This window comes from Tomitella cavernea, assembly GCF_016599145.1.
GTDB classification, from domain to species: Bacteria; Actinomycetota; Actinomycetes; order Mycobacteriales; family Mycobacteriaceae; genus Tomitella; species Tomitella cavernae.
Map to the genome: position 1 here is coordinate 1 of NZ_JAENKO010000012.1, position 57,671 is coordinate 57,671.

Genomic DNA, 57,671 nt, shown 5'->3' on the forward strand with positions numbered 1-57,671 from the left:
CGGGACGAGCGTACGCGCGCGCAGGACCGCACGCGCGATGCGGGCAACCCGGGCCGGCCGCGCCGCCGCACCACAGCGGAGGATCCGGCTTTCGAGCCGGACGGGCCGCGCGGTGTCGACGACACGCCCCGGTCGAATCCTGCGCCGCGCGCCGGCGCCGTCCCCCGCCGCAGGACGTCCGGTGAGGTCGCCGCGGCTGCACGGGTCGAGTCCCAGCGCATGCCGCGGGCGTCGTCGCCCGACCGCACCGTGGCGCGCGGGACGCGCAGAGTCGCCGTCGGGCACGCGGACGAGCGCCGGAGTGAGCGCCGCAGCGCCGGGCGCATGCACGACGTGGAACCCGCGCACCCCATCCCGCATGTGCGCTACCGGGGCGACTGAACCCACAAGGCCACGAAACGTGCCGCCACGGATCGACGGATCGAAAGAAATGCGGCCCACGCATCCTTCGCGCGGGCCGCATGGGCACCCGAATCCTTCTCGGCCATCTGCCGAGCAGACCGGATGGACGATCAACCGGTGACGTCCGCCACCTTCAGCATCCGGCTGGGCCGCAGTTCCCGCGGAAGCGAGAACACCAGCGACTCCTGCGCAGTGCGCACCGACTCGACATCACCGAATCCGTGCTCGCTCAGCAGGTCCAGAACGCCGCGGACGAGCACCTCAGGAACGGAGGCGCCGGAAGTGACTCCCACCGTCGTCACTCCCTCCAGCCAGGCCGGATCCACCTCGCGCGCGTAGTCGACCAGGTGCGCCGCCTGGGCGCCCGCCTGCAGCGCGACCTCCACGAGCCGCACCGAGTTGGACGAGTTGCGCGAACCGACGACGATCACAAGGTCGCACCGCGGCGCCATCTCCTTCACCGCGACCTGACGGTTCTGCGTCGCATAGCAGATGTCGTCCGACGGCGGGTCCTGCAGTTTGGGGAAGCGCTCCCGCAGCTTGCGCACGGTCTCCATCGTCTCGTCCACGCTGAGGGTGGTCTGCGAGACCCAGATGACCTTGTCCTCGTCGCGCACCGTGACCGAACCGACGGCCTCCGGCCCGCTGACCAATTGCACGTGCTCCGGCGCTTCACCTGCGGTCCCCTCGACCTCCTCGTGACCGTCATGGCCGATGAGGAGGATGTCGTAGTCGTCTCGGGCGAAGCGCTTGGCCTCCTGGTGCACCTTGGTGACCAGCGGGCAGGTCGCGTCGATCGTGTGCAGTTTGCGCTCGTCCGCGGAGTCGCGCACCGCCGGCGAGACGCCATGGGCGGAGAACACGAGGATCGCCCCCTCCGGGACCTCGTCCGTCTCATCGACGAACACCACACCGCGCTCGGTCAGCGTGTCCACCACGTGCCGGTTGTGCACGATCTGCTTGCGCACGTAGACGGGGGCACCATGCTTTTCCAGTGCACGCTCGACCGTCTCGACGGCCCGGTCGACCCCGGCGCAGTATCCGCGCGGCTCCGCGAGAAGCACGCGTTTCCCACCACTGGGACCATCCCGGCCGACAGCATTCCGGCCGGCAGCATCAACAGAAGCAGACATGCCCCCAGGGTACGTACCGACACGACAGAACACACCTTGTGCTTTCCGGTGCGGCGCGCATAGTGCACCCTGGAGGCATGATCCGTCCCCCGTTCATGGCGCGCGTCGCCGCCGGAATCGTGCTCACCGTCGCCGACGAGGCCCGCCAGCTGCCGACGACCGCCGTCGCGCTGCCGATGACCTCGGTGAGCCTGCTACTGCAGAGCAGTATGCGCTTGCAGCAGGCCATGACCAGTCTGGCCATCCGGGGCGACGACGCCTTTTCGTTCCTGTACCCGGCCAAAGAGAAGCCTTCGTGGGCGGTGTTCGACGACGAGGCGGACGACGGCGATCCCGCACCCGACGCACGCCCCGGCCCGCCTCCCGGGGGAGCGGACGCCGCGGGCGTTGTGGGGCGCGGGGCCACGGCAGCCGACGGCAACGGGTCGCTGGGCAGGTTCGCGCTCTACTCCACCCCGAATGCGGCCACCCGGGGCCGCGCCCGGGAGGCCGCCGTCGTGGACGTCGCGGAGCCCCACGCCCCGGCGATCGCTGACGAGATCGGGTACGACGACCTGACGCTGGCCCAGCTGCGCACGCGCCTGCGTGCCATGGGCACCGGCGACCTCTCGGCCCTGCTGGACTACGAACGCGCCGGGTCGGCCCGCGCGCCGTACCTGACGATGCTGGAGAACCGGCTGAACAGCGTCGCGGGCAAGTGACCGGCGCAGACAGACAGCCGGCCGCTGCGGGCTCCGACCGCAGCCGCTCGGGATCGGCGCAAGCAAGCAGCGCCGAGCAGCCGTGGCCGGTGCGCGTCGTCGCGACGAAGATCTCCGAGTGGATCAACCGACTGGGCTCGATCTGGGTGGAGGGCGAGATCACCCAGATCAACGCCCGTCCGGGCACGCGGATGGCGTTCGTCGTCCTGCGCGACCCGTCCGCGAACATGTCGCTGCAGGTGACGTGCTCGCCTACCCTGCTGCGCGATGCGCCCGTCCCCCTCGCCGAGGGCAGCCGGGTGGTGGTCTACGGCAAACCCACCTTCTACACCGGCCGGGGGACGCTGTCGCTGCGGGTCACCGAGATCCGGGCCGTGGGCATCGGCGAGCTGCTTGCCCGCATCGAGCGGCTGCGCAAGCTCCTCGCGGCGGAAGGCATGTTCGATCCGCGCCTCAAGCGCCCCCTGCCGTTCCTGCCGGGGACGATCGGGTTGATCACCGGCCGGGCGAGCGCCGCCGAGCGCGACGTGCTCTCGGTCGCACAGCAACGCTGGGCCGACGTGCGGTTCACCGTGCGCAACACCGCGGTCCAGGGCACGTCCGCGGTGCCGCAGGTGGTCGACGCGCTCCGCGAACTCGACGCCGACCCCGCCGTCGAAGTGATCATCATCGCCCGCGGCGGCGGCAGCGTGGAGGACCTGCTGCCGTTCTCCGACGAGGCGCTGTGCCGGGCGGTCGCCGCCGCCACCACGCCCGTGGTCAGCGCGATCGGCCACGAGCCCGACAGCCCGCTGCTCGACCTCGTCGCCGATCTGCGGGCCGCGACGCCCACCGACGCCGCGAAACGCGTGGTCCCCGACGTCGCGGCGGAGCGGGCGCTGCTGGCGGAGCTGCGCGCCCGCAGTGCGGGCGCGCTGCGCGGCTGGGTGGACCGGGAGGTCCGCGGGCTCGAACAGATCCGCAGCCGCCCCGTCCTGGCCGACCCGCTCGGCGCGATAGCACGGCTGGACGACGAGGTGCTGCGGCTGCGCGACGCGGTGCGGCGCGACGTGCGCCGCGCGGTCGAGTCGGAGCGGCAGTCGGTGGACCACCTGCGCGCGCGCCTGACCACGTTGGGCCCGTCGGCCACGCTGGAACGCGGTTACGCCGTGGTCCAGCATATCGGCTTGGACGGCACGGCGGAGGTGCTCCGCACCGTCGACGATGCGCCACCCGGCGCACAACTGCGGGTGCGGGTGGCCGACGGCGCGGTCCGGGCCGCGGTGATCAGCCGTGACACCTGACCGCTCTGATCCGCCGAGCACAAGCAATCCGATGACATACGAGAAGTCCGATGACAGGGGAACAGGCACGTGAACGCATCTGAGACGCCGGTGGAGGATCTCGGCTACGAGCAGGCGCGCGACGAGCTCGTCGACGTCGTCCGCGTGCTCGAGCAGGGCGGACTGGACCTCGACGCGTCGCTCGCGCTGTGGGAGCGCGGCGAGAAACTGGCGAAGCGCTGCGAGTTCCACCTGGACGGCGCGCGCCGGCGCATCGAGAAGGCGCTGCAGGAGGACGAACCCGAAGAGACCGGGCACGCCGGGGACGCGTGAAACCGCCACCGTGGCCGCACGTTCGGAGCATTATCGACGCATGGACGTGATCGCCGCCAACCTCAGCGCCGCAGACACGGTCGACAAGGTGCTCGCCGCCGTTCCGCCGGACGCGTGGGACCGCACTTCACGCTGTCAGGAGTGGACGCTGCGCGATGTGGCCGCTCACGTCGTCTGGGGTCGAGACGTGGTTGCTGCCGCGGCGGGCGGCCGGGGCGAGATCGCACCCTGGGGCACGCCCGGCACCCCGTCGCCGGGGCAACACCTCGGCGGCCCGGACCCGGCTGTCGAGTTCCACCGGGCCCGGCAGGCGGCGGATGCGGCGATGGCGACGGGCGGACTCGAGCTGCCGGGTCCGGAGTTTCTGCGCAAAGCCAAACCTGAGGCCACGGCCGGGGACTTCGCCACCATCCTCGTCGCCGACCTGCTGGCCCACGCCTGGGACATCGGCAGCGCCGTCGGTGCGCCCATCGAGGTGGACCCCGGGGCGCTGGCATTCGCCCTGTCGTCCACGAGCCGCCCGATCCGCGCCCCCGGCATGTTCGCCGATCCGGTGGACGTGGGGCCCGATGCCACCGCCTACGAACGGTTCCTGGGGTTCCTCGGCCGCGACCCGCGCCCCGTGTGAGCTTCGGGACGTGGCCGCCGTAACGCGGCACCCCGCCGAGTATCGGGCACCGGTCCGGCGTCGGTCACTGGTCCGGCAGCGGGGGCGCCTGCGCCAGTTCCGTCGCCATCCGGCGCAGGTCGGACTCCCCCGCCCGTCCCGTCATGCCCCATCGGACGTCGCCGCGATCGGCCACCCACACCGGTTCCGCGCCCTCGCGGGCATACACCGTCCATTCGACGCCTGCCACGACCTCGCTGCCGGTCGCGGGGCGGTTCTCATCCACCATGTAGCGAACGAGCGCCGCCGGCCGTGCGTTGGTCTGCACCACCTCGAGGTAATCCCCGGAGTCGGTGATGTACCCCACACGCACGGCGATGCCGCCGTCGTTGCCGTCGATCGCGTCGTTCCCGCCCGAGTTGGTATGCCAGCCCTCAGGCTTGGCGGGCTCTCGGATGGGGAACTGGTACGTCGTCGCGTCGGTGCGCAGCACCGGGCCCGCATCGTAGTGGGGGATCTGCCCCTGTGACGGCCCGCCGGGGCTGAAGGAACACTGGCCGGCGAGCCCCGCGACGATCAAGCAGATGATCACCAACGGGACCAGCGACAGCGCAAGGTCGCGGTTGCTGTGGAAAAGTCTCGGCTTGTCGGCTGCCACGGCACCAGTATCGCAGCCGCCGTTCCGCACACCGAGTCCGGTGCCGCACCTCGTGGCACACTCTGCGAGAATCCTTCCCACACGCTCCCAGGAGGTATCGCCCGATGACGACCAGCACGCAATCCGCCCACCGTGAGGCCCCGGACCGCAACCTCGCAATGGAGCTGGTCCGCGTGACGGAATCCGCGGCGATGGCCGCCGGGCGTTGGGTGGGGCGCGGCGACAAGGAGGGTGGGGACGGCGCCGCCGTCGACGCCATGCGCCACATGATCAGCTCCGTGTCCATGCACGGCGTGGTCGTCATCGGCGAGGGCGAGAAGGACGAGGCCCCTATGCTGTTCAACGGCGAGGAGGTCGGCAACGGCGACGGGCCTGATTGCGACGTGGCGGTGGACCCCATCGACGGGACCACCCTCATGGCCAAGGGAATGCCGAACTCGATCGCCGTTCTGGCGTGTGCCGAGCGCGGAGCGATGTTCGACCCTTCGGCCGTGTTCTACATGGAGAAGATCGCCGTGGGGCCCGACGCCGCAGACGTCATCGATATCACTGCGCCGACGGCCGAGAACATCCGCCGGGTGGCCAAGACCAAGCATTCGGACGTTTCGGACGTCACGGTGTGCATCCTGGACCGGCCCCGGCACACGCAACTCATCCAGGATGTCCGCGATACGGGCGCCCGCATCCGCCTGATCTCCGACGGCGACGTGGCCGGCGCCATCGCCGCCGCACGCCCGGACTCGGGGGTGGACATGCTCGTCGGTATCGGCGGCACGCCCGAGGGCATCATCGCCGCCGCCGCACTGCGCTGCATGGGCGGCGCGCTGCACGGCCGCCTGGCCCCCACCGACGATGCCGAGCGGCAGAAGGCCGTCGACGCCGGCCACGATGTGTCCCGGGTCCTCACCACCGAGGAGCTGGTGACCGGGGAGAACATCTTCTTCTGCGCTACCGGCGTCACCGACGGCGACCTGCTGCGCGGTGTGCGTTACCGGGCGGGCGGGGCCACCACGCAGTCGATCGTCATGCGTTCCAAGTCCGGCACCGTGCGGATGATCGACGCCCAGCACCGGCTGTCCAAGCTGCGCGAGTACACCACCCCGGACTTCCAGCACTGACTCCACCGGACGGCGCGGTGACGACGATCCCCGAGAGGGGCGGACCGGTGACCCGGTCCGCCCCTCTCGGGGATCGTCGTCAGCAGAATCGTTCCGTCAACGGAAGCGGTTCACTGTGCGCACGTGCGCGTGGTGCCGTCGGGGAAGTCCATGGTCAGCGTCCCCTTGTACTGCTGCAGGATCATCTGGGCGCCCTGGCAGACGCCGTCCATTCCCTCCACGTCCGCTGAGCCCCAGCTCATCGTGACGCGCAGCGTGTCGCCGTCCCAGCGCGCATCGTCCGGATCGCCCAGCAGCAGCTTGAGCTGCTCGGTGACCTGATCGCGCGTCAATTCCTGGCCGCCCTGTGCTCTGTCGGCCTGTTCCCCGCCGTCCGGTGCGGGCGCGGGCCCGGATTGCGCGGGGGCCGGGGCGTCCGCCGGCTCCGGGGTGCCGGACGGGACGGGGGCCGGGGTCCAGGTGGCCGGCGGCCCGGGCGTGCCGGTCGCCGGCCTCGCGGCGGGCGCCGTCGTGGCACTCGCCGCAGCGGCGTCGCCCACGTCGCCCGACGAACATCCCGTCACCGCCAGCGCCACGGCCGCCACCGCACCGGCGATGAGTCCGGCATTCCTGTTCCCGCTCGAGACGCGCACTCGTCCCCTCTTTCCGGCCGCTGCGGGCCACCGTGCTTGCACTGCGCAGGCGCGATCGCCCGGCGGGCGCGAGGATAATCGTCCGACCGGATCCGCGCACCGCCGGCCCCGCCGTGCGGCCGCGTGGTCAGGAGGCGTCTAGTCCGGTGGCGGGCAGGTGCACCCAGCCGCGGGTGAACGCCGAGCGCAGGCGCTCCGCGCGGCTCAGGTCCACTCCCACGTCCGGGTACCGGGCCAGCAGTTCCTCGAAGGCGATACGCGCCTGCAGGCGTGCCAGATGGGAGCCGATGCAGAAGTGCACGCCGCTGCTGAAGCCCAGGTGCCGCGGGATCCTCCGAGCGACGTCGAGCGCGTCCGCGTCGGGCCCGAACTCGCGCTCATCTCGGTTGGCCGAGCCGTAGAGCATCATCACCTTCTGTCCCTCCGGGATCTCGATGCCGTGGATGCGGACCGGTTGCAGCGTGGTGCGGGCCAGCCCCTGCACGGAGCCCTCCAGCCGCAGGAACTCCAGCAGCGCGCCGGGGATGAGGTCCTTGTCCGCCGCGAGCAGCTCGCGCTGGCGGTGGTCCGAGTCGAGCAGCATCACGCCGTGACTGATGAGATTGCCGGTGGTGTCGTTACCGCCCGCCACCAGCACGAAGCAGAAGCCCAGGATGTCCCAGTCCGTGAGCCGTTCCCCGTCCAGCTCAGCCTGGGTGAGCACGCTGATCATGTCCTCGCCCGGGTGCGCCCGCCGCTCCCTGATGAGCTCGGAGAAGTATCCGAACATCTCCGCGACCGCATCCTTGGCGTCCAGCACACCCAGGTCGAAGCCCCCGTCCTGGATGGCGGTGAGCGCCCGCACCCACGGGTCGAACAACCCGCGGTCGCCGTCGGGAAGGCCGAACAGCTCGGCCAGCACGAAGGTCGGTATGGGCGAGGAGAACTCGCGGTGCAAGTCGACGTCCTCGCCGGCCGCGGCCCGGGCGCCGGCCTCATCCAGCCGCGCGTGCACGAACGCGCGGATGTCCGGTTCCATCGACTTCACGCGGTGCGGCGTGAACCCCTTGGCGATGAGGCCGCGCAGGCGCGTGTGCCGGGGCGGGTCGAGCATGACGATGGTCGGAGCCAGGTCCAGGGTGCCGATCTCGTCGGGGTGGAACGTCAGCCCCTGCTCCGACGAGAACGCCGAATTGTCACGGACCGCGCACCAGACGTCCTCGAATCGTGAGAGCGCCCAGAACGGCGGATCGTCGTGCCGGTGCACCGGGTCGTCGTCGCGCAGCGCGCGGTAGGCAGGGTACGGATCGGCCTGGAACGCCTCGTCGAACGGATCGTAGACGCCGGGCCCGGCGTCGGCGGTGGCGGTCATCGCGTCTCCTCTGACAGCGCCTGCGGTTAACAGCAGCTGTTAGAATACGCGCGTGGACCACCGTTCCGGAAGCACCAGCGACAAGTTGCTCACCGCCGGCGAGCAGCTCTTCGCACGCCACGGCATCGACGGCACCTTGACCCGGCAGATCGTCGCGGCCGCCGGGCAGGGCAACGACTCCGCGGTCAATTACCACTTCGGTTCCCGACCTGGACTGCTGCAGGCGATCATCGCCCGGCACATGGCGGACATCGAGGCCCGCCAACCGCATGGTGCACTGCCGCACGACGCCGACGGCCTCGTGGACGTCATCGTCCGACCGGTCTCCGGCGAGTTGCTGTCACCGTCCGGCCGGGACTTCCTGCGCATCACCGCGCAGCTCGCCGGCCACTCGGGTGTCGCGACGCGGCGGATGGCGCAACCGCTGCGGCACAGCTCCGTCGGCACCCAGCTCGACGCGTTGGCCGACGTCCTGCTCCGCGACCTCCCGGAGCCGGTGGTGCGCGAGCGCCTGGCCATGCTCATCGGCATGCTCACCGCCGTGCTGGCCGACCGTGCGCGCCGCATCGACGAGCATCAGGCTGTGCTGCTCGCACACGAGGACTTCGTCGACTCCGCGGTGGCCATGCTCGCCGCCGCCGTCCGGGCACCGCTCCGGCCGGGCGGCGGCGCGGGCCGGTGACGGTCCGACGGACGCATGCCCGCCGTCGGGCGGCATCCCGCACACACGCGCACGCGGTCGGTGGCATGGTGGAGGACATGAGCGACAACGCCGCCGGTTTCCGGATCGAGCACGACACGATGGGCGAGGTCCAGGTGCCCGTCGATGCATTGTGGCGGGCGCAGACGCAGCGCGCCGTCGAGAACTTCCCCATCAGCGGACGCGGCCTGGAGCGCGCGCAGATCCGCGCCCTGGGCCTGCTCAAGGCGGCCTGCGCGCGGGTCAACAAGGAGCTGGGCCTGCTCGACGCGGCCCAGGCGGACGCCATCGTCGCGGCCGCGGAGCAGATCGCGGCGGGGCGCCACGACGCCCAGTTCCCCATCGACGTGTTCCAGACCGGCTCCGGCACCAGCTCCAATATGAACACCAACGAGGTCATCGCGTCCCTCGCCGCCGCCGACGGCGTGACGGTGCACCCCAACGACCACGTCAACATGTCGCAGTCGTCCAACGACACCTTCCCCACCGCGGTGCACGTGGCCGCCGCGGAGATGGCCGTGCACACTCTCGTTCCCGCGCTGGAACACCTCGAGGGCGCCCTGGCCGACAAGGCCACCGAGTGGTGGACCGTCGTCAAATCCGGCCGCACCCACCTTATGGACGCCGTGCCGATCACGTTGGGCCAGGAGTTCAGCGGCTACGCGCGTCAGGTGCAGGCGGGGATCGAGCGGGTGCGGGCGACGCTCCCCCGCCTCGGCGAGTTGCCCATCGGTGGTACAGCCGTGGGCACCGGGCTCAACGCACCCGACGGCTTCGGCATCCGCGTCGTCGAGGAGCTCCGGCGCACGGCGGACCTCGACGTGCTGTCCCCCGCCGTCAACTCGTTCGAGGCGCAGGCTGCACGCGACGGCCTGGTGGAGGCTTCCGGCGCGCTGCGCACCGTCGCCGTGTCGTTGACCAAGATCGCCAACGACGTCCGGTGGATGGGCTCCGGCCCGCTCACCGGGCTCGCCGAGATCCGCCTGCCGGACCTGCAGCCGGGCAGCTCGATCATGCCCGGCAAGGTCAACCCGGTCCTGCCCGAGGCGGTCACCCAGGTGGCCGCACAGGTGGTGGGCAACGACGCGGCCGTCGCGTGGGCGGGCGCGGGCGGCGCCTTCGAGCTCAACGTGTACATCCCCGTGATGGCGCGCAACGTCCTCGAATCGCTGCGCCTGCTCTCGAACGTGTCCCGGCTTTTCGCCGACAGGTGCATCGCCGGGCTCGAGGCCGACGAAGAGCGCCTGCAAGCGCAGGCGGAGAGTTCCCCGTCCATCGTCACGCCGCTCAATTCCGCCATCGGATACGAGACCGCGGCCAAGGTGGCCAAGAAGGCGCTGGCCGACAAAACCACCATCCGCCAGGCCGCAGTGGACAGCGGGCTGGTTCCGGACTCGATCACCGAGGATGAACTCGACCGCCGGCTCGACGTGCTCGCGATGACCCGCGCCGAGTCGGGCGAGACCGCCCGCGGCGAATGATCGGGGCCCCGGCAGCCCCCGGGCCGGGCTCCGCAGCGCCCGCGGGGGTTCTGGCCGCGGCCGTCCAATTGGACGCGCGGATCGCGGACGTCGACCACAACGTGCGACGCTGCGAGGACCTGGCGGACGAGGCCGGCGCGCGCGGTGCACGGATCATCGCGCTGCCCGAGTTCTTCACCACCGGCATCGCGTTCGATCCCGCACTCTCGCACGCGGCGCTGCGTCCCGACGGCAGGGCGACCGCGCTGCTACAGCGGCTGGCCCGGCGCCACCGCGCGTGGGTGGGCGGTTCGTTCCTGTGCCGGGACGACGACGGCGAGGTGCGCAACGCGTACTTCCTCGCGGGACCGGACGGCGCGCTGCTCGGCCGGCACGACAAGGACCTGCCGACGATGTGGGAGAACTCCTTCTACATCGGCGGCGACGACCCGGGGCTCATCGACCTGCCGGACGGTTCCCCCGGCGGCGCCCTCGCCGGCGCGACCGCGGGCGCGGCGGTGTGCTGGGAGCTCATGCGCACCGGCACCGCCCGGCGGCTGCGTGGACGCGTCGACGTCATGATGACCGGCTCGGGATGGTGGACCGTGCCGCGGTGGCGGCCCCGCGGGCTGTTCGACCGGTGGGAGGCACGCAACGAGGCCACCGCACGCCGCGCCGCCGCCGAATTCTCCCGCTACGTCGGCGCACCACTGGTGCATGCCGCCCACTGCGGCCCCGTCGACTGCCGCCTTCCGTGGACCCCGCTGCGGTACCGCGGGAAGCTCGAGGGCGCGACGCTCATCGCCCACGCGGACGGTCACGTGCTGGCCGAACGCGCACGCGACGAGGGCCCGGGCGTGGTCACCGCCCGGATCCAGGTGGGCCGCACCCGTCCGGCCCAGCCGCTCCCCCGACGCTACTGGCTGCACCGGCGCGGGCCCGTGCCCACGGCCGCCTGGCATTATCAGCGCGCGCACGGCCGCCGGTACTACACCGCGCACACCAGGATTCCGGCTGGGGAGGACCGCGAATGATCGCACGCCGCCGCGCGCTGACCGCGGCCGCGGGGCTGGTCGCGATCGCCGCGGCGGCGGGTGCGTGCACCACGACGCCGCAGCCGCTCCCCGGCCCCGCGCCCGACGCCACCGGGTCCGCGGCCACCCCCGAGCCGCCCCCCGGGCAGGTCGCCGGGATCCCGATCCCCGACGGGCGGATCGACGATGCGGTGGATCGGCTCGACGCCGTCGCCGCCGGTGCGATGCACGACCCGGACGTGACGGGCATGGCGGTCGCGGTGGTGCACGACGGCACGGTGGTCTTCGAGCGGGGCTACGGTACGACCACGCCGCCCGCCGGTGCGCCTGCGCCTGCGGCGGGAACGCCGGGCTCGGGAACGTCGGACGCCGACGGCGCGAGGGTGGACGCGAACACCGTGTTCCCGCTGGGCGCCCTGTCCACGCCGGTCGCCGCCACCGTCGTCGCCACCCAGTTGACGGAGGGCCGGTCCTGGTCGACCCCCGTCCAGGCGCTCATGCCGCAGTTCGCGGTGGCCGACCCGTACGTGTCCGGCCACGCCACCGTCGGCGACCTCTTCACGGGGACGTCCGGGCTGCCCGAGGACGCCGCCATCGGCGCTGCGCATATCGGCGTGGACCGCCAGTCGATGCTGGACAGACTGGAGTCGCTGCCGCCGGGCACGTTCCGCGCCGCGGCCCGACCCGGCGCGTTGGGGCCGACGATCGCGGGCGAGGCCGTCGCCCGCGCCTCCGGCACCGACTGGGCGACGCTGTACGCCCGGAGCCTGTTCCACCGGCTCGGCATGGACTCGACGAGCTACCGGGCCCGCGACTTCGCCGCCCGCACGGACAGTTCCGCGCCGGTGCTCGTCGCCGCGGACGGGACCGTCACCGCCGTAGACCGCGCGTGGACCGATGCCGTGGCACCCGCCCGGGGGCTGAGTTCCTCGGCGCACGACATGGCGGAGTGGATGCGCGTCCTGCTCTCCGACGGCATGTACAAGGGGGTGCGCGTCATCCCCGCCGAACCGCTGGCCGCAGCGTTGTCACCGCAGGCGGTGGCCCCGGAGACCGCGACGGAGGCCGCCGACGCCATCGACGCGCGCGGCGTCGCCCGCGGCTACGGATTCGGCGTGACCGATTCGGCCGCCGGCCGGGTGGTCATCACCGGCGGCGGAACCGCCGGCCACGACGCTCCGACCGGCCCGGACTCCGCCGTGACGCTGATCCCGTCGGCCGGCGTCGGCATCGTCACCCTGACGAACGCGGTGTCCACCTCCGAGCGGCCCGTCGCTGCAGCGCAAGCGGTCAACGCCGCGTTCGCCGACCTGGTCCAGTTCGGCGAGATGCAACGCGACTGGGCGGCCTGGTTCGCCAGGACGCCGCTGTCGCACGCGACCCCGCGACAGGGCACCTCCGCCGCTTCACCCACAACCGCAGCGCCGTCCCCGGGCGCACCGCTGCCGGCGTTCGACGGCGTCTACACCAACCCCTTCTACGGCGAGGCCACCGTCCGCACGAGCAACGACACGACCACGCTCACCCTCGGCCCGGGGCGGAAGGCGTTCCGGTTGACGCGCACCGGCGACGCGGCATTCGCCATAGCTCCCGCCGACCCGGCAGCACCCGGCGCCGCGGCCTTCCGCCGGGAGCACCCGGACGCCGTCGCCACATTCGACGGCGACGCCCTCACGATCAGCTTCCTCGACCAGGCCGGCGCCTTCCGCCGCTGACACAGCCGGCCCAAACCGCAGAGAACTCGCCGCGCACGTCCCCGTCGGGGATTCCTGACCGTTGCGCGCATACTGCGGGCGAGTGGCCGTTAGGGTCGATTCTGATGACACGGCACCGGGCGAGGGAGCAGACGATGAGCGCGCACACCAACGATCCGGTCGCCGACGCGGCGCTCGCCGCGGATATCGCTGAGAGCACCGGAAAGCTGCTGCTGGAACTACGCTCCGACTCGTCGGCCATCGACCCCTACGTGCTGCGCGACAGCGGCGACCGGGAGGCCCACGAGTACATCGCCGAGCGCCTGGCCGAGCATTTTCCCGACGACGCGGTGCTGTCCGAAGAGGGCACGGACACGGGCGTACGCCTCACAGCGGAACGCACGTGGATCGTGGACCCCCTCGACGGCACCAACGAGTTCGGCCTGCTCGACCACGACGACTGGGCGGTGCATGTGGCGCTCGTCGTCGACCACCGCGTGGTGCTCGGCGCCGTGGCCGTCCCCGCGCTGGGCGTGACCTACAGCAGCGGCACCGTGGCGCCGGTGCCGCCGATGCTCGGCGGCAGGGTGCGCATGATCATCAGCCGCAACCGCCGCAACGACCGTGTCACCCGGATCGCCGACGCGCTGGGCGCGGAGGTGCTGCGCAAGGGCTCGGCGGGCGCCAAAGCGATGGCGGTGGTACGAGGCGACGCCGACATCTACGCGCACGCCGGCGGGATGTACGAGTGGGACTCGTGCGCCCCGGTGGCCGTGGCGCAGGCGGCGGGGCTGCACACCTCGCGTATCGACGGCTCCCCCATCCGGTACAACGCCGACGACCCGTGGCTGCCCGACCTGCTCATCTGCCGTCCGGAGCTGGCGGAAAAGGCGATCGCCGCCGCAGGGTGATGCGTCAGCGGATCCTCGGCCGGTGTTCACCGCTGCGGGTACTCGAAACTTGCGACGGAAGCGCGCTGCCACTCGCTCCGACTCCCCTGTCAGAGGGCACCGGAATCGAAACAGCATTCAGTGCCGATACGCCTCGCGCCGATGGGCGGCTCGGACGACCGTGACCGTCAGCCTCCTGTCGTCGATGTCGTAGATCACGCGATAGCGTCCCACCGTCATGCGCCATGCCGTCTACTCGCCGACGAGCTTGGTCGCGTTGTGCGGACGAGGATCGCTCTTGAACTCGGCCACGGACTCGAGGACTGCAATACGCGCCGGCCGGGGCAGCTTCCGCATTTGCCGAGCCGCCGCTGAGGTGAACTCGACTCTGTACACCGTCACCGGCGGAGTTCGTCGAAGAGATCCTCGATACTTACGCGCTCGCCGTCATCGTCGGCCATCGCTTCCCGATATGCTGCGCGATCCTGTTCGGCTTCGTATGCCTCGAGCGCCTCAGCGTCCGCAACGCCGACCACCACCGCCGCCAACTTTCCATGTCTCGTCACGCCGATCCGCTCTACCCCGTACATGACACGCCCCAGCATCTCCGACAGATCGCCCCGGAGTCAGCGCGTCGTCACCGCAGGCCAGTCGATATCCACCTCTTCCTGATAGCCACTTCGTACGTTGTGTACACACCAAAGCGACCGACCTGAACGGCCATCCGATGACGACGGCGCCCCCGTCCGCGTCACGCCCCCGGGGTGAACTCCTCGAGCATCTCGGTGACCAGCTCGGCGATCTCGGAGCGCTCGCTGCGGTGCAGGGTGATGTGCGCGAACAGCGGGTGCCCCTTGAGCTTCTCGATCACCGCGGAAACCCCGTCGTGCCGGCCCACTCGCAGGTTGTCGCGCTGGGCGACGTCGTGCGTGAGCACCACCCGCGAGCCGGTGCCCAGCCGCGAGAGCACGGTGAGGAGCACGTTGCGCTCCAGCGACTGCGCCTCGTCGACGATGACGAACGAGTCGTGCAGCGACCGCCCGCGGATGTGCGTCAGCGGCAGCACCTCGAGCATCCCGCGTGCCACGATCTCCTCGATGGTGTGCGGCTCGGCCAGCCCCTCGAGCGTGTCGAACACGGCCTGCGCCCAGGGCCCCATCTTCTCGGATTCGCTGCCCGGCAGGTAGCCGAGGTTCTGGCCGCCCACCGCGTACAGCGGCCGGAACACGACCACCTTGCGGTGCCGCCGCCGCTCCAGCACGGCCTCCAGGCCCGCGCACAGCGCCAGCGCCGACTTGCCCGTGCCGGCACGCCCGCCGAGCGACACGATCCCCACCGACTCGTCCATGAGCAGGTCAAGCGCGATGCGCTGCTCGGCGGACCGGCCGCGGATGCCGAACGCCTCGCGGTCGCCGCGCACCAGCCGCACCCGCTTGTCCGCGGTCACCCTGCCGAGCGCGCTGGACGATTCGCCCACCAGCCGCACGCCGGTGTGGCAGGGCAGGTCGCGGAACTCGTCGGCGTCCAGCGCCCCCTCGGCGAAGAGCGTGTCGATCTCCGCCGACGACACCTCGGCGTCGACCATGCCGGTCCAGCCGCTCGCCGCCACGTCCTGCGCGTGGTATTCGTCCGCCGCCAGCCCTACGGCGCCGGCCTTCACGCGCAGCGGCGTGTCCTTGGTGACCAGCGTGACCTTGCAGCCCTCCGCCTGCAGGTTCAGCGCGCATGCGAGGATGCGCGCGTCGTTGGTTTCGGCGCGGAACCCCGACGGCAACACCGACTGGTCGCTGTGATTGAGCTCCACATGCAGGGTGCCGCCGTCGCCGATGGGGATGGGGACGTCGAGCCGCCGGTGTTCCATGCGGAGGTCGTCGAGCAGCCGCAGCGCCTCGCGGGCGAACCAGCCAAGCTCGTGATGGTGACGCTTACCTTCGAGCTCGCCGATCACCACCAACGGCAGCACCACCTCATGCTCGGCGAAGCGGGTCACCGCCCACGGGTCGGACAACAGCACCGAGGTGTCGACAACGAAGGTGCAGCGGTCGTTCGTACCAGTCACGTCGGACTCCTACGCCCACCCGGCCTCCGGATGGGCATCGGTTGCAGGACCGGGGCGGCCTACCCGCGGCGGACGGGGTGCCCGCGGGCAGGCCGGGTCCCGGCCCTCCCCCGGCGTACTCGTCAGCCACGGTTCGGACCTCCCGGACGGGCAACTTCCCCGCTGCCCGATACCCCGAACGCTACGTGACCTGCACCACTTCGCGGTGAATCGACACGCACAACCCGGTCAACGGCGCGTGAACACCGCGCCGACCGGCCTTGTCAGCCGCCGCCGGTATCGTGTGGGCCATGGAGATCGACCACCGGATCGCCGAGTTCGAGGATTCCATCATCGACATGGTCGGCGCGCCGGTGTTCGGCCGTGGGCGCCGCTACGCCGAGGGCGGCAACGTCGCCAAGCTCGAGTGGTCCCCCGAGGACCAGATCCTCATCGGCACGGTGCGCGGCAGCGGCGGCCGGGTGTACTTCACGAACACCTACATCGCGCTCGACCCGACCGGCGTCAGCTACGAGGGCGGGGATTGCTCCTGCCCGGTCGGATTCGACTGCAAGCACACGGTGGCTCTCGCCGCGCAGGCGGCCGCCTACCTTCTCACTCAGAGCGGCGCCTCCTCGATGTCCGCGCAGCCGCGCTGGGACCACGTCCTCGGCGCGCTGCTGGACACCGCGCCCGCCGCGGCCACCGTTCCGCTGGGGTTGCTGATCAAGGGCGAAGCCCAGACCGGGTACGGGACGACGGAACGCGGGCTCTACGCCCGCCTGGTGCGCCCCGGGAAGAAGGGTGGCTGGATCAACGGCTCGCTCAGCTGGCACGACTTCGCGTACCAGGAGGCGTCGTTCGCGCTCGGCCAGGTGCAGGCGCTGACGCGGCTCCACCAGCTTTATGCCGCCGCATCCCGCTTCGGCAGACCCGCCGGCGTGAAGGACATTCCGCTCACGGACATCGACTCGGCCGCGCTGTGGTCGACGCTGGACGCGATCATCGACAGCGGCGTCCAGATCATCCACGACGGCGCCCGCACGGTGCCGTTCGCGCGCCCCGAGGCGGGCCGCATCGTCCTCGACGTCACCACGGACGACGACGGAACGCAGCACGTGGCACCCGTGCTGGCGATCGACGAGGACATCGTGCCGCTCGACAGATTCGGCCATATCGGCAGTCCCACGCACGGGCTGTACATGTTCACCCCTGCGTCGGTCCCGGCCGACACCCCGCTGTCCCGGGCGTACTGGCTCGACGAGCCCGCGAGGGGCGCGGTCGCCCGGCTGGTGCGTTTGGACGCGCCGATGCCGGGCGGGTTGCAGTCGCTCATGGCGGGTGCCGGCGGCCTGGTGGTGCCCGCCGAGGACGCCGCGCGTTTCGCCGCCGAGTTCGCGCCGCGGCTCGAGCGCCTCGCGCCGGTGGTCTCCACCGACGATAGCTTCACGGTCGACCCGGTCGAGCCTCCCGTTCTCGAGTTGCATGCGCGGATGGAGGACGCGCATATCCTGCACCTGTCGTGGATGTGGTGCTACCGCGTCGGTCCCCGCGCACAGCGCGTGAGCATCTCCGACATCAATGGCCGGGGATTCCGCGACGCGGACGCGGAACTGGCTGCCCTCGTCCGCTTGCGCGGCATCCCGTTCGAGCAGTACGGGCTGCGGGACGGTCCCACGGAACCGCTGCGCCCGTGGGCGACGCTGCGCGGCACCGACACTCTGCGCGCCATGACCGAGCTGCTGCCCCTGCTCGACGCCGGCGACGACGTCACCGTGGTCTTCGAGGGCGAGGTCATCGACTATCGCGAAGTGAACGACGCGCTGTCCATCGGCGTCTCCGCCGACCAGTCCGACGACGACCGCACCGATTGGTTCGACCTCACGGTGCGGGTCACCGTCGAAGAGTCGGAAGTGCCGCTGGCCACCCTGATCTCCGCGCTCGCGCGGCGCGACACCCACCTCGTGCTTGACGACGGCCGCTACATCACCCTGGACAAGCCGGAACTGCAGAGCCTCAAGGATCTCATCGCGGAGGCCCGGTCGCTGCAGGAGACGCCGTCCGACACGCTCACCATCAGCCGATTTCAGGCCGGGCTGTGGGAGGACCTCGCCGCGCTGGGCGTGGTGGAGAGGCAGGCCGACGCATGGAAGCGTCAGGTGCAAGGGCTCCTGGACCTGGACGACGTGCAGGCGGAAGCCCCGCCGACGCTACTGGCCGACCTGCGCCCGTACCAGCTCGACGGCTATCGCTGGCTGGAGTTCCTGTGGCGTCACCGGCTGGGCGGGATCCTCGCCGACGACATGGGTCTGGGCAAAACCGTCCAATCGCTGGCCCTGCTCTGCCACGCCCGCGAGACCGAACCGGACTCGCCGCCCGCCCTCATACTCGCCCCGTCGAGCGTCGTACCGGGCTGGGCGGCCGAGGCCGCGCGGTTCACCCCGCATCTCTCCGTCGCGGTAGTGAACCGGACCAGCCGCAAGCGCGGCACGTCACTGCAGGAGGCCATCGCGGGAGCCGACGTCGTCGTCACCTCACACACGCTGTTCCGCCTCGATTTCGACGAGTACGACACCCTCGACTGGTCGATCATGCTCATGGACGAGGCCCAGTTCGCGAAGAACCACCAGTCCAAGCTTTACCACTGCGCGCGGCGGCTCGGGGCGCCCGTCAAGGTCGCCGTCACCGGTACGCCGATGGAGAACAACCTGATGGAGCTGTGGGCGCTGCTGTCGATCAGCGCACCGGGGTTGTTCCCCAGCCCCACCCGCTTCACCGAGGTCTACCGCAACCCGATCGAGCGCGGCGGCGATGCGGAACTGCTGGCCCGCCTGCGCCGGCGCGTCCGGCCGCTCATGCTCCGCCGCACCAAGGACCAGGTGGTACGGGACCTGCCGGAAAAGCAGGAGCAGGTGCTGCAGGTTGCCCTGTCGCCCAGACATCGGCGCCTCTACGACACACACCTCAAGCGCGAACAGCAGAAGGTGCTGGGGCTGCTCGGCGATGTGGACAGGAACCGGTTCGAGATCTTCCGCTCACTGACCATGCTGCGCCGACTCAGCCTCGACGCGGCCCTGGTGGAGCCGGAGTCCACCGCACCGTCCGCCAAGATCGACCTGCTCTTGGAGCACCTCGAGGAGCTGGTGGCCGGCGGCCACAAGGCCTTGGTGTTCAGCCAGTTCACCTCGTTCCTCGGCCGGGTGCGCGAGCGGCTCGACGCCGCCGGCATCGCGTTCGGCTATCTCGACGGCAAGACGCGCAACCGCGGTGCCGTGATCGACAAGTTCACCTCGGGTTCCTCGCCGGTGTTCCTCATCAGCCTCAAAGCGGGCGGCTTCGGCCTCAACCTCACCGAGGCCGACTACTGCTTCATCCTCGACCCGTGGTGGAATCCGGCCACCGAACAGCAGGCGGTGGACCGGGCACACCGGATCGGGCAGACCCGCAACGTCATGGTCTACCGGATGATTTCCAGCAACACCATCGAAGAGAAGGTGATGGCGCTCAAGGAACGCAAGGCCGCGCTGGTCTCCGGCGTGCTCGACGAGGGCGCCGGGATGGCGAAGGCCCTCGACGCCGACGATATCCGCGCGTTGCTGGAGTGATCCGGACGCGCCCCGGCCGGCCACTCAGCGCAGATCGGAAATGCCGGTCGGCTGGGCTCTTTCACCGGCCGCGGGCAGAATGGCTCGGACCCGAGCACATCACATGCTCTTCGTCACACCCGATATTGCGGTTCGTACAGCACCAAAAGCGGCGGCCGGCACGCAGCACCCGGGGAAAGATCCGCACCATCACCGTCGAATATCCAGAGGCACTCTTATCCCGCGCCGGCCCGCGCGGACGCTCACGCCGCGAGCCGCTCCGCGGATCGCCACCACCGCACCGTCTCCGCCGCCCCATCGGCGAGCGGGGTCGGGGCCAGTCCCAGCAGCCGTTCCGTGGCCGCGGAATCGATGACGAACTCCGTGGTGAACTGCGGCATCGTCTCCGCCAGTTCACGCACGGACGGCATCACGACGCCGACCGCCTGCAACGCCCAGGCAGGCAGCACCGCGACCTTGGGCGCCGCGACCCCGGCGGCCGCGGCGAACTCCTCGACCATCCGACGCTGGGTGACGGCCGGGGCCGTGGGCGCGTGCAGCACCCGGTTCCACGCGGCGCGTTCGCCGGCCGCGGCGATCATCGCCACCGCCAGATCGGGGACGTAGGTGAACGAGTGCGGCACGTCGGCCGACCCCATCACCGTGATCTTCTTGCCCTCCAGCACCAGCGGAACCATCCGATCGCCGGCGTGGGCCATGCGCACGTGGGGCCCGTAGAAGTCGGAGGCGACGACGCTGACGGTCGCGGCCTCATGCTCTGCCCGGGCCTGCAGCAGCAGGGCCCGTACCCCTCCCTTTCCGCGCAACGCCCCACGCGGGTTCTCCTCGGTCATCGGCATCGCCGACAGATCGTAGGAGTACAGGCTCTCCGGGAACACGACGGGCACTGATGCGGACGCTGCTGCATCCATGGCGATCCTGTCGGCCTGCGGAAGCTCGCGCGCCCACGTCTTGGCACTGTAGGCACTGCCGTGGATGCAGTGGAACAGCGCTTCGGCGCCCTCCAGGTGCCGGGCCAGCTCACCGGGCCGGGCGACGTCCGCGCGAAGCCGCTCGATCAACGGGTGCTCGGGACCGCTCCGGGAGCGGGTGAGCAGACGGACCGGCCTACCCTGCCCGGCCAGCTGCAGAGCGATATTCGCGCCGACGGGACCGGCGCCGGTGACGACGGCATGCGTTTCGGTCATGACGAATCCTTTCCATACGGGTGGCGGCCCGGCCGTTCCGGCCCCGCCACATCCGAGAGCACCGCTCTCTCGTTCAGGATGCGCCCGGGCACGACGGTTGTCAAGAGCAACGCTCTCTTCAGTTGACGGTGCTCTTTCGATCGGGGATCCTGGCCGCATGACGTCGACACCACGCACCCGGGCACGCGAGCAGACGATGCGTGACATCGTCCGGATCGGACGCGAACACCTCGTAGCATCCGGCCCGGCGGCGCTGTCGCTACGCGCCGTGGCACGAGACCTGGGCGTCGTCTCCTCCGCCGTATACCGGTACGTGCGCAACCGCGACGAGTTGCTGACGCTGCTGGTGGTCGACGCCTACGACGAGCTCGGCGACGCGGTGGACTCCGCAGTCGAGGAGAACGCCGAGCCGCCCGAGCAGTTCCGGCAGCTCGGGCAGGCGGTGCGGGCGTGGGCGCTGCATGAACCCGCCCGCTACGCGCTCCTGTACGGCACACCCGTACCCGGCTACGAGGCACCCGGCGAGCAGACCATCGCTCCGGGCACCCGCGTGATCGTCACGCTTATGACGATCCTCGAGAAGTCACATTCAGGGGGGCCCCGCGCCTCGACACCGCCTGCGACATCCGACGAGGCCGGCTCCGCACCCACGGGCCGCCTCACCGCCGACTTCTCGCGGATCCGCGACGAGTTCCGCCTCACTCTCACCGATGACGCCCTCGCGCGCGCGGTTCTCGCGTGGGCGGCGCTGTTCGGGGCCGTCAGCTTCGAAGTGTTCGACCAGTACGGCCCCGACACGTTCACCGATACCGGCGCGCTGTTCGAGCTCCACCTGGAGCACTTGGCGCAGATGGCCGGGCTCTGAGTGCGGCGGCTCGCCGGGGCCTCCGCGTCGCGCCCGAAGTTCGAACGCGACAGCGGCCCTCGCCGGCGTCGCGCCCGCAGTTGTGCCATCTGGTCCGTAACTACACACCCGATGCGGCAACTACGGGCGCGATGCGCGGTGACGCCCGAACTTCGAGCGCGACGCCGAAGTGACGCCCGAACTTCGAGCGCGACACGCAGAAGGCCGGCCCACGACGCACCGCGGCCCGCACCCTGGAAAAGGGTGCGGGCCGCGGGTTCGAACGCGACGGCCGCCTCTACGCGGCCGCCGCGATTACACGATCTTCCAGTCCTCGAGCCCCTCGTACAGCGGGTAGTCCTGGGCCAGCTTGCTCACCCGGGCGCGCAGTGCCGCCACGTCGGCACCCTTCCCGGCGGCCAGGGCGGTGCCGATGATGTCGGCCACCTCGGTGAAGGCGGCCTCGTCGAACCCGCGCGAGGCGAGTGCGGGCGTACCGATACGCAGCCCCGACGGGTTCATCGGCGGGCGCGGGTCGAAGGGCACCGCGTTGCGGTTGACGGTGATGCCGACCTCGTGCAGCAGGTCCTCGCCCTGCTGGCCGTCGAGCTCCGAGTTGCGCAGGTCCACCAGCACGAGGTGCACGTCGGTGCCGCCGGTGAGCACCGAGATGCCGTTGCCGGCGACATCGGCGGCGCTCAGGCGCTCGGCGAGGATCTTCGATCCCACGAGAACCCGCTGCTGGCGCTCGGCGAACTCCTCGGATGCGGCGATCTTGAGGGCGACGGCCTTGGCCGCGATCGCGTGCATGAGCGGCCCGCCCTGCTGGCCGGGGAACACGGCCGAGTTGAGCTTCTTCGCCCAGTCCTTCTTGGCCAGGATGAGCCCGGAGCGCGGGCCGCCCAGCGTCTTGTGCACGGTGCTCGAGACGACGTCGGCGTGGGACACCGGCGACGGGTGCAGGCCCGTGGCGACGAGGCCCGCGAAGTGCGCCATGTCCACCCACAGCTTGGCGCCCACCTCGTCGGCGATTTCGCGGAATGCGGCGAAGTCGAGCTGGCGCGGGTACGCGGACCAGCCGGCGACGATGACCTGCGGACGCTCTTCGACGGCGACCTTGCGCACCTGGTCCATGTCCACCCGGTGCGTCGTCTCGTCCACCCCGTAGGCGGCGACCTGGTAGAGCTTGCCGGAGAAGTTGAGCTTCATCCCGTGGGTGAGGTGACCGCCGTGGGCCAGGTTCATGCCCAGCAGCTTCTCGCCCGGGTTCATCAGCGCCATGAGCACGGCCGCGTTGGCCTGCGCGCCGGCGTGCGGCTGCACGTTGGCGAACTCGGCGTCGAACAGCGTCTTGGCCCGCTCGCGCGCGAGGTTCTCGACGACGTCGACGTTCTCGCAGCCGCCGTAGTACCGGCGCCCCGGATAGCCCTCGGCGTACTTGTTGGTGAGCACGGAGCCCTGCGCCTGCAGCACCGCGCGGGGCACGAAGTTCTCCGAGGCGATCATCTCGAGCGTGTCGCGCTGGCGGGCCAGCTCACCGCCCATCGCCTGCGCCACTTCGGGGTCGAGCTCGGCGAGCGGGGCTGTCATGCTCGCGGCGGTGGCGGGCGAGGCTGAGCTGGACGCAGCAGTCGTCATCGAATGTGCTCCCTGATGTGGGTCATGCGGCATGGGTCGCCGATCATTCTACGAGGTTGTCCCCGTCACACGGCGGCGAGCTCGGCGCGCAGGTGCGAGGGCAGCAACGGCTCGTCCAGCAGGCGGCCGAACCGCTCGGTTCCGCCGACCCCTTCGGGGCGGTCCGCCAGCCACACGCCCAGCAGGCGGTAGCCCTCCACGTAGGTGCTGATGTAGGCGCGCCACAGCGGTGAGGTGAGGAACCGGAGCTGCTGGCGGGCCCGGTCCGGCGTCACCAGGGTCCACCGCTGCAGGAAGGCGGCGACGTCGTCCTCGGATCGGCCCCGGTCGTGCAGCATCAGCGCCGCGTCCTGACGCACCCCGATGAGCTGTGCGGAGGCGTCGGCGATGCGCTCGGCCTGTTCGCCGGCGAAGCGCAGCCCCAGGTCGGCGAAGATCTCGCGCGCCCAGACGCCCCAGCCGGGCCCGACGACGGCCTGAAGGGCCAGGTCCGCGAGCCCCTCCGCCATGAGGCACTGTGGCGTGTTGACCAGGAACAGCGTCTGCTCATCCTCGCCCGCCGCGACCAGCCCGGACTCCTTGCGGCAGTGCTCGGTGTGGTGGCCGGGGTAGGCCTCGTGGGCGATGAGGTGCGGCAGGTTGGCCATGCGCTGTTCCAGGTCGGCGTTGATGGCCACGGTGGACTTGAATCCGCCCAGGTAATAATTGAACCCGGACCAGGGCTTGTCGGTGACGATCTGATAGCCGACCGTCTCCTGCTCGGGCAGCGGGTAGATCTTGCGCACCTTGTCGCGCAGCGCCGAGGAGAACGCGTGGACGCATTCGGTGAGCCGTTCCGGCGGGATCTCGTCCGCCGCGCGAAATGCCTGCAGCCGCTGCTCGACGCTGCCGGCACCGTCGAGCACCTCGTCCAGCGTCCGGTGCGCCTCGCGGTACCGGTCCTGGTCGCCCAGTTCGATGCGAACGTCGAAGTACGCCTCCACCTCGTCGACGAACCCGATGTGTTCCCCGGCGAACTTGCGTGCCGAGCATTCGAGCGCCCGCAGGTGCGCGGCGATGAAGTCGCGCCGGCGCTGCACCAGGTCGGTGGCTGCGAGCACCTCGCCGCGCAACGCCGCCGCGGAACGCGCCAGCTCGGCGGGGTGCGGCGCCGGCTCGTCGTCGACGGCCGCGCGCAGGGCGGGGTCGCCGGTGAAGGCGTCCACGAAGCCCTCTTCGATGCGGTCGAAGCGCAGGCCCAGCAGTTGATACCGGCGGATCAGGTCGAAGGTGTCCACAGTCGGTGGAGCCTAGTCGCACCCGCCGGGGGCGCGACCCGGATCGCGCCCGCCCCGCCGAAGGGTGTTGACTTATCCGCATGTACGGCGACTCGACAAGCCACCGTCTGCCCTCGCCCCGGGCCCCCTACCGCGGCGGGCCCGCGCCGCAGCCGCGCGTGGACGCCGCGCCCGCGCGCGCCCAGGGGGTGCGCCAGTGTCGCGGATGACCGAGCCCAGCCCGTACATCGAGTTCGACCGACGCAGCTGGCGGGCGCTGCGCATGTCGACGCCCCAGGTGCTCACCGAGGACGACCTGTACAAGCTGCGCGGCCTGGGCGAGCAGATCGACCTCAAGGAGGTCGCCGAGGTCTATCTGCCACTGTCGCGTCTGATCCACCTGCAGGTGGCCGCGCGTCAGCGGTTGTTCGCCGCGACGGCCACGTTCCTCGGCGAGAAGCACCCGGAGCGCCAGGTTCCGTTCATCATCGGCGTCGCCGGGAGCGTCGCCGTCGGCAAGTCCACCACCGCCCGCGTGCTGCAGGCGTTGCTCGCGCGCTGGGACACCCACCCGCGCGTGGACCTGGTGACCACGGACGGGTTCCTGCACTCGACGAAGGAACTGGTGCGGCGGGGCATCATGCACCGCAAGGGCTTTCCGGAGAGCTACGACCGGCGGGCGCTGCTGCGGTTCGTCACCGAGGTCAAATCGGGTGCGCGCGAGGTGTCGGCGCCGGTGTACTCGCACATCTCCTACGACATCGTGCCCGACGAGAAGCAGGTCGTCCGGCAACCGGATATTCTCATCCTCGAGGGCCTCAACGTGCTCCAGACCGGACCGCGCCTGATGGTCTCCGACCTGTTCGACTTCTCGATCTACGTGGACGCGCGCATCGAGAACATCGAGAACTGGTACGTCAAGCGCTTCCTGGCCCTGCGCGGCACCGCCTTCGCGGACCCGGAGGCGCACTTCCACCACTATTCACGGCTGTCCGACGAGCACGCGACGATCGCGGCCCAGGAGATCTGGCACACCACCAACCGACCGAACCTGGTGGAGAACATCCTGCCCACCCGCCCGCGCGCCACGCTGGTGCTGCGCAAGGACGCCGACCACTCGATCAACCGGGTGCGCCTGCGCAAGCTCTGACGTTCAGCCGGGGGCCTGCAGCGCGGGAAACCAGATGCCGGCCAGGATCTCCGCGGCCGCGTCCCCGGTGAACTCGATGGTGCCCTGCACGGCCGAGCGGGTGAAGTACCGCTCGAGCTGGGTCACCAGCAGCTCCACCCGGAACCGCGCCTCATCCTGCCTGCCCTCCGGCCACCGGGCGAGGTAATGCGGCATGGCGGCGGTGAGCTCCACGATGGAGCGGCGCCCGACGGCCTGGAACTCCGGCTCCGCGGCCAGCGCCTCATCCCAGGTGGGCAGGATCTCCCGGTTGCGGTCGAACCAGTCGAGCGCCCGCACCACCCACGCGACGAACTCTGCGCGCGAGCCGGACTCGAGGACGGCGTCGAGGTCTCGGTAGACGCCGGCTGCGCGCTGCTGCATCGTCTCCGCGCTGATCCGGGCGAGCACGTCCATCTTGCCGGCGAAGTGCAGGTAGAACGTGGCCCGGCTGCACCCGACCTCGCGGGTGATGTCGTCCACGGTGACGGTGGCGTAGCCGCGCGCCACGAACAGCCCCCGCGCCGCGGTGAGCAGCGCCGTGCGCGTGCGCGCCTTCTGCTCATCACGCAGGGTGCGCGGCCTGCCGCCCTCGTTCCCGCGTTCGCGCACGGCCTCCGCCTGCTCTGTCACGCCACCACTTCCGTTCCCCTGCCGCCGAAACCGACGCGGTCTCCGACGCCGACTCTACAAACCGATCACTCACTAGACAGAGCGTCAGTGAAGCAGTATATGTGAAATGGATCATAGACGCTCCGCGGGCGCCACTGCGGGAGCGACGAGAAAGGACGGACCAGTGACGACGGACTTCCGGCCGGCATTTCCCGGCAACGCGGCATCGGACCGCACGGTGTGCATCATCGGGGCAGGGTGCTCCGGGTTCACCACGGCCAAGCGGCTCAAGGATTACGGCATCGCCTACGACTGCTTCGAGATGTCCGACGACGTGGGCGGCAACTGGTATTACAACAACCCCAACGGCAAGTCGGCCTGCTACCAGTCCCTGCACATCGACACCTCCACCACGCGGCTGGAGTTCGAAGAGTTCCCCGCCGACCCGGACTGGCCCGACTTCCCGCACCACTCGCTCATGCACCAGTACTTCCGCGACTACGTCGACCACTTCGGCCTACGCGAAACCATCACTTTCAACACGTCCGTCGAGCACGCGGCGCGGCGCCCGGGCGGAGGCTGGGACGTCCGGCTGAGCACGGGCGAGACGCGCACGTACGGCGCGCTCGTGGTCGCCAACGGCCACCACTGGAACCCCCGCTTCCCCGACTACTCCGGCACCTTCGACGGCACCATCATCCACAGCCACGACTACCGCAGCCCGTTCGAACCGGTGGACATGCACGGCAAGCGCGTCGTCGTGGTGGGCATGGGCAATTCGGGGCTGGACGTGGCCTCCGAGCTGTCCAACCGCACCGTCGCCGAACACGTGTGGGTGTCCGCGCGACGCGGCGTCTGGGTGCTGTCGAAGTACCGCGGCGGCAAGCCTGCCGACAAGATGATGATGCCGTCATGGATGCCGAAGAAGCTGGGGCTGAAGATCTCCCGGCGTGCCATCCGCAAGATAGTCGGCAACATGGAGGACTACGGCCTGCCCGCCCCCGACCACGAGCCCCTGGCCGCGCACCCCTCGGTGAGCATCGATTTCCTGGAGAAGTCCGGCTCCGGCGACCTCACCTGCGTGCCCGCCATCGAACGTCTCGACGGCGACGCGGTGGTGCTCACCGACGGGCGACGCATCGAGGCCGACGTCATCGTCTGCGCCACCGGATATCAGATGACCTTCCCGTTCTTCGACACGCCGGACCTGCAGCCCGATTCCGAACATCGGTATCCGCTGTTCAAGCGCATCATGAAGCCGGACGTGGACGACCTGTACTACGCGGGCCTGGCCCAGTCGTCGCCCACCATCGTCAACCTGGCCGAACAGCAGAGCAAGTTCATCGCCAAACACCTCAAGGGCATGTACCGGGCGCCCTCGGAGCAGCGGATGCGCGAGCTCATCGTCCACGACGAGAACAAGCACCTGGCCCAGTACTACAACGCGCCGCGCCACACCATCCAGATCGACTTCGCCCGGTACGCGCGCGACCTGCACGCCGAGATCGAGGCGGGCGAGCAGCGGGCCAGTGCGCTGGCGGGCGCCCGATGAACGGGGCTCCACGCACCGGATCAGCGGTCCGGAGCGGGGTACTGGAGGGGACGTGCGCTCCGGGGTTCGAGGGCGTGCGCGAACTGCTGGACCACAACCTGGCGACGGGCGCGGAGGTGGGGGCCTCGCTGTGCGTGATGCGCGGCGAAGAGGTGGTCGTCGACCTGTGGGGCGGCACCGCCGACGCCGCGACCGGCCGGCCCTGGACCCGCGACACCGTCGCCAACACCTACTCGCTGACGAAGACCGTGACGGCGCTGTGCGCGCTGCTGCTGGTCGAGCGCGGCCTGCTCGACCCGGACGCGCCCGTGTCCCACTACTGGCCGGAGTTCGCCGCGGCCGGCAAGGGCCCGGGCGGGTCAAACCCCGTGCTGGTCCGCCACGTTCTGGGGCATACCAGCGGCATGTCCGGCTGGGACCGGACGATGACGGTCGACGACCTCTACGACGGCCCGGCCGCCGCCGCGCTGCTGGCGGGCCAGAAGCCGTGGTGGGCGCCGGGAGAGGGGTCGGGCTATCACGCGATGTCGTTCGGCACGCTGGTCGGCGAGCTGGTGCGGCGCATCACAGGCCGGTCGCTGGGCGCGTTCCTCTCCGACGAGCTCGCCGGGCCGCTGGGCGCCGACTACTGGATCGGCGCGCCCCGTGCACTCCTCGACGCCCCCGAACGCGTTGCGACGATGGTGCCGCCCCCTCCGAGCGGATTCGACTACGCCTCCCTCCCCGCAGACAGCGTTCTGCGGCGCACCCTCACCAACCCTGCGTTCGCCCCGGCGCTCACCACCGACCCCGCCTTCATGGCCGCCGAGCTCGGCGCGGCCAACGGCCAGGGCAATGCGCGGTCGATCGCCCTGCTGCAGTCTCTCGTCGCCTGTGGCGGGACGGTGGGCGGACGCCGGTTCCTCGCACCCGCGACCATCGACCGGATCTTCGACGTCCAGTCCGACGGGCCCGACCGCGTGCTCGGTGTCCCCGTCCGGTTCGGGCTCGGCTGGGGGCTGCCGACCCCGTCGATGCCCGGCGTGCGCGCGGGGCGGGTGTGCTGGTGGACCGGATTCGGCGGTTCGGTGGTGGCCGCCGACGTCGACCGCGGCATCACCGTCGCGTACGTGATGAACAAGATGGGCCCCGGGCTCATCGGCGCGCCGCGGCCCAATGCCTACCTCGACGCCGTCTACGAGGCGCTGTGACCGGCGGTTCGGCAGCGCCCGGCCCGACCATGCGCGCCCTGCAGATCACCGGGCCGGGCAGGCTCGAGTGGCGCGAGGTCCCGGTGCCCGCACCGGCCGTGGGCCAGCTTCTGGTGCGGGTGGCGGCGGCCGGGGTCTGCCATTCGGATCTGCACGTGCTGCACGCGGACCGGCAGCGCCCGGCACCGATGACCCTCGGGCACGAAATCGCAGGCACCGTCGCCGCGGCCGGGGACGCCGTGTCCCCGATTCCTGTCGGCACGGCAGGAGTCGTCTACCTGTGCTGGTCCTGCGGATCCTGCCGGGAGTGCACGGCCGGCAGGCAGAACCTGTGCCTGGCCGCCGGTCGCTCCGCCATGCCCCCGTGCCCGGGGCTGATGGGCCACGACGGCGGCATGGCCGAGTACGTGGCGGTGCCGGCGTCGGCGTTCGTCCCCACCGACATCGCGCCCGTGCAGGCCGCGCCGTTGGCCGACGCGGCGTTGACGAGCTACCACGCGATCAACGGCACGCGGGAGCATCTTCGCCCCGGCGGCACTGCGGTGGTGATCGGCGTCGGAGGCCTCGGCCACATCGCCGTGCAGATCCTGCGCGCGGTCAGCCCGGCGCGGGTCGTGGCCGTCGACCTCGCCCAGGACAAGCTCGACACCGCCACACGGCTGGGAGCGGACGTCGCCCTGGCCGCCGACGACACCGCTGCGGAGACGATCCTGCGGCTCACCGGGGGCCGCGGGGCGGACGCGGTGTTCGACTTCGTCGGCGTCGACGCGACCGCGCAGCTGGCGGTCCGCACGGTGGCGCCCGGCGGGGCGTACAGGATGGTCGGGCTCGGCGGCGGCGCTCCGGGGATCGCAGCCGACGGCGCCCTGGGCGACGCCTGGCCCTGGGGCGCGAGCATCAGAAAGTCCTACGCCGGGACGCGCAATGACCTCGTCGATTCGCTGGCGCTCGCCGCGTCGGGTGCAATCCGCGCGGACATCGAGACGTTCCCGCTCGCCGAGGGCCCCGCGGTGTTCGCACGCCTCGAGCGCGGCGAGATCCTGGGCCGGGCGGTGCTGATCCCGTGAGGTGGTGCTGATCCCGTGAGGGTCAGGCCCCGTACCGGCGGTGCCGCGCGGAATAGTCGCGCAGGGCGCGCAGGAAGTCGACGCGGCGGAACTCCGGCCAGTACACCTCGGTGAACCAGATCTCCGAATACGCGCTCTGCCACAGCAGGAAGCCGGACAGACGCTGCTCCCCCGAGGTGCGGATCAACAGGTCCGGGTCCGGCTGGCCTGAGGTGTAGAGGTGGGCTCCGATGGCCTCCGGAGTGATCGAGTCCACCAGCTGCTCGCCGGCGGCACCGTCCGCAAGCTCCTTGCGCAGCAGCGACTTGACGGCGTAGCAGATCTCCTGGCGGCCGCCGTATCCCACTGCGATGTTCACCTGCGTACCTGTGCACCCCTCCGTGCGCTCCGACGCCGCGCGCAGCCGCTTGGCCTGGTCGTCCGGCAGCAGCTCGAGCGCCCCCACGATGCACACGCGCCAGTTGCGTTCCGGCCCGGAGAGCTCGTCCACCACGTCGGTGATGATCTCGAAGAGCACCTCGAGCTCGGCCGGATCACGGTTGAGATTCTCCGTGGACAGCAGGTAGATGGTGGCCATCTCGACGCCCGCACTGTCGCACCAGCCGAGCATCTCGGCGATCTTGCGCGCCCCCATGCGGTGACCGTGGCTGATGTCGTCGAAGCCGTTCTCGCGGGCCCACCGGCGGTTGCCGTCGCACACCACCCCGACGTGCCGCGGCCGGGGCCTGCCCTCGAGCCCTCGCCGGAGATGCTGCTCATAGAGCCGGTACAGCGGGTTGCGCACGTTCACCGCCTATTCGTCGATGCACCGGCCGGGATGTCCGCGGGCCCGGTCCGCCCCGGGTGAGCCTACGCCCCGCCCCACAGCGCGCCGTACCTGGACACGGGGGCAGGACCCGGACATGCGGCCCGGGCGCTGGTGCGGCGCGAGTGACCGCCGGGACCGCGACGCGCGTCTCTCTGGTACGCTCGTCCGCGTGATCAGTCCACTCAGCGCACGCGCCTATTGGCGCTTTACCACGGCTCCGGATGGGGCCGTTGGTCGCGCACGCTGATCAACTTCCGCATCCGGAGCCCAAGGCAGAGACCCACGGTCTCTGCCTTTCGTCATGAAAGACGGGCTTCCGGACCGGATCGCGGACGGGGCCCGCTCCGCAGAGCAGTTCCCTCACCACACCGAAAGGCCCTGACCGTGACCACGATCCTCGACTCCCCCGCCGGCGCCGCGAGCACCACCGACCGCAACGTGGCGGGCTTCGACCACCTGCCCACGCCGCGCGAGCTGGTGGGCGCACAGCCGCTGGGCACGGACCGGGCCCGCCTGGTGGAGCGCAGCCGCGACGAGATCGCCCGCGTGCTCGACGGCACCGACGACCGCGTCCTGCTCGTCGTCGGCCCGTGCTCCGTCCATGACCCCGACGCGGCCCGCGACTACGCCGCCCGGCTCGCCGCGGTGGCCCGCGAAGTCCGCGAGGACGTCCTCGTGGTGATGCGCGTGTACTTCGAGAAGCCACGCACCACCACCGGCTGGAAGGGTCTCATCAACGACCCCGGCCTGGATGAGACGTTCGACGTGCCCCGCGGCCTGCGCATGGCCCGTGAGCTGCTGCTCGACGTACTCGACGCGGGGCTTCCGGTGGGCTGCGAGTTCCTCGAGCCCATCAGCCCCCAGTACATCGCCGACGCCGTGTCGTGGGGCGCCATCGGCGCGCGCACCACCGAGAGCCAGGTGCACCGCCAGCTCGCGTCCGGGCTGTCGATGCCCATCGGGTTCAAGAACGCCACCGATGGCAACGTGCAGGTGGCCGTCGACGGCTGCGGTGCCGCCCGCGCCCCGCACGTGTTCTTCGGAAGCACCGAGGACGGCCGTACCGCGATCGTCCGCACCCGCGGCAACGTCGCGGGCCACGTGATCCTGCGCGGCGGGCGCGGCGGCAGCAACTACGCGGCCGGTGACGTGGCCGGCGCCGTCGAGCGGCTGCGCGCTGCCGGGCTCGCCGAGCGGGTCATGATCGACGCGAGCCACGCCAACAGCGGCAAGGACGACGTGCGCCAGGTCGCCGTGGCCCGCGAGATCGCCGGGCGGATCGCGGCCGGCGAGGACGCGATCGCCGCCGTCATGCTCGAGAGCTTCATCGAGGCCGGCAATCAGGGCCTCGACGCCGAGCCGCTCGTCTACGGCAAGTCGGTCACCGACAAGTGCATGGCCTGGGGCGATACCGTCGACCTGCTCCGTGATTTCGCCGCGGCGGTGCGCACCGCACGCCAGGTGCGCATCGCCGCGGCCAACGGCGCGCCGTCCGCCGGTCAGATGAAGGTCTGACCGGGTTCGGTGCCCGGTGGCGGGAACAGCAGCCGGTCGGCCGCGGAATCGGCGCGGTGCGCGGCCCCGCTGTCCCCTGCGGGGCCCCGCAGCGACGCCTCGAGCAGGCCCCGCAGCTCTGTCTCCGACGTGGACGGCCTGTCGCACACGAAGTGCCGGCACACGTAGGCGGTCGCCTGGTCGCGCAGCAGCGGGCGGTCCGCCAACAGCGGCGTGGAGTCCCTCGGGCCGCCCACCACCACCGCGCCGCCCGGCGCGAGGCGCCGCGCCAGCGCCACCATGCCGCTGTCGCCCGGGGCGTGCGCGATGGCCACCTGCATCGGGCCGTGCTCGGCCGCCTCGGCGACCGCCAGCCAGTTGCCCGCCGACCGCGGCGCGCGTTCGAGCAGCACGGCTGCGCGGTCCAGCGACGACTCGGCGGCCGTGCGGTACCCGGCGGCGGAGCCGGCGTCGGCCAAGGCGGAGGCCGTCAGCAGCGCGTCGGTGATCGCCGACGCGCCGGAGGGGGTGGCGCCGTCCACCGGGTCGCGCGGCCGGTGCACCAGCGTCTCCGCGTCCGCGGCGGTGTCGAACCAGCTGCCGGGCGAGTCCGGGTCGGCGAACAGGTCGACGGCAGTGTCGATGAGGTCCTGCGCCTCGGTGAGCCACTCCTGCGCGCCCGTGGCGCAGTGCAGCGCCAGCAGGCCCGACGCCAGGTACGCGTAGTCCTCGAGCACCGCGGCGGCCGCGCCCACGCGCCCGCCCAGCGAAGACCGCCGCAGTCGGCCGTCCACCTTGTGCGTGCCCAGGAGCAGGCGCGCGCAGTCCTCCGCCGCAGTCAGCCACGCGTCCTCCGCCGAGCCGCCGACGGGCCCCGCACCCTCGCCGCCTTCCGACCCGTCGCCGAGGCTCGCGCGCCACGACCATGCCTCGACGAGAGCCAGGATCGCCATGCCGTTCCATGCCGTGACAACCTTGTCATCGCGACCCGGTTGCGGCCTGCTGTTCCGGGCCCGCAGCAGCCGCGCGCGCACGTCCGCCCACCGCGCAGGATCGTCCGGTTCCTCGCGCAACTGCAGCACAGAGGCGCCCGCCTCGAACGTGCCGGACTCGGTGACGCCCAGCAGCTTGGCCGCCCACGCGCCGTCGTCCTCTCCTACCGCGGCGGCGAGTTGGTCGTGCGTCCAGACGTAGGTGGCTCCCTCGACCCCGTCGGTATCGGCGTCCAGCGCTGAGGCGAATCCGCCCTCTGGCGTGCGGAGATCGCGCAGCAGGAACTCCGTGCAGTCGCCCGCCACGCGTCCCGCGGCCACCGACCCCGTGCGCCGGGCCAGGTGGGCGTACACACGCAAGAGCAACGCATTGTCGTAGAGCATCTTCTCGAAGTGCGGCACCACCCACCCGGGATCCACCGAGTACCGCGCGAAGCCGCCGGCGAGCTGGTCGTGGATGCCGCCGCGCGCCATCACGTCGGCAGTGCGGCGCACCGCCTGCAGCGCCGGCGCCGAGCCCGTGCGCTCGTGATGCCGCAGCAGCCCCTCGAGTAGTGCCTGCGGCGGGAACTTGGGGGCACCGCCGAACCCGCCGTGCACAGCGTCCTCGTCATCGAGGACCGCGCCCACCGCATCGTCGAGCAGCGCCGCGCCCACGGGCCGGGTGCCGTCGGGCAGTACCTGCGCCGCCGCCTGCAGGTGTTCGACCACCGAGGCCGCGGCGGTGCGCACTTCGTCGCGGCGGGTGGCCCAGGTATCGCTGATGGCGGTGAGCAGTTGCACGAAGCCGGGCATGCCGCCGCGCGGGGCCGGCGGATAGTAGGTGCCCGCGTAGAACGGTGCGGCGTCGTCCGGGGTGAGGAAGCACGTCATGGGCCAGCCGCCCTGCCCGGTCAACGCGACGGTGGCGTTCATGTACACCGCGTCCAGGTCGGGCCGCTCCTCGCGGTCCACCTTGATGCACACGAAGTTGTCGTTCATCACCTGCGCCACCGCCGGGTCCTCGAAGGACTCGTGGGCCATCACATGGCACCAGTGGCACGACGAGTACCCGATCGACAGCAGGACGGGGACGTCGCGTTCGCGCGCCTCGGCGAACGGGGCGTCACCCCACTGCTGCCAGTGCACCGGGTTGCCGGCGTGCTGACGCAGATACGGGGAGGTGGCGTCGGCCAGTTCGTTGGTCATGCCTCCACGCTAGGCCGCGTGGACGGCCGCGGGGGCGGGATCGGGCGGCCGCCGGGCTATGCCCCCGGTTTTCCGGGTCCGTCGGCCGACCCGGTGCCGTCGCCGGCCGGCTTCCCGTCCGGCACTACCGAGCCGCCGCCGTCTGAGCCGTCGCCGTCGGGCCCGCCTGCGGCGGACGCGCCGCCGTCGTTGCCGGCGCCGCCCTGATCGTCGTCGGTGTCGAACGACTTGGGCACCTTCTTGAGCTGACGGTTCATCGATCGCATGAGGAAGACGATGCCCACCAGAAGAGCCAGGATGAGCAGCAGCCCCAGCGGCGACGCCTTGCCGAACTCGGCACCGCGCCCGCCGGTGAGATCCTTATTGCCCCAGTCGGCCAACACGACGGCGCCCTGCGCCGCGGCCAGGGACACGGCGCCGGTCACGACGCCGCCTCCCCGTCCAGCCCGGCGAACAGGTCGCTCTCGGGGATGGCTGTGCGCACGGTGGTCTTGGCCAGCTCGAACTCCTCGGTGGGCCACAGCCGCTGCTGCGTCTCCAACGGCACCACGAAGAAGTTGCCGTTGGGGTCGATCTGGGTGGCGTGCGCGATGAGCGCCTTGTCGCGGTGGGGGAAGAACTCCGCGCACTCGATCTGCGTGGTGACACGGGCCATCAAATCGCCCTGTTCGGTTTTCCACCGGTCCAACCAGGCAGCGAACGGGTTGGCCTTGCCGGCCTCCTCCATCGCCTCGCCGAACAGCTGCAGACGCTTACGGATGAAGCCGTGCGTGTAGTAGACCTTGCTGACCTGCCAGGGCTCGCCCGCGTCCGGGTAGGCCTCGGGGTCAGCCGCCGCCTCGAAGGCCGCCATCGACACCTCGTGGCATTTGATGTGGTCGGGGTGCGGGTAGCCGCCGTTCTCGTCGTAGGTGATCATCACGTGCGGCCGGAACGCGCGGATCTGCCGGACCAGCGCCTCCGTGGGGACCTCGAGCGGCTCCAGGGCGAAGCAGCCCTCCGGCAAGGGCGGCAACGGATCGCCCTGCGGCAGCCCCGAATCGACGAAGCCCAGCCACGTCTGCCGCACGCCGAGGATCGCGGCCGCGGCGGCCATCTCCTCGCGCCGCACGTCCGGCATCCGGTCGCGCACCCCCTCGACGTCCATCGCCGGATTGAGGATGTCGCCGCGTTCGCCGCCGGTCAGGGTGACCACCAGGACGTCGTTACCCTCGGCGGCGTACTTGGCCATGGTCGCCGCGCCCTTGCTCGACTCGTCGTCGGGGTGGGCATGCACCGCCATGAGCCGGTAGGTGCTCACTGGAATCTTCACCTCGAAATCTGTGCGGACCGGATGGCTGGTGGAACGGAGTACACGCACACGCCGCGGGTCCGGTTCCGCTGGCGGCCCCGCAGCATCGGCACCCGCTCCCGCGAATACCACATGTACCCGCTCCATGGTCCCATCCCCACGGGGTCGCCCGCCACCGGCCCACCCCCTGTGACCCGCGTCTACCTCGACAGCCCTGCAGCGGCGTCCGCCTCCCCGATCGTGGTAAGAACGGTCTGACATGAACACTGAGGACGAGGCCATGAACTCCACCGACGGGGACGCCTCCCGCGGGAATGCCACCGGTGCGCCGACACCGTCGGCGCGGTACGAGACCGGCCGGCTCTCCCCCAAGGGGCGCAAGGCCGTGCTCATCGTTCTCGTCATCGGCGTGGTCCTGCTCGGCGCGGGAGCCGCGTATTCGTACTACTCCTCCCTCGGCAGCACCGACCTGGAGGGCCAGGCCATCCGTTACGAGGCCCTGGACGACACCGAGATGGCGGCCGACATCTCGCTGACCCGCGACGATCCCTCCGACCCTGCCATGTGCGTCATCCGCGCGCGCAACCGTGAGGGCGTCGAGGTGGCCCGCCGGGAGGTCTTCTTCCCGCCCACCCAGTTCGATTCCACCGTCGTCACCACGAAGCTGCACACCTCCTCGCCGGGCGGCGTCGTGGACGTGTACGGATGCACCTACGACGTGCCCGCCTACCTGGGCACCGACACGCCGCCGGGGAGTTGATGCACCGGCGATGACGTGACAGTCCGCCCCGCGGCGGACACCGATACTCCGACACGGGCCGTCCCGACAGCGATGCGGCCGGCCCGGCGTACCGGCGGATACGTTTACGCCACGCGTTTCGGTGGTACATTGGTCGCGTACACGGCTCCGGGCGAGTCGTGTACTGCTGCATTAACGGCAGCTGCATTCTATGCGGCTGCCGGGGACGCGCCGAGGGATTCGGCGCGGTCCCCGACACCGAACCGATCCCCGTGGCGGACATCCGGCCGCCACGGGTCGAGGCCGTCCGGGCAGCCGGCGAGACCAGCCGGCCACCCGCTCGCGGCCACGAACGACCATGGAGCGACCGACATGACTGATACGCAGGAGACCTGGCTCACCCAGGAGTCGTACGACCGGCTCAAGGCGGAACTGGATGGCCTCGTCGCGAATCGTCCCGTGATCGCCGCCGAGATCAACGAACGCCGCGAGGAAGGCGACCTCAAGGAGAACGGCGGCTACCACGCGGCCCGCGAGGAGCAGGGACAGCAGGAGGCGCGCATCCGCCAGCTGCAGGAGTTGCTCGGCAACGCCAATGTGGGCGTGGCCCCCACCAAGTCGGGTGTCGCGCTCCCCGGCTCCGTCGTCGAGGTCTACTACGGCGACGACGAGTCCGACACGGAGAAGTTCCTCATCGCCACGCGCGAGGAGGCCTCCGCCGAAGACGAGATGCAGATCTACTCCCCCAGCTCCCCGCTGGGCGGCGCCCTCATCGACGCCAAGGCCGGTGAGACCCGCGAGTACCTCGTGCCCAGCGGCCGGACGATGAAGGTCACGCTGCTGAGCGCGGAACCGTACAAGGGCTGACCACCGCTCAGCGAAGAACGACTATTGCCTCGACGGCCGCCCGGCACCACACGGTGCCGGGCGGCCGTCGTCTCTGCGGGGCCGGCCGAACCCATCAGTCGAGCATCCGGAAATCCGCGAAGTCGAAGCCGGGGACGACGACGCAGCCGACGAGGCCGGCGTCGTCGCCGAGCGGCTGCGCGCGCTGCCAGCACCACTCGGGCACCACGGCCTGCGGCGACTCGCCGCGCTCCACGTCCGTGCCGACAACGCGGACGATGGTGTCACGCGGCGCGTCCCCCGTTCCGCCGAGTTCGAGGGCTACGGGCCCGCCCCGGTGGTGCAGCCACAGCTCCGCGCCGGGCACGCGGTGCCATGCCGACTGCTGCCCGGGCGCGAGCAGGAACAGAATCGAGGTGCCCGCCGAGCGCGGCCCCTGGAACCCGGGCGGGAGCGCCGCCGCGGCCAGCGTGGTCCCGCTGCGCCAGGTCTCGCGGAACCATCCGCCCTCCGGGTGCGGCTCGAGTCCGAGCCCCCCGGCCCAATCCGGCAGCGGAAAATTCATCGTCGCGTAGTCGCAGCCGTCCATGCACCGATCACACCGCATTCTGAGCTCGGATGCACGCGAGGGCCGGCCCGTCACGACCCGGCGGCCGTCACGTCACAGCTTCGTGACAAGACTCACCCGTATTCGCGGACGGCGTTACAATCAGGGTGAGCCCAACACTCGGCAGGGCCCCGGTGTGCAAAACCGCTTCCGGGAGCGCCCAGCGCGAACAGCGGCTTCACATGGAAAGGGCGGTAGCGACATGGATTCGACAGTGCGGGAAGACGAGTTCGACGCCCGTTCAGGCAACCGGGTGCGTACGCGGACCATGGCGGAATACCTGACGGATCACCCGATGAAGGGGATGTTCCCTCCCACCAGTGAGCTCGCCACCAGGGTGGTCATGGCGATCAGCTACCTGCTTATCCTGGCCGCCATCATCTACATCGTGGTGCGGGCGGTGTAGACGGCCCACCGCGCCCCGGAGGCGACGTCCGGGTCCCGACGATCCGCGTCAGCCGTATCGAATTCGATGACGGCCACGCTCGTCATCGCGAAGATCGCGATCACGAGGACCGTCGGGAGCACGACGCCGCCCCGGAGATACTGCATCATTCCCCCGCCCCTGGTCAGTCGCGTCGCAGTGCCCTGAGCGACCGCGGCGATGCCTCTTCGCGCGGCAGCTCGGTCATGAGTTGTCGGCTCAGTTGCACTTCCACGGCGCCCCACGCCGTGTCGTCGGCGGTCTCCCGCGAGCGCAACGTCACCGCTGTGGCCGCATCCGGCATGAGCATCTCCGGCGGCACGCGCAGCACACGCGCCAGGCTGTACACGGTGGACAGGTGCGGGTCGGCCGACCCGCCGTCGCGGCTGGTGTTGCGCTCCAGGTTGGACACCTGGTTGCGGTGCATGCCGCTCAGATGCGCCAGCTGCTCCTGGGTGAGGTTGCGGTGGCGGCGGATGTACCGGAGCCGACGGCTGAACGAGAAGCCGTAACTCGGCCACTCCAGCTCATCATCGGTTCTCGCCACGCGATTACGGTGTCGCAGCGCACCCGCAAAGTCTGCACAGTACGTTGTGCATGCAGTGTGATTTTTGCGGCGGCAGCGACGAGGGGAGCACGGTTGGACCACGAACAGCCCGCCAGCACCGAGCACGACGGCACCACCGAAGACGACGGCACCGCTGTTTGGCCGTTCGATGCCGACCCCGCCCGATTCCGCCTGGCCGCCGAGGCGTTGCGCATCCGCATGGCGGGCCTGCACGACCCGATGGTGGCCGTCACCTCCAGCGAGGTCCGCCCGCTGCCGCATCAGATCCGCGCCGTCTACGGCGAGTTGCTGCCCCGCACTCCCCTGCGGTTCCTGCTGGCCGACGACCCGGGCGCAGGCAAAACCATCATGGCCGGGCTGTACGCCAAGGAGCTGATGCTGCGCGGCGACCTCACGCGGATGCTCGTGATCGCGCCCGGTTCGCTGGTAGAGCAGTGGCGCGAGGAGCTGGCGACCCGCTTCGACATCCACGCCCGCGTGCTGGACCGCCCGCTCATCGAACGCTCGCCGCAGAGTGACCCGTTCCCCGGCCATCAGCTGATGATCGCCCGCATGGACCAGCTGGCCCGCGACGAACGACTGCAGGAGCATCTGGCCGCCTCCGAGTGGGACCTGATCGTGGTGGATGAGGCGCACCGGATGTCCGCGCGCTGGTGGGGCGGCGAGCTCAAGACCACCCGCCGCTATGAATTGGGCCGGTCGCTGGACGCCATCACCCGCCACCTGCTGCTCATGACCGCCACCCCGCACAGCGGCAGCGAGGAGGACTACCAGGCGTTCCTGGCTCTGCTGGACCCCGACCGCTTCGCCGGCCGGTACCGCGAGGGCGCGCACACCCTCGACACCACCGGCATCATGCGGCGCATGGTCAAGGAAGAGCTGCTCACCTTCGAGGGCACGCCGCTGTTCCCCGAGCGCGTCGCCGAGACCGTGCCCTACAGCCTCTCCCCCGCGGAGCGCGAACTCTACGAGGCGGTCACCGACTACGTCCGCACCGAGATGAACCGGGCCGAGGCGCTCAACGGTTCCCGCACGCGCACCGTGGGTTTCGCGCTCACCGTGCTGCAGCGGCGGCTCGCCTCCAGCGCGCACGCCATCGCCCGGTCGCTGGCCCGCCGCCGCGACCGGCTCCGCACCCGGCTGGACGACATGGAGAACGGGCGCTACGACGCCGCGCAGCGTCCCGCGCACCTGCCGCACCGCATCCCCGACCTCGACGACCTCGACGCTGCGGAGGCGGAGCTGCTCGAGGAGCAGGTGGCCGACGCCGCCACCGCCGCGGAGACGGCCGCCGAGCTGCGCGTGGAGATCGCCCGGCTCGACCAGCTCGTCGAGTTGGCGACGTGGGTGCGTGACGGCGGCCAGGACCGCAAGTGGGCCGAGCTGCGTATGCTGTTGCTGGACCGCGCGCTGCTGCGGGCGGCGGACGGCACGCCGCGCAAGCTCATCGTGTTCACCGAGCACCGCGACACCCTCGACCACCTGGCCGCCCAGATCGAAGGCCTGCTGGGGCGGCCCGACGCGGTGCTCACCATCCACGGCGGCACTCCGCGCGCCCGGCGGCACGCGATCCGCGAGCGGTTCACGCACGACCCCACCGCGCAGGTGCTCGTCGCCACCGACGCCGCCGGCGAGGGACTGAACCTGCAGGCCGCGCACCTGATGATCAACTACGACCTGCCGTGGAACCCCAACCGCATCGAGCAGCGGTTCGGGCGCATCCACCGCATCGGCCAGGAGCATGTGTGCCGCCTGTGGAACCTGGTGGCCGACGACACCCGCGAGGGCCAGGTGTTCACCCGGCTGCTGGAAAAGATGGACGCCCAGCGCAAAGCCTACGGCGGGCGGCTGTTCGACGTGCTCGGCGAGGCGTTCTCCGAGCAGCCGCTGCGCGACCTGCTGGTGCGCGCCGTCCGCTACGGCGACGATCCCGCGCGGATGCGCGAGCTGCAGTCTGTCGTGGACGCCGAGGTGTCCGCCGGGCTCACGTCGCTCGTGCACGAGCGGGCACTGGCCCGCGAGACCATCGGCCCTGTCGAGCTCGAGCGCATGCGCCGCACCATGGACGAGGCGCGGGCCCGGCGTCTGCAGCCGCACTACGTGGAGTCGCTGTTCACCGAGGCGTTCCGCCGGCTCGGCGGCGCCATCGCGCCGCGCGAGGGCACCCGCCGCGAGATCACGCACGTGCCGGCGGCGCTACGCCGCGTCGAGGCCGGCGATCCGGGGGCGCGTCCGGTGACCACCCGCTACCACCGGGTGACGTTCGACCCCGACGACGTCGATCGGGCGGGCGCCCCGCGCGCCGAGCTGCTCGCCCCCGGCCACCCCCTGGTGGACGCGGTACTGGACGCGACGATCGCGCAGAACGGCGACGCGTTGCGCCGGGGCGCGGTGCTGTGCGTCGCCGGAGATGCCGAGCGGGGCGGGAAGGGTGACGGGGGCGTGCGCCTGCTCGTCGCGCTGACCAGTGAAGTGGTCGACGGGGACGGATCCGTGGTGGACAAGCGCTTCGCCTTCGTCGCCCTGGATTCCCAGGGCCGCGGCCACGACCTGGGCATGGCCCCGTATCTGGACGCGGGGCCGCCGCCCGCGGGGTTGGACGTGGGAGCTGCGGCGGCCGAGCTCGGCGGCGCGTCCGCGGCCCGGTCGATGGCGCTGCACTGGGCGGCGAGCGAGTTCCAGCCGGGCCAGCTCGACGAGGTGCGCGGGCGGGTGGGGCCGATCGTGGAGCGCACCCGCGCCGCCGTGACCAAGCGGCTCACCCAGCAGATCAACTTCCTGCACGCCGAGGCGACGCGGGTCAAGCAGGCGCAGGAGGCCGGGTCGACGCGGGCGGTGCGGACCCCGCCGGCCCGACTGCGCTCGCGCGCCGACACGCTGGAGCAGCGGATGCAGGCCCGACGCGCACAGCTCGACGCGCGGGGGCGTTTGACGGTGCTGCCGCCGGAGATTATCGGGGCAGCCATCCTGGTGCCGGCATCGATGGCGGCGGCACCCGTGAGTTCTGCTCCGACGGCAGGGGCGCCACCTGCACCGGCTGATACGCCAACAGACGGTTCCGCGGAACCGGGCTCGCCCGCGGTACAGGACGGTTCCGCGGAACCGCGCCGGGTTCCGGAATCCTCCACCCCGCCACCGCGGCACGCCGTCGACACGGTCACCTCGGACCGCCGTGCGGTCGCCATGGTGCTGGCCGCCGAGCGCGCGCTGGGCCGAACGCCCGAGGAGATGCCGCACAACAACCCGGGCTTCGACGTCCGCTCCACCACCGCCGACGGCCGGACCATCTTCATCGAGGTGAAGGGCCGGGTGATGGGTGCGGACACGTTCTTCGTCACGCGCAACGAGGTGACCACCGGGCGGAATGCGGGCAAGGAGCACCGGCTGGCGCTGGTCGCCGTGAGCCCCGAGGGACCCGAGCACGATCAGCTCCGGTACGTCGTGGATGCGTTCCGGCGCTGGAACTTCGGCTCGTTCGCCGCCACCGGCATCGAGGCCAAGTGGCGCGACGTGTGGGAGGCCGGTGGTGCGCCGGTGTGAAGCAGGTCAGCCCGGCTGGACGACCTGGCGATCGAGCCTTCGCGCTGCTCTATCGAATCTGGTGGTCGTCCGGAGTTGCCAGCCCGTCACACCCCAGCTCATCCCAGAGGTCCTGGGCCGGCCGACTCGCCTTGTCCGATTCTTCCCACTCCTGCACTACGGCATCCCCCAGAACTTCTCTTCCAGCTCGTCGAGGTGCTCTCGGAGCGCCTCACGCACATAGAACGACTTCGAACGGCCGGTGCGTTTGGCCAGCCGATCCAAGCGTGCCTCTTCCCCCAGCGTGAGCCTGATCGACATGGACACACCACCGCCTCCTGCGATACAAGTATCGCAGGAGGCGGTGGCCGCCGCCACCGGCATCGAGGCAAACTGGCGTTGTCATTCTCAGTGGCGCACCTCGTCGAGCGACTCCGGCCTGCGCTGCGCGGGCGCGGCGGGAACGATCGACTCTGAAGCCAGACCCGATCAGCACCCGAGCGGAGGCACCTATGCCCGCACCACCACGCGGACCGGCCGGTATGGAATCCGGGCCGGGACCCGTCATCGTTCACATGGGACCGGAAGAGCTGGTGATCCGCCATCGGTACGAGGTCCTCAGCATCGCCAACGACATCCTGATCGGCATCTGGTTCGTCATCGGCAGCTTTTTCTTCTTCTTCGAGACCCTCACCTTCGCCGGCACGTGCCTGTTCGTGATCGGCAGCGTCGAGATGCTCATCCGCCCGGTCATCCGCCTGGCCCGCAGCGTGCATTTGCGTCGGTACCAGGAGTCCGGCTCCGGCGGTGCCACAGAGACGGGATACGACTTTTGACCCCCGGCACCGGGACCGACGATCCGGACGGGCCCGCGATCGCCGGTCAGCCGCTCGCGTCTGACACGTCAAGATCCACTAGGAGCACCTCGTTGCGCACGGCGCTCGAATCGGGATCGCTCGGGCGGTAATGGTGCAGTCTGGCGGGCGCCCGGACTACGTCGTAGAACCATTCGTTCCCAGCGATCGGCTCGAAACCGCTCCAGCCGTGCCGGTCCACCGCTCCCCAGTCGTGCAGCACCGACACCACCTGGAGCCCAGTCACCGTGCCCACGGTGATGGTTTCCGGATCCATTTCCGGCGCGTCGGGGGCCCGCGCGGGCCGCCGCTTCTCTGTTGCGTTCACGGTGAGTGCGCCGGACATGGTCAGGGAGTCGGGTATGGGGATCGGTGCAACATACTTGGCGCGCAGATCGCCACAGATCGCGATCGCAGACTGCTTGATGACAGTGCCGGCCGGGCTATCCGGGTCGAGATAGGTCTTCGGCGCGCGGGACGATGCGCGCAGTTCCGTGGTCAGTCGCCACCCGGGTCGGAGACCTGCCCAGTACCGGTTCCATTCCTCGGTCCACCACAGCTGCCATCGCACCTGGTCCCCCACCGCAGGTGGCTCGAACCATATGTACTTCTTCGCGTCGAACACCACCGGTATACGCATCGCACCAATCATCCCAGGGATGCGGCGGCCGGCGGGCGCCGTCGGCGGATCTCGACGCGACGTCGCACCAATCCAGTGAGCGCATGCCTGCGGTTTCCGATCCGAAATCGTAGGCACGCGCTCACCGGTCACGAAACAAGGACTCGCTCAGCTACAACCCCAGCATCTCCCGCAGCCGGGCCGGGCTCATCCCGCCGGGTCCGGTGGCCTCCGGGAACGAGTCGAGCAGCCGGATCACGTCGTCGCGGGTGGTGGGATCCTCGGCCGCCTCGCGCGGGGTGCGCCCCTGAAGTGCCGGAATGGACTCGTCTGCCCACTTGCGTTCGTAGTCGCGCACGAATTCCTCAAGCGCCTCCGCCGCAGCGGGATCCAGCTCCGGCGCGGGCAACGCCGCCGCACCGTCCGACTCCGCCCGGTCCATCAGCTCGGCGGCGCTGCTGCGCGACTCGTCGACCAGCTCGGCGCCCGGAGCGATGGAGAGCAGGTGCTCGGTCATCGCCTCGTAGCGCTCCTCGCTCATCGCGTCGACGGTCAGCGCCAGCTCGTCGTCCTCCGCGGGGATCTGCGCAATCGTGCCGAGGACGCGCGTCCCGTCCAGCCAGGTCCACTCGTCACCGTCGCGTTTTCCGTAGCGGCGGCTGAGCTTGCGGGCCACGCCGGTCGCGTCGGGGATGACGAACGTCCCCGTACAGATCACCATCTCCTCACCGGTGGCGGTGCGCATCTGCAGCGGGGCGTAGCGGCGGCTGAGCAACTCGATGAGCCCGAACGGGTCGACCGGCTCGTCGAGGATGTCGATGAGCTCGCCGCGCAGCACCGGGTCGATCGTCTCGATGCCGCCGTAGATGACGTTCTCGTCGCCCTCGGGGACGACGCGGACACAGAGGAACTCGCCGGTGCCGATCTCCCGCGACCCCGTCCGTTCCGTCACCTCCACCCGGTCGCCGGCGCGCGCGTCACGGAGCGTGAAGCCATCGCCGGGGCGCGATTCGAGCACCTCGTACACCGACCGTTCGACCAGCATCCACTGCGCCGCGAGCATCTTGTCTTCGTCGGTCAGCAGCGGCCCGCAGTAGTCGAGGAACGCCTCCAGCAGCCGGCCCTCGATCAGGGCGACGTCGGCGGCCAGCGGATCGTCGGCCAACTGGGGCACGACGTCCTCCGCCACGTATGTCGCTCGCGCCTCGTCGAGCGCGTCGATGACGATCCCGAACTGGCTCATCCGGGCGAAGGCGAAGGCCTTGGTCTGCAGCAGCTGATTCCGCAGCTTGGGGCTCACGCGCGGCGTGCCGCGGTGGCACTTCTTGTACTTGCGGCCGGAACCGCACCAGCACGGGTCATTGCGCCCTGGCTCCGGACCGGCTTGCGAGAGAGTGTCCTGGAGGAACGGGATGAGCGGGTTCTCGTCGGGATCGGGAAGCCGACGGAGGTAGGAGAGCGCCCGCTCGTAGTCGGACCGGATCAGCGCGAACGCGAAGAGATCGTGCACGCTCAGCAGCCAGGTCTTGTCGGCTGCGTGAGCTTCGCGCAGCAGTGATTCGGCGCCGCCCACGTCCTTGAGCCGCAACGCCGCGGTAGAGGCCAGATACAGGGCAGCGGGACGGGCGCAGGTGGGGGCGAAACGGGCCACCAGCTCGCTGGTCTCACGCAGCCCGGCGTACAGGCGGACCGCAGCGGCGGGAAGGGCGCCGTACTCCCGGTCGGCGTCGGGATCGCCCTCCTCGGCCGCCGCGTGCTGCACCGACTGGTCGATCATCGCGAGCAGGTCGATGACCTCGTCGTAGTCGTCGAGGCCATCGAAGGCCTGCGGGTTGCGCACCAGCGCCGCGCGGACCGCCTCTTCCCGTTCCGCCGAAGCCATCCGGGAGAACATGAGCATCCGCAGCCCCACCCCGCCATCCGGGCCCTCGCCGGCGAGCATGCTCTCACGCAACTCGCGGCGGGAAGTCTCGAGGTCCGCATGCGAGCGGGCGAGATGCCCGTTGTCCAGTACGTATCCCGCCTTCTCGACCAGCTCGGACACGGGCAGCGTGGGCGTGCACAGCAGCCCGTGGTCCCACGTCTCCTGGTGCAGGATGTCGTCGACGTACACCGACTCGCCGGGCGCGACGGCCGCGTCGAAGACCGGGCGCAGATCCACCTCCACCGGCGTCGGCACCGGTTCCACCGACACCGCGCCGTCCTCGGCGATGCGCACGCCGATCAGGGCCCCGGGGCGGTATCCGGCGAGCGTCCCCGGCGCGAGGACCAGCCCGGCGTCGATCGACTCGGCGAGCTCCTCCGCGCCGCGCTCCTCGAACACCGCAAGGTCGCCGAGCATCGGCAGGTCCACGGGGGCGCTTGGCCGCAGGATCGTGAGCATCGCCAAGTCCGGTGCGTCCGCGAGAATGTCGGCGTCGATCTCGGCGGCGGTCACGCGCCGGGTGACGACCATGCTGTCGGCGATCCGGTCCATCACGACGGTGCGGCCGTCCGTGAACTCGACGACGTACGGCTGCGGCGGGTCGTGAACGAAGGCCTGCGCGTCGGACCGCCGCCAGCCTGCACCGACGAGCAGCTCGGTCCACTCTGCGCCGGTGATGGGCTCGTGTTCGCGGAGCAGGTCGATCGCGTCGTCCGAGTCCGGGTCGCTCTGGTAATCCGTCACGCCGCGACGGTACCGGGCGGGCGCGGCGGGAGGCGAACATGCGCCTTCGCGTCCCCACCCGCCGGCCAGGCCTTAAGGTTGTGCGCATAACGCGTTGTGTATTCCGTCAACGCGCAGCCCCGCATGTCCAAGGAGCCGCACAGTCATGTCCAGCGATGCACAACGCGTTGTCCCCAAGCGCAAGCTGATCGAGGTGGCGCTGCCGCTGGAGAAGATCAACGAGGCGTCGGCGCGGGAGAAGTCGATCCGCCACGGGCATCCGTCGACGCTGCACCTGTGGTGGTCGCGCAAGCCGCTAGCCACCGCCCGGGCGGTGCTGTTCGCGCAGCTGGTGGACGACCCGTCGTCGCACCCCGACCGCTTCCCCACCGAGGAGGCCGTCGCTGCGGAGCGCCGGAGGCTACACGAGCTGATCGAGCAGCTGGTGCTGTGGGAGAACTCGAACAACGAGGACCTGCTGCGGCGGGCGCACCAGGAGATCCTCGACTCCACCGACGGCAACCCGCCGCCGATCCTCGACCCCTTCGCCGGCGGCGGTTCGATCCCCCTCGAGGCACAGCGACTGGGGCTCGAGGCGCACGCATCCGACCTCAACCCGGTGGCGGTGCTCATCAACAAGGCGCTGATCGAGATCCCACCGAAGTTCGCCGGCCGCAAGCCGGTGTTCCCGGGCGCCGCGGACGAGCAGTTCTCCACCTGGCCGCGAACGACCGGGCTCGCCGAGGACGTGCGCCGTTACGGGCAGTGGATGCGTGACGAGGCGGAGAAGCGCATCGGGCACCTCTACCCCAAGGCCAGGCTCGACGACGGCACCGAGGCGACAGTGATCGCGTGGATCTGGGCGCGCACTGTCACCTGCCCCAACCCTGCGTGCGGGATCTCGATGCCGCTGACCAGCAAGTGGTGGCTAGGCAAGAAGAAGGGCAAGGAGGCGTACGTCGTGCCCTCAGTGGTCAACGGAAAGGTGACGTTCTCGATCGGGCATGACCCGACGCTCGCGCCGACGAAGGAGAACGACGGGACGGTCAACCGCCAGGGTGCCACGTGCATTGGATGCGGGACCCCGGTGGAGTTCAAGTACATCCGCGCCGAGGGGCGGGCCGGACGGATGGGCGCGCAGCTCATGGCGACGGTCGCCGCGGGCAAGCGGACCCGGATCTACCTGGCGCCGACGCCGGAGCACGAGGCTGCAGCGGAGGTGCCGCGGCCGAGCGATGCGCCCCCAGGGTCGATCTTCAACAACCCACGGAACTTCAACACCATCATCTACGGGATGACGGAGTTCTCCGATCTGTTCACCGCGCGCCAACTCACCGCGCTCACCACGTTCAGCGACCTCGTCGGCGAGGCCCGCGAACACGTGCTCGCCGACGCCCTCAGCGCCGGCCTGCCCGAGGGCGACCGGCTCGAGAACGGCGGCGACGGCGCCACGGCATATGCGGATGCCGTGGCGACTTACCTCGGTTTGGTCGTCAGCAAGTGCACGAACCTGTCCTCATCAATTACAAGCTGGATGAGTGATCGAGGGGCGTTCCGCGAAGTGTTCGCGCGCCAAGCAATTCCGATGATCTGGGATATAGCTGAGTCTTTCATTCTCGGAAACACGGGAGGCTCCTGGCTGACGACCCTTGACAAGGCCGCCCAGGTTGTCGAGGTGCTTCCCACCGGTCGCGGCTCTGCCCAACAAGCGAGCGCCCAGAGCGATCTCGCGACCCCAATGCTGGTTTCCACTGATCCGCCCTACTACGACAACATTGGGTATTCAGATCTTTCGGACTTCTTTTACGTTTGGCTCCGACGATCACTCCGGCCCATACACCCCCATCTGCTAAGCACCATGCTCGTCCCAAAATCCGAAGAACTTGTAGCGAACCCCTATCGCCACAACGGTAAAGAACGCGCCCACCAGTTCTTCGAGGATGGTTTCCGTGATATCTTCCGCCGTGCTCGCGAGTTTGCTCTGACTGATTTTCCCATTACCGTCTACTATGCGGTCAAGCAGTCAGAATCCACTTCGGACGGCGAAGTTTCCACCGGTTGGGAAACTATTCTAGAAGGTATTGTTGGCACTGGGTGGGTTGTCACTGCCACGTGGCCTATGAGGACGGAAGGTTCAGGTCGACTCCTCGCGCGCGGCACTAACGCCCTCGCGTCTTCCATCGTCCTGTCCCTCCGCCCGCGACCCGAGAATGCGCCGTCGATCGACCGCCGCGGGTTCCTCGCCGTGCTCAAAGATGAGCTGCCCACCAAGCTCAAGGAACTCCAGCAGGGCGCCATCGCCCCGGTCGACCTGCCGCAGGCCGCGATCGGCCCGGGCATGGCGGTGTTTTCGCGCTATTCGGGCGTGCTCAACGACAACGGCACAAAGATGACGGTGCGCGCTGCACTCGCCCGTATCAACGAGATCCTCGACGAGGTGCAGACCGACCAGGAGGGGGACTTCGACTCGGAAACGAGATTCTCCATCGCCTGGTTCCGCCAGCACGGCTTCGACACGGGCGCCTTCGGCGACGCAGACAACCTCGCCCGCGCCCGCAACGCGTCCATTGAGCACCTCGACCGCTCCGGCATCCTCACCAGCCGCGCCGGCAAGGTCACGCTGCTCTCCCCCGCCGCGCTCGCCGACATCTACGAGGACAAAGTTTACGACCCGAGCGCGGACGAGCTCATCAGCGAGTGGGAAGTGGTCATGCACCTGACCCGCGCGCTCGCCGCCGACGGCATCCGCGGTGCGGGGGCACTCCTCGCGACCGTCCCCGACCACGTCGACCGCGACCTGTGCAAGGAGCTCGCCTTCCTCTTGTTCGCCATCGCGGACGACCGCAAGCGAAGCCAGGTGGCGCAGGAGTTCAACGCGCTCGGCACCGCATGGAACGACATCGTCACCGAAGCCAAGAACGGACCCGGTCAGCTGTCAATGGAGATGTAGCGGCCGCCCCTACGCGCCGTGAGCGTATGCGGAACCCGCCGGATCTCCGCCGATTCCGGCGGTTTCCGCATACACAAGGCGGATCGGCCGGTAGAAAGCGGGCCGCGCCACCGCCGGGCACACTTCCCGGCTACGCCTCGTCATCTCGCTTCGACGTGCGGGACCTTCGGGATCCAGAGCGCCTGGACGGTTGTTTAGATCTGGCCAGAGTGGATGATCGCCCGCACCCCATCTGGCTCCCGCACTTGCGGACAGCCTTCCTTCTCAACACTCGCGCCAGCTGCGACCTCTGCACAGTCCGCGCGACGATATCGCGGTCGCGGCTCCGACCCCAGGACCCGGACCGCCCGGCACCGCACACCCCGCACCGCCAGCGCGACCGGCTCTGCCCGCCGGCTGCCCCCGCAGACCTCCCAAGTTCTCAGCCCCCGAAGTGACCTGAACCCCGGTCGCCGACAAGAGAAAAGTTGTCGGTGGGCATTCCTACTCTGTTTTCAATGCACTAAGAGGCGCCGGTGGACCTCACCGCGAGTCGTCGAGACACGCGCGGCACGCCCACCCCGCAGCGCCTCCACTCGGAAATGGAGAATCGACATGGAAACCGAACAGAAGCGCCCCTGGTACACGAAGAAGCTCTGGTGGGTCGTCGGCGGCATTTTCATCGTGATCGTCATCGGCGCTGCGATCGGCGGATCGAACTCGAGCGAATCCACACAGGCGTCGTCCGCGAAGCAAACCACGCAGTTCCACATCACCGAGGCGTCACCCGCTACGGCCGCTCCCGCGCAGCCCACGACGCAGTCGCCCGCGCCGGCTCCAGCGACCGCGCAGGCCACCACTGCTGCACCGGCGCCGGCCATGTCCCGCGCCAGGCAGAACGCCGTTAGGGCGGCGCGGAACTATCTCGGCTACACCGCGTTCTCCCGCAGCGGTCTCATCGAGCAACTCGAGTTCGAGGGGTACTCGACCGACGACGCCACCTTCGCCGTCGACGAGGTGGCCCCGGACTGGAACGAGCAGGCCGCCAAGTCCGCAGAACAGTACTTGGACTACACCTCGTTCTCCCGGCAGGGGCTCATTCAGCAGCTCGTCTTCGAGGGCTACACCCCGGAACAGGCGACGTACGGGGCGGACCAGGCCGGGCTCTGACCGGATCGTGAACCGCCTCGGACACCTGCCCTGGCTCCCCCGCACCCCACTCCTTCAGCATGTTGAAAGCCTGTTGAGCGTCTCTGTGGGTGACAACTGTCGGCGGTGGAGCCTGGGAGGTGTACGCAGTGAGAGCGAGTTCAGTCGACAGATCGGCCCGAACTCTTACCGCGGAGCACGCGGCCACACAGCGACGAAGATCTCGGGCACGGATCCTGAGTTCGACGCACCACCGTTAACGTCGCCATTGTCCGGTTCGGTGCAAGAATCCGAGGGCAGACCATCGCCGACGTGGGGACCGGCCATGACGCTACCCGGCACCCCAACCATTGCCCGACGGCAGGCGACCACGTGATATCGGAGGCGAGGATGTCGATTTCACGATCGTCGAAGCGTCCTGAGGGCTTCCTCGATCCCGATCGCATCCGCATTGCTCGCACTCGACGCGGGTTGACCAAGGCGGATCTTGCACGTCTGCTCGCGGTGACGCCGAGGACCATCACCCGCTACGAGTCCGACGGTGCGCCCACCGCCACGTCGGCGCACCTCGCGCAGGCGCTGGAGTTCGCCGAGAGCTATTTCACCTCGGCGGGTGCCCCCGAACTCGACGTCGCCCGGGTGAGTTTCCGTGCCGCACGCCGTGCGACCGCTCGCAGCCGACACGCAGCCGTCGCCGCCGGGACGCTCGGCATCGAGATCGATCAGTGGATCAGCCGTCGGTACACGATGCCGACGGTCATGCTTCCCACGTACTCGGGTGAGGGCCCCACGCTGGCGGCCCGACTCCTGCGCGCCGAGTGGGCTCTGGGCACTCGGCCTCTGCCGAACGCAATCCAGCTGGCGGAGTCCCGCGGCGTGCGCGTGTACACGCTGGCGCCGATCGCCGAGGACGTCGACGCCTACTCCACATGGCACGGCGACACCCCATACATCTTCCTGTCTCGCAGACGCAGTCCGGAGCGGATGCGATTCGACGTCGCCCACGAGCTGGGCCACCTGGTCCTGCACGCGGCGGCAGGGTGCGACGACCAGTCTCACGAGCGCGAGGCCGACGCCTTCGCCTCGGAGCTGTTGATCCCACGGGACTCCCTTCCTGAACACCTCAGAAAGGATCCGACCTGCGCCGAAATTCTCGACGTGCGCAGCCGTTTCAAGATGTCCGCCATGGCTCTCGCCTTCGCGGCGCATAAGGCGGGGCGCATGACCGACTGGACCTACCGTCAGTTGTGCATCGAACTGTCCGGCCGCGGCTACGGGAGCACCGAACACGGCGGTATGCCGGCGCACGAAATGTCACGGGTCTTTCCCCAGATTCTCGGGAGCGGACCGGGGAAAGTCACTGCACGCCAGATCGCCGCCGAACTCAGCCTGCCTGCCGAGGATGTCAGGAGTATGACCTTCGGCGTCGAGTTGCACACCGCGCACGAGCGCGCCGACTCCCCCGCCTCCGCGTCTGCACCGAGTATCAGGACCCATCCGCATTTGAAGGTGGTGTGACCGCTTCCACCGAGAATGCTGACTGCAGCCCCGGGGGCGCGCCTCCACGCTGATCCCGCCACGCCGGTGAATCCTGTCGCAGCTCCCGGCTAGGGTGCTATGCACAACACGTTGGCATTCAATCAGTGCGCCGGCACACGCGCATGCGGGAACAGGGGGCACACCCATGGCCTTGAGCAATCGCGACCGCGTGGGGCGCGCGTTCGAGCAGCTGGCGGAGGGCCTCGACCAGTTCCTCACCCGGGTGTTCGCCGGCGAGATCACCGGCGACGCCGACTGGACGGCACTGCTGCAGCTCCGGGACAAGCAGGGCGGCATCTCCGGCAAGACCTACCAGCGGACCGATCCGCAGTGCAGCCTCAAGATCATCGCCACCAACGTCACCGGCCAGATCAAGAAGGGCTGGTTCCCCCTCAACGACTTCCTCTCCCGCGCGCAGATGTCCCTGGCCAGCGAGCTCATGGATACCCGCAACAAATGGGCGCACAACGGCTCGTTCTCCGGCGACGACGCCTACCGGGCGCTGGACACGATGGAGCGCCTGCTCACCGCCGCCGGTCAGCCCGATCAGGCCGGTGAGGTGCGCAAGTGGCGCGTGGAGATCATGCGCATCTCGGCCGACCAGGCGGATCGCAAGGTGGTCTCCTCCGGCACCGCAGAGGTCGGCGCGTCGGGGGTCACCCCGTGGCGGGAGGTGCTGCGCCCCCACGAGGACGTGGCCAGCGGCAACTTCCACGCCGCCGAGTTCGCGGCCGACCTGGCGATGGTGTCCCGCGGGGACGGCGACCCGGAGTACACCGACCCCGTCCCGTTCTTCCAGCGCACCTACCTCACCGAGGGGCTGCGTGACCTCATCGTCCGCGCGGTGCGCCGCCTCGGCGGGGACGACAATGCCTCCCCGGTCATCAATCTGCAGACCAACTTCGGCGGCGGCAAGACGCACTCGATGCTCGCAGTGTGGCACCTGGCCTCAGGCACCCCCGTCATCGACTACCCCCAGGACGTGCAGGACGTGCTCGCGGGGCTCTCCCTGCCGGGGTCGGTGCGCCGGGTGGCGCTGGTGGGCACGCAGATCCAGGCCGGCGCGGTCAAGCCCATGCCCGACGGCACCCGCGTGCACACCATCTGGGGACTGTTGGCCTGGCACCTGGGCGGCGCCGAAGGCTATGCGATCGTCGAGGAGTCCGACCGCGCCGGAACCAACCCCGGTGAGGCGCTGCGCACCCTGTTCGAGCGGTTCGGCCCCGCGGTGATCCTCATCGACGAGTGGGTGGCCTACGCCCGCATGCTGCACGGCCGGGACGACCTCGTGGACGGCAGCTTCGACGCCCAGTTCACCTTCGCCCAGACCCTCACCGAGGCGGCCAAAGCGGTCTCCGGCGTGCTCGTGCTCATCTCCATCCCCGCCTCCGCGGAGATGAAGGACGGGGAGTACGTGGGCGACGAGGAGGAAGTCGGCGGCGAGAACGGCCGGGCCGCGCTGCGCATGCTGCGCAACGCGATCGGCCGTGTCGCGGACCAGTGGCGGGCGGCCGGCGCCGAGGAGGCGTTCGAGATCGTCCGCAGGCGCCTGTTCGAGACACCTGACGCCCAGGCCCTCGCGCAGATCGGGGCCACCGCTCGAGCCATGGTGGAGTTCTACCGCAAGAACAGCGACGACTTCCCGCGCGAGGTGCGCGAGAACGACTACGAGGAGCGCATCCGCCGCAGCTACCCGGTGCACCCGGAGCTGTTCGACCGCCTCTACCAGGACTGGTCCACCCTCGAACGGTTCCAGCGCACCCGCGGCGTGCTGCGGCTGATGAACACCATCGTCGGTCAGTTGTGGCGCGACAACGACTCGGCGCCGCTGATCATGCCCGGTTCGGTGCCCCTGCGTGCCGACGCCGTGCTCACCGAGCTCACTCAGTACCTGGGCGACGAGTGGAAGGCGCTCATCGACACCGACGTGGACGGCGAGCACGCCGCGCCGGCCCGCGTGGACGCCGCCAACAAGGCGCTGGGCCAGCGTCTCGTCACACAACGTCTCGCCCGCACCGTGTTCATGGGGGCGGCGCCCACCCTCACATCCGCGCACAAGGGCATCGACCAGCAGCGCGTGTTCCTCGGTACCGCCCTGCCCGGAGACCAGCCCGGCAGCTTCCACTCGGCCCTCAACCGCCTGGCCAACACCGCCACCTACTTCTACAGCTCGGGGGCGATGTACTGGTACGACACGCAGGCCAACACCACCCGCACCGCCCGCGACTACGCCGAGCGCCTGCACCCCGAAGACGTGTGGGCCGAGGTGACGGCGCGACTGGAAAAGCACCGGAAGGTCTCGGCCGACGGTTTCGCGGCGGTGCACGTGGCGCCCGAGAACACCGCCGACATCCCCGACGCGCCCGAGGTGCGCCTGGTCATCGTGCCGCCGGCGCACACCCACTCCAAGACTGCGTCCACCGCCAAGGACTGGGCCCTCGACGCCACCGAACACCGCGGCAGCGCGGCCCGCCAGTGCCGCAACATGATCGCGTTCCTCGCCGCCGACGACGCCCGCTACGGCGAGCTGTCCGAGGTGGTGCGCGAGTACCTCGCGTGGAGCTACGTGCACGACAACGCCGACAAGGAGCTCAATCTCACTGCCGCCCAGCGCGAGCAGGCCCGCGAGCGCCGCGAGAAGCTCGACACCACGGTGGATGCTCGCCTGCTCGAGACCTACATCCACGTGCTCTATCCCGTCCAGCCGGTGGCGAACCGACCGCTGACGATGGAATCGGAGAAGGACACCACCGGACAGAACCTCGTCGACAGGGCTGCTGCGCGCATGCGCAATCAGAGCGCCCTGGCCACACAGCGCAGCGGCAACCTCGTGCGCATGGACATCGACCGCTACCTCCGGGGCGACTGGGACCGGGACGGGCACATCGACTCCGGCACGCTGTGGAGCTACTACACCCGCTATCCGTACATGCCGCGCCTGCGTGATCGCACGGTGCTCGAGGCCGGGGTGCTCGACGCGCTCGATCAGCTCCTGCCGCTCACCGACGGATTCGCCGTGGCCCAGGAGTGGGACGGCGCCCGGTACGTCGGACTCGTCCTGCCCGGCGATCCCACGCCGCCGCAGGTCACCGACGCGCTGCTCGTCGTCGAACCCGGACGCGCGGAAAACCAACGGGCCCAGGAGATCATCAAGCGCGACAAGGAGCGCGAGCGCATCGATGGCGGAGCGGGCGACAACGACGGGACCGACGACGGGCGCGGCGTCGAGTCCGGCCACGGCGGCGGAACCGGTGCCGACGGCCAGTCCGGCGGTCGCGGCGCCAACGCGACCATTCCGCCCGGCCCCCGCCCGAAGACCCGCTTCTTCGGCTCCGCCACGCTGGGGCAGCTCTACGGCAAGGACTTCTCCACCATCACCGACGAGGTGATCCAGAACCTCGCCGCCGTCGACGGCGTGCACCTGGAGGTGCGCCTGGAGATCACGGCCACCGCCCCGGGCGGGTTCGACGAATCCACCGTGCGCACCGTCGGCGAGAACGCGAACACGCTCAAGTTCGACCAGTCCGGCTTCGAGGAGGACTGAGCGTGCTCGGTTACCGCTCCTTCTTCCGCTTCCGTGACGAGCCGAACGCCCAGGAGGTACTGCACGGGCAGCTCTTACGCTGGCTCGGCAGCAAGTCGTGGGACGCGGAGAAGCTCGTCGAGGGCAGCGCGCAGGAGATCGCACCGCGCGTCACCGGCACCCTCGTCCACGTCGGCGATGCCAGCGACGGCAACGGTGACGGCGACGGCGACGGCGACGGCGACGGCGACGGCGCGCAGAGTTCTCGGTTCGTCTTCGATCAGCACGAGCACAGCGGCACTTGGACCACCACGGTCACCCTGCACCTGGACGTCGGCGGCGAATCCGGCTGGGTGTGGTTCGACATCGACAGCCCCGAGGGAGGTCCGCAACCCAAGCCGCCACGTATCGCCGGTGAACTTCTGCGCTCGGTCACCGGCCGCGACGGTGACCACGTTCTCACCGGTCGGGCACGCATCGCGCGGCGTTCGCAGGCCACCGAGATCCTCCAGGCGATCGAGGACCCCCGGCGTCGCGGGCTGCTCTTCCTCGCCGGCACCAACGACGATCTGCCGCTCGACAAGTGGGCCGACTACCTGCGCGGCATCCTGCACGACACCGTCGGCTTGGCCTCCGCCCACGTCCTCGACGCGGAGACCACCGAGCTGGTCAATTCGTGGCTCCCCGCCACGCACCGCATCGCGCCTGGAACAGTGCGCACGTTCCGTCCCGGCGTGGACCTTGACGACCCGCTCGACGGAATCCGGCACCGGTACCTCACCACCGACCGAATTGTCCGCGCCAATCGGCACGCACTCCGCAGCCTGCTCGCCCATCAGGCGCGGGCGCTGTCCACCAGTGCGCCACTGCCCCGGGATGCAGCGGACGTCGACGCGCGCCTGCGCTCCCGACTCGACACCGCCCTGCTCGAGGACGCGACACCGCCGCAGGACCTCACCACGGAGACGGGCGGCGAGGGCATCCTGGAGGCCGCCGTCGAGGTGCAGGTATCGCCGGTCTTCACGGACTCGCCCTCCCCTGCCGGCCTCACGGACGGACCGGTGCTGACCGCGCTCGCCGACGTGCTGCGTGACGTTCTCGGCACCACCACCGTCGACGCGGCCACCATCCGGGCCCTCGGCGAACTCGCCGGCGGTGCGCGACACACCACCAAGGCGCGCGAGGATCTGCAGGAACGCTTGCGTCGGCTCGAAGAAGAGCGCGCCGAGGCGCAGTTTGAGGCCGAACTGCAGCGAACACTGCTCGAGGACGAACAGCTCGAACGTGTGCAAGCAGAGAACGAACGCGCCGAGGCGGAACGCCAACTCCGGCACGTACGCACTGAGCTCGCGCGCATGGGCGAGGCCGAGGCCGCGTGGTCGCAGCCTGACCTCGACCCGCTGGACATCCGCCCCGAAAGCCACGACGACCTGCTGCGGTGCTTCACCAAGCTCGAGTATGTCGAGTTCACCGGCGACGAATCGACCACGCATGATCTCGACAAGAACGACACGATGGGCGCCTGGGCAGGCAAGTCCTGGGACGCTCTCCTGGCGCTCAACGACTACTGCCGACTGACCGGTGACGATGCGTTCAGCGGCGACGTCCACCACTATCTGATGCACACGCCGGGCACCTGTCACGGATTCCCCGCCGGAGCCCACGCTGCCAGGGAAAGCGACACCGTCCAGAACGACAGCAAATACAGTGCGCCACGCACGCTGCCGGTACCGACGGACGTCGACCCGTCGGGCACGGTGTTCATGGGTGCGCACTTCCGGATCAGCCGCTCCGGCACCATCA

General features: G+C 70.3%; 48 protein-coding genes and 1 pseudogene (1 of these 49 running past the window's edge). 28 read left to right on the forward strand and 21 right to left on the reverse strand.

The window, feature by feature from the left end:
* Positions 1 to 381: pseudogene (locus JJ683_RS06590) on the forward strand (hypothetical protein); the annotation flags it as partial.
* Between the two features lie 131 nt (positions 382 to 512).
* Here the strand turns inward: JJ683_RS06590 and JJ683_RS06595 are convergent.
* On the reverse strand, positions 513 to 1,535 hold the full coding sequence (locus tag JJ683_RS06595) for a 4-hydroxy-3-methylbut-2-enyl diphosphate reductase (RefSeq protein ID WP_200172404.1): 1,023 nt from the start codon (positions 1,533 to 1,535) through the stop codon (positions 513 to 515).
* A 77-nt stretch (positions 1,536 to 1,612) separates the two neighbouring features.
* On the opposite strand from JJ683_RS06595, the gene JJ683_RS06600 reads away from it, so the two are divergent.
* From JJ683_RS06600 to JJ683_RS06615, 4 genes are all read left to right on the forward strand, one after another.
* Complete coding sequence (locus JJ683_RS06600) at positions 1,613 to 2,236, forward strand: lipid droplet-associated protein (protein ID WP_200172405.1); 624 nt, start codon at positions 1,613 to 1,615, stop codon at positions 2,234 to 2,236.
* 89 nt (positions 2,237 to 2,325) lie between these two features.
* Positions 2,326 to 3,519: an exodeoxyribonuclease VII large subunit gene (gene xseA, locus JJ683_RS06605; protein ID WP_307810736.1), complete on the forward strand. Its 1,194-nt coding sequence runs from the start codon at positions 2,326 to 2,328 to the stop codon at positions 3,517 to 3,519.
* Positions 3,520 to 3,588: 69 nt separating this feature from the next.
* Positions 3,589 to 3,831 (forward strand): exodeoxyribonuclease VII small subunit, encoded by a 243-nt coding sequence (locus JJ683_RS06610; RefSeq protein WP_200172409.1) that lies wholly within the window; start codon positions 3,589 to 3,591, stop codon positions 3,829 to 3,831.
* 40 nt (positions 3,832 to 3,871) lie between these two features.
* On the forward strand, positions 3,872 to 4,459 hold the full coding sequence (locus JJ683_RS06615) for a TIGR03086 family metal-binding protein (RefSeq protein WP_200172411.1): 588 nt from the start codon (positions 3,872 to 3,874) through the stop codon (positions 4,457 to 4,459).
* Between the two features lie 64 nt (positions 4,460 to 4,523).
* On the opposite strand, the gene JJ683_RS06620 is transcribed toward JJ683_RS06615, so the two are convergent.
* Positions 4,524 to 5,096: a DUF4245 domain-containing protein gene (locus JJ683_RS06620; protein ID WP_200172413.1), complete on the reverse strand. Its 573-nt coding sequence runs from the start codon at positions 5,094 to 5,096 to the stop codon at positions 4,524 to 4,526.
* Between the two features lie 104 nt (positions 5,097 to 5,200).
* On the opposite strand from JJ683_RS06620, the gene glpX reads away from it, so the two are divergent.
* Positions 5,201 to 6,214 carry a class II fructose-bisphosphatase gene (glpX, locus tag JJ683_RS06625; RefSeq protein WP_200172415.1) on the forward strand — a complete coding sequence of 338 codons (1,014 nt, stop codon included), beginning with the start codon at positions 5,201 to 5,203 and terminating at the stop codon, positions 6,212 to 6,214.
* Positions 6,215 to 6,324: 110 nt separating this feature from the next.
* Here glpX and JJ683_RS06630 read toward each other — a convergent pair whose 3' ends face one another.
* Positions 6,325 to 6,846, reverse strand: coding sequence for a hypothetical protein (locus JJ683_RS06630; RefSeq protein WP_200172416.1), 522 nt, complete (start codon positions 6,844 to 6,846; stop codon positions 6,325 to 6,327).
* A 127-nt stretch (positions 6,847 to 6,973) separates the two neighbouring features.
* Positions 6,974 to 8,197 (reverse strand): cytochrome P450, encoded by a 1,224-nt coding sequence (locus tag JJ683_RS06635; protein WP_200172419.1) that lies wholly within the window; start codon positions 8,195 to 8,197, stop codon positions 6,974 to 6,976.
* A 52-nt stretch (positions 8,198 to 8,249) separates the two neighbouring features.
* Between JJ683_RS06635 and JJ683_RS06640 the strand changes: the two genes are divergently transcribed.
* The 5 genes from JJ683_RS06640 (at position 8,250) to JJ683_RS06660 (ending at position 13,996) form a co-directional block, all read left to right on the forward strand.
* Complete coding sequence (locus JJ683_RS06640; RefSeq protein ID WP_200172421.1) at positions 8,250 to 8,879, forward strand: TetR/AcrR family transcriptional regulator; 630 nt, start codon at positions 8,250 to 8,252, stop codon at positions 8,877 to 8,879.
* 77 nt (positions 8,880 to 8,956) lie between these two features.
* Positions 8,957 to 10,378 (forward strand): class II fumarate hydratase, encoded by a 1,422-nt coding sequence (locus JJ683_RS06645; protein ID WP_200172423.1) that lies wholly within the window; start codon positions 8,957 to 8,959, stop codon positions 10,376 to 10,378.
* Positions 10,375 to 11,391, forward strand: a complete 1,017-nt coding sequence (locus JJ683_RS06650; protein WP_200172425.1) for a carbon-nitrogen hydrolase family protein — start codon at positions 10,375 to 10,377, stop codon at positions 11,389 to 11,391. The genes JJ683_RS06645 and JJ683_RS06650 overlap by 4 nt, the downstream gene beginning before the upstream one ends.
* Positions 11,388 to 13,106: a serine hydrolase domain-containing protein gene (locus JJ683_RS06655; RefSeq protein ID WP_200172427.1), complete on the forward strand. Its 1,719-nt coding sequence runs from the start codon at positions 11,388 to 11,390 to the stop codon at positions 13,104 to 13,106. Before JJ683_RS06650 ends, JJ683_RS06655 begins: the two co-directional genes overlap by 4 nt.
* A 134-nt stretch (positions 13,107 to 13,240) precedes the next feature.
* Positions 13,241 to 13,996: a 3'(2'),5'-bisphosphate nucleotidase CysQ gene (locus JJ683_RS06660; RefSeq protein WP_200172429.1), complete on the forward strand. Its 756-nt coding sequence runs from the start codon at positions 13,241 to 13,243 to the stop codon at positions 13,994 to 13,996.
* A gap of 117 nt (positions 13,997 to 14,113) precedes the next feature.
* Here the strand turns inward: JJ683_RS06660 and JJ683_RS06665 are convergent, their stop codons facing one another.
* The 3 genes from JJ683_RS06665 to phoH2 all read right to left on the reverse strand — a co-directional run bounded on the left by JJ683_RS06665 (position 14,114) and on the right by phoH2 (position 16,034).
* Positions 14,114 to 14,215 carry a type II toxin-antitoxin system RelE family toxin gene (locus JJ683_RS06665; protein WP_200172431.1) on the reverse strand — a complete coding sequence of 34 codons (102 nt, stop codon included), beginning with the start codon at positions 14,213 to 14,215 and terminating at the stop codon, positions 14,114 to 14,116.
* A gap of 158 nt (positions 14,216 to 14,373) precedes the next feature.
* On the reverse strand, positions 14,374 to 14,589 hold the full coding sequence (locus tag JJ683_RS06670) for a type II toxin-antitoxin system prevent-host-death family antitoxin (RefSeq protein WP_277952090.1): 216 nt from the start codon (positions 14,587 to 14,589) through the stop codon (positions 14,374 to 14,376).
* Positions 14,590 to 14,726: 137 nt separating this feature from the next.
* Positions 14,727 to 16,034 carry an RNA 5'-3' helicase PhoH2 gene (gene phoH2, locus JJ683_RS06675; protein WP_200172435.1) on the reverse strand — a complete coding sequence of 436 codons (1,308 nt, stop codon included), beginning with the start codon at positions 16,032 to 16,034 and terminating at the stop codon, positions 14,727 to 14,729.
* Positions 16,035 to 16,324: 290 nt separating this feature from the next.
* Between phoH2 and JJ683_RS06680 the strand changes: the two genes are divergently transcribed.
* Positions 16,325 to 19,618: a DEAD/DEAH box helicase gene (locus tag JJ683_RS06680; protein WP_200172436.1), complete on the forward strand. Its 3,294-nt coding sequence runs from the start codon at positions 16,325 to 16,327 to the stop codon at positions 19,616 to 19,618.
* Between the two features lie 242 nt (positions 19,619 to 19,860).
* On the opposite strand, the gene JJ683_RS06685 is transcribed toward JJ683_RS06680, so the two are convergent.
* Positions 19,861 to 20,805, reverse strand: a complete 945-nt coding sequence (locus tag JJ683_RS06685; protein WP_200172437.1) for an NAD-dependent epimerase/dehydratase family protein — start codon at positions 20,803 to 20,805, stop codon at positions 19,861 to 19,863.
* A 157-nt stretch (positions 20,806 to 20,962) separates the two neighbouring features.
* Between JJ683_RS06685 and JJ683_RS06690 the strand changes: the two genes are divergently transcribed.
* Positions 20,963 to 21,670: a TetR/AcrR family transcriptional regulator gene (locus JJ683_RS06690; protein WP_200172438.1), complete on the forward strand. Its 708-nt coding sequence runs from the start codon at positions 20,963 to 20,965 to the stop codon at positions 21,668 to 21,670.
* Between the two features lie 294 nt (positions 21,671 to 21,964).
* On the opposite strand, the gene glyA is transcribed toward JJ683_RS06690, so the two are convergent.
* Positions 21,965 to 23,287, reverse strand: a complete 1,323-nt coding sequence (glyA, locus tag JJ683_RS06695; protein ID WP_372435252.1) for a serine hydroxymethyltransferase — start codon at positions 23,285 to 23,287, stop codon at positions 21,965 to 21,967.
* Between the two features lie 65 nt (positions 23,288 to 23,352).
* Positions 23,353 to 24,564, reverse strand: coding sequence for a DUF885 domain-containing protein (locus JJ683_RS06700; RefSeq protein WP_200172439.1), 1,212 nt, complete (start codon positions 24,562 to 24,564; stop codon positions 23,353 to 23,355).
* A 196-nt stretch (positions 24,565 to 24,760) separates the two neighbouring features.
* Between JJ683_RS06700 and coaA the strand changes: the two genes are divergently transcribed.
* Entirely contained in the window at positions 24,761 to 25,693 is a 933-nt protein-coding gene (gene coaA, locus JJ683_RS06705; protein WP_200172440.1) for a type I pantothenate kinase, read from the forward strand.
* Between the two features lie 3 nt (positions 25,694 to 25,696).
* On the opposite strand, the gene JJ683_RS06710 is transcribed toward coaA, so the two are convergent.
* Positions 25,697 to 26,344: a TetR/AcrR family transcriptional regulator gene (locus tag JJ683_RS06710; RefSeq protein ID WP_307810733.1), complete on the reverse strand. Its 648-nt coding sequence runs from the start codon at positions 26,342 to 26,344 to the stop codon at positions 25,697 to 25,699.
* Positions 26,345 to 26,507: 163 nt separating this feature from the next.
* On the opposite strand from JJ683_RS06710, the gene JJ683_RS06715 reads away from it, so the two are divergent.
* The 3 genes from JJ683_RS06715 to JJ683_RS06725 are packed head-to-tail and all read left to right on the forward strand — an operon-like array spanning position 26,508 to position 30,132.
* Positions 26,508 to 27,875 carry a flavin-containing monooxygenase gene (locus JJ683_RS06715; RefSeq protein ID WP_307810734.1) on the forward strand — a complete coding sequence of 456 codons (1,368 nt, stop codon included), beginning with the start codon at positions 26,508 to 26,510 and terminating at the stop codon, positions 27,873 to 27,875.
* Positions 27,872 to 29,065, forward strand: a complete 1,194-nt coding sequence (locus JJ683_RS06720) for a serine hydrolase domain-containing protein (protein WP_200172443.1) — start codon at positions 27,872 to 27,874, stop codon at positions 29,063 to 29,065. Before JJ683_RS06715 ends, JJ683_RS06720 begins: the two co-directional genes overlap by 4 nt.
* 29 nt (positions 29,066 to 29,094) lie before the next feature.
* Positions 29,095 to 30,132 carry an NAD(P)-dependent alcohol dehydrogenase gene (locus tag JJ683_RS06725; RefSeq protein ID WP_200172509.1) on the forward strand — a complete coding sequence of 346 codons (1,038 nt, stop codon included), beginning with the start codon at positions 29,095 to 29,097 and terminating at the stop codon, positions 30,130 to 30,132.
* Between the two features lie 22 nt (positions 30,133 to 30,154).
* On the opposite strand, the gene JJ683_RS06730 is transcribed toward JJ683_RS06725, so the two are convergent.
* Positions 30,155 to 30,922, reverse strand: coding sequence for an isoprenyl transferase (locus JJ683_RS06730; RefSeq protein WP_200172445.1), 768 nt, complete (start codon positions 30,920 to 30,922; stop codon positions 30,155 to 30,157).
* A gap of 402 nt (positions 30,923 to 31,324) precedes the next feature.
* Between JJ683_RS06730 and JJ683_RS06735 the strand changes: the two genes are divergently transcribed.
* Positions 31,325 to 32,455 carry a 3-deoxy-7-phosphoheptulonate synthase gene (locus JJ683_RS06735; protein ID WP_200172447.1) on the forward strand — a complete coding sequence of 377 codons (1,131 nt, stop codon included), beginning with the start codon at positions 31,325 to 31,327 and terminating at the stop codon, positions 32,453 to 32,455.
* On the opposite strand, the gene JJ683_RS06740 is transcribed toward JJ683_RS06735, so the two are convergent.
* The 3 genes from JJ683_RS06740 to mca are packed head-to-tail and all read right to left on the reverse strand — an operon-like array spanning position 32,440 to position 35,914.
* Positions 32,440 to 34,614 (reverse strand): thioredoxin domain-containing protein, encoded by a 2,175-nt coding sequence (locus JJ683_RS06740; RefSeq protein ID WP_200172449.1) that lies wholly within the window; start codon positions 34,612 to 34,614, stop codon positions 32,440 to 32,442. The two genes, JJ683_RS06735 and JJ683_RS06740, sit on opposite strands and share 16 nt — an antisense overlap.
* Positions 34,615 to 34,670: 56 nt before the next feature.
* Positions 34,671 to 35,039, reverse strand: a complete 369-nt coding sequence (locus JJ683_RS06745; RefSeq protein ID WP_372435253.1) for a hypothetical protein — start codon at positions 35,037 to 35,039, stop codon at positions 34,671 to 34,673.
* Positions 35,036 to 35,914, reverse strand: coding sequence for a mycothiol conjugate amidase Mca (mca, locus tag JJ683_RS06750; RefSeq protein WP_200172513.1), 879 nt, complete (start codon positions 35,912 to 35,914; stop codon positions 35,036 to 35,038). Before mca ends, JJ683_RS06745 begins: the two co-directional genes overlap by 4 nt.
* Positions 35,915 to 36,164: 250 nt before the next feature.
* Between mca and JJ683_RS06755 the strand changes: the two genes are divergently transcribed.
* On the forward strand, positions 36,165 to 36,665 hold the full coding sequence (locus JJ683_RS06755; RefSeq protein WP_200172451.1) for a DUF4307 domain-containing protein: 501 nt from the start codon (positions 36,165 to 36,167) through the stop codon (positions 36,663 to 36,665).
* Between the two features lie 351 nt (positions 36,666 to 37,016).
* Positions 37,017 to 37,511 (forward strand): transcription elongation factor GreA, encoded by a 495-nt coding sequence (gene greA / locus JJ683_RS06760; RefSeq protein WP_200172452.1) that lies wholly within the window; start codon positions 37,017 to 37,019, stop codon positions 37,509 to 37,511.
* Between the two features lie 94 nt (positions 37,512 to 37,605).
* Here greA and JJ683_RS06765 read toward each other — a convergent pair whose 3' ends face one another.
* The gene (locus JJ683_RS06765) at positions 37,606 to 38,079 is read right to left on the reverse strand and encodes a cupin domain-containing protein (protein ID WP_242474467.1); all 474 of its coding nucleotides are present in this window, start codon (positions 38,077 to 38,079) and stop codon (positions 37,606 to 37,608) included.
* A gap of 220 nt (positions 38,080 to 38,299) precedes the next feature.
* Between JJ683_RS06765 and JJ683_RS06770 the strand changes: the two genes are divergently transcribed.
* Positions 38,300 to 38,503, forward strand: a complete 204-nt coding sequence (locus tag JJ683_RS06770; protein WP_200172453.1) for a hypothetical protein — start codon at positions 38,300 to 38,302, stop codon at positions 38,501 to 38,503.
* On the opposite strand, the gene JJ683_RS06775 is transcribed toward JJ683_RS06770, so the two are convergent.
* Both JJ683_RS06775 and JJ683_RS06780 read right to left on the reverse strand, forming a co-directional pair.
* A complete protein-coding gene (locus JJ683_RS06775) occupies positions 38,479 to 38,652 on the reverse strand; it encodes a hypothetical protein (RefSeq protein WP_200172454.1) in 174 nt (57 codons plus the stop codon). The two genes, JJ683_RS06770 and JJ683_RS06775, sit on opposite strands and share 25 nt — an antisense overlap.
* A 14-nt stretch (positions 38,653 to 38,666) precedes the next feature.
* Positions 38,667 to 39,068: a helix-turn-helix domain-containing protein gene (locus JJ683_RS06780; RefSeq protein ID WP_200172455.1), complete on the reverse strand. Its 402-nt coding sequence runs from the start codon at positions 39,066 to 39,068 to the stop codon at positions 38,667 to 38,669.
* Between the two features lie 93 nt (positions 39,069 to 39,161).
* Here JJ683_RS06780 and JJ683_RS06785 point away from each other — a divergent pair, with 93 nt between their 5' ends.
* A complete protein-coding gene (locus tag JJ683_RS06785) occupies positions 39,162 to 42,629 on the forward strand; it encodes a helicase-related protein (protein ID WP_242474468.1) in 3,468 nt (1,155 codons plus the stop codon).
* 156 nt (positions 42,630 to 42,785) lie between these two features.
* Here the strand turns inward: JJ683_RS06785 and relB are convergent, their stop codons facing one another.
* Positions 42,786 to 42,929 carry a type II toxin-antitoxin system RelB family antitoxin gene (gene relB / locus JJ683_RS06790; protein ID WP_200172456.1) on the reverse strand — a complete coding sequence of 48 codons (144 nt, stop codon included), beginning with the start codon at positions 42,927 to 42,929 and terminating at the stop codon, positions 42,786 to 42,788.
* Between the two features lie 254 nt (positions 42,930 to 43,183).
* On the opposite strand from relB, the gene JJ683_RS06795 reads away from it, so the two are divergent.
* A complete protein-coding gene (locus tag JJ683_RS06795; RefSeq protein ID WP_242474469.1) occupies positions 43,184 to 43,444 on the forward strand; it encodes a YrhK family protein in 261 nt (86 codons plus the stop codon).
* A 46-nt stretch (positions 43,445 to 43,490) separates the two neighbouring features.
* Here the strand turns inward: JJ683_RS06795 and JJ683_RS06800 are convergent, their stop codons facing one another.
* A complete protein-coding gene (locus JJ683_RS06800) occupies positions 43,491 to 44,102 on the reverse strand; it encodes a hypothetical protein (protein ID WP_200172458.1) in 612 nt (203 codons plus the stop codon).
* Between the two features lie 151 nt (positions 44,103 to 44,253).
* Entirely contained in the window at positions 44,254 to 46,749 is a 2,496-nt protein-coding gene (locus tag JJ683_RS19630) for an SEC-C metal-binding domain-containing protein (protein WP_200172460.1), read from the reverse strand.
* Positions 46,750 to 46,894: 145 nt separating this feature from the next.
* Between JJ683_RS19630 and JJ683_RS06810 the strand changes: the two genes are divergently transcribed.
* From JJ683_RS06810 to JJ683_RS06830, 5 genes are all read left to right on the forward strand, one after another.
* Positions 46,895 to 49,678, forward strand: a complete 2,784-nt coding sequence (locus tag JJ683_RS06810) for a DUF1156 domain-containing protein (protein ID WP_200172462.1) — start codon at positions 46,895 to 46,897, stop codon at positions 49,676 to 49,678.
* A gap of 594 nt (positions 49,679 to 50,272) precedes the next feature.
* Positions 50,273 to 50,827 (forward strand): Ltp family lipoprotein, encoded by a 555-nt coding sequence (locus JJ683_RS06815; RefSeq protein ID WP_200172464.1) that lies wholly within the window; start codon positions 50,273 to 50,275, stop codon positions 50,825 to 50,827.
* Between the two features lie 369 nt (positions 50,828 to 51,196).
* Positions 51,197 to 52,324: an XRE family transcriptional regulator gene (locus JJ683_RS06820; protein WP_200172466.1), complete on the forward strand. Its 1,128-nt coding sequence runs from the start codon at positions 51,197 to 51,199 to the stop codon at positions 52,322 to 52,324.
* 166 nt (positions 52,325 to 52,490) lie between these two features.
* The gene (locus JJ683_RS06825; RefSeq protein WP_200172468.1) at positions 52,491 to 55,889 is read left to right on the forward strand and encodes a DUF499 family protein; all 3,399 of its coding nucleotides are present in this window, start codon (positions 52,491 to 52,493) and stop codon (positions 55,887 to 55,889) included.
* Positions 55,890 to 55,891: 2 nt separating this feature from the next.
* Positions 55,892 to 57,671, forward strand: partial view of a hypothetical protein gene (locus JJ683_RS06830; protein ID WP_200172469.1) — the 5' portion only. The gene runs 95 nt beyond the window's last position; only the first 1,780 of its 1,875 coding nucleotides appear in the window; the start codon lies at positions 55,892 to 55,894; its stop codon lies off the right edge, out of view.

What these genes read in the sequence shown, in the direction of transcription:
- JJ683_RS06595 (WP_200172404.1), bottom strand. Translation starts at nt 1,535, where the DNA reads ATGTCTGCTTCTGTTGATGCTGCCGGCCGGAATGCTGTCGGCCGGGAT.
- JJ683_RS06600 (WP_200172405.1), top strand. Translation starts at nt 1,613, where the DNA reads ATGATCCGTCCCCCGTTCATGGCGCGCGTCGCCGCCGGAATCGTGCTC.
- JJ683_RS06615 (WP_200172411.1), top strand. Translation starts at nt 3,872, where the DNA reads ATGGACGTGATCGCCGCCAACCTCAGCGCCGCAGACACGGTCGACAAG.
- glpX (WP_200172415.1), top strand. Translation starts at nt 5,201, where the DNA reads ATGACGACCAGCACGCAATCCGCCCACCGTGAGGCCCCGGACCGCAAC.
- JJ683_RS06635 (WP_200172419.1), bottom strand. Translation starts at nt 8,197, where the DNA reads ATGACCGCCACCGCCGACGCCGGGCCCGGCGTCTACGATCCGTTCGAC.
- JJ683_RS06645 (WP_200172423.1), top strand. Translation starts at nt 8,957, where the DNA reads ATGAGCGACAACGCCGCCGGTTTCCGGATCGAGCACGACACGATGGGC.
- JJ683_RS06650 (WP_200172425.1), top strand. Translation starts at nt 10,375, where the DNA reads ATGATCGGGGCCCCGGCAGCCCCCGGGCCGGGCTCCGCAGCGCCCGCG.
- JJ683_RS06655 (WP_200172427.1), top strand. Translation starts at nt 11,388, where the DNA reads ATGATCGCACGCCGCCGCGCGCTGACCGCGGCCGCGGGGCTGGTCGCG.
- JJ683_RS06660 (WP_200172429.1), top strand. Translation starts at nt 13,241, where the DNA reads ATGAGCGCGCACACCAACGATCCGGTCGCCGACGCGGCGCTCGCCGCG.
- JJ683_RS06665 (WP_200172431.1), bottom strand. Translation starts at nt 14,215, where the DNA reads ATGACGGTGGGACGCTATCGCGTGATCTACGACATCGACGACAGGAGG.
- JJ683_RS06680 (WP_200172436.1), top strand. Translation starts at nt 16,325, where the DNA reads ATGGAGATCGACCACCGGATCGCCGAGTTCGAGGATTCCATCATCGAC.
- JJ683_RS06685 (WP_200172437.1), bottom strand. Translation starts at nt 20,805, where the DNA reads ATGACCGAAACGCATGCCGTCGTCACCGGCGCCGGTCCCGTCGGCGCG.
- JJ683_RS06690 (WP_200172438.1), top strand. Translation starts at nt 20,963, where the DNA reads ATGACGTCGACACCACGCACCCGGGCACGCGAGCAGACGATGCGTGAC.
- glyA (WP_372435252.1), bottom strand. Translation starts at nt 23,287, where the DNA reads ATGACGACTGCTGCGTCCAGCTCAGCCTCGCCCGCCACCGCCGCGAGC.
- JJ683_RS06720 (WP_200172443.1), top strand. Translation starts at nt 27,872, where the DNA reads ATGAACGGGGCTCCACGCACCGGATCAGCGGTCCGGAGCGGGGTACTG.
- JJ683_RS06725 (WP_200172509.1), top strand. Translation starts at nt 29,095, where the DNA reads ATGCGCGCCCTGCAGATCACCGGGCCGGGCAGGCTCGAGTGGCGCGAG.
- JJ683_RS06740 (WP_200172449.1), bottom strand. Translation starts at nt 34,614, where the DNA reads ATGACCAACGAACTGGCCGACGCCACCTCCCCGTATCTGCGTCAGCAC.
- JJ683_RS06755 (WP_200172451.1), top strand. Translation starts at nt 36,165, where the DNA reads ATGAACACTGAGGACGAGGCCATGAACTCCACCGACGGGGACGCCTCC.
- greA (WP_200172452.1), top strand. Translation starts at nt 37,017, where the DNA reads ATGACTGATACGCAGGAGACCTGGCTCACCCAGGAGTCGTACGACCGG.
- JJ683_RS06765 (WP_242474467.1), bottom strand. Translation starts at nt 38,079, where the DNA reads ATGGACGGCTGCGACTACGCGACGATGAATTTTCCGCTGCCGGATTGG.
- JJ683_RS06770 (WP_200172453.1), top strand. Translation starts at nt 38,300, where the DNA reads ATGGATTCGACAGTGCGGGAAGACGAGTTCGACGCCCGTTCAGGCAAC.
- JJ683_RS06775 (WP_200172454.1), bottom strand. Translation starts at nt 38,652, where the DNA reads ATGATGCAGTATCTCCGGGGCGGCGTCGTGCTCCCGACGGTCCTCGTG.
- relB (WP_200172456.1), bottom strand. Translation starts at nt 42,929, where the DNA reads ATGTCGATCAGGCTCACGCTGGGGGAAGAGGCACGCTTGGATCGGCTG.
- JJ683_RS06795 (WP_242474469.1), top strand. Translation starts at nt 43,184, where the DNA reads ATGGGACCGGAAGAGCTGGTGATCCGCCATCGGTACGAGGTCCTCAGC.
- JJ683_RS06800 (WP_200172458.1), bottom strand. Translation starts at nt 44,102, where the DNA reads ATGCGTATACCGGTGGTGTTCGACGCGAAGAAGTACATATGGTTCGAG.
- JJ683_RS06810 (WP_200172462.1), top strand. Translation starts at nt 46,895, where the DNA reads ATGTCCAGCGATGCACAACGCGTTGTCCCCAAGCGCAAGCTGATCGAG.
- JJ683_RS06815 (WP_200172464.1), top strand. Translation starts at nt 50,273, where the DNA reads ATGGAAACCGAACAGAAGCGCCCCTGGTACACGAAGAAGCTCTGGTGG.
- JJ683_RS06820 (WP_200172466.1), top strand. Translation starts at nt 51,197, where the DNA reads ATGTCGATTTCACGATCGTCGAAGCGTCCTGAGGGCTTCCTCGATCCC.
- JJ683_RS06825 (WP_200172468.1), top strand. Translation starts at nt 52,491, where the DNA reads ATGGCCTTGAGCAATCGCGACCGCGTGGGGCGCGCGTTCGAGCAGCTG.